Genomic DNA, 57,671 nt, shown 5'->3' with positions numbered 1-57,671 from the left:
CGGGATTCCTCCAGAATGCGCTGGGCCTGGCCGTTAGCTCGTGGTTGAACTTCGTTGGCATACGCTTCCGCTTCCCGAATGTACTGTTGTTCGTTCTCCCGAGCAGCAATAGCATCGTCAAACGCCGCCTTAACCTCTTCAGGTGGTCGCGCCGTCTGGAAGTTCACGTCCAACAGGGTGATACCCATATCATAAGGGCGGATTGTTTCTTCAAGAACACGCTGAGTATCGGTACGTACAATGGTACGCCCCTCCGTCAGGATCTTATCCATCGTGTACTTGCCGATAACGCCACGCAACGCGCTGTCGGTTGCCTGGCGCAGACTATCGTCCGCATTAGTGACGCTGAAAAGATATCTGTCTGGTTGAGTAACGCGATACTGAACATTCATCTCAACGCGAACCACATTCTCATCAGAAGTCAGCATCACGCCGGATGTCGCAAGCTCACGCACAGCCTCAACATTCACTGCGCGTACAGAATCGATAAACGTCGGTTTCCAGTTAAGGCCAGGCTCAACAATACGGCTGAACTTACCAAAGCGGGTCACAACACCACGTTCGGCTTCCTTAATGGTATAAAAGCCTGTAACCCCCCAGATAACCACCAGAGCAGCAATCACCAGCCCAGCAACCCGACCGCTATTGCCAACGGTTTGACCACTACCGCCAGAGGGCCTGTTACCTCCGATTTCACCAAGCTTCTTGCTCAGTTTACGGAAGATATCATCAAGATCAGGAGGCCCCTGATCTTTCCCACCTTTATTATTGTTTCCGCCAGAGTTGCCGCTATTGTTATTGCTGCTCCCCCACGGGTCGCGGTTCTGTCCGTTATTACCGGGCTGATTCCACGCCATGTTTAGCTCCATTCATTATGATAGGTATCTTTCGGGGTCAATGTCCCAGAGTCATAAAACTGCACACACCACTCAAACAATGTAATCTTGCAATTCCTGCTCCTGCTTGCACAGGCGCCGCCAGTCAATGATGGGCATCCTTACAACCAAACCAACACTGCCATCTTCTTCAATCCATTCTTTCTCTATTGCCTGGAGCTGATAAAAGCGACTTCGCAAACGACCCGCCTGTGGCGGCAAATGCAGGGAGTAATGCGCGATCTCCCCAGCAAGCCTTTCACAAAGTGCCTGAAATAAAAGAGGAATACCTTCACCAGTTTGGGCAGACAACCACACTCTGATCGGCAGGTTATCTTCATTACGATCGATACGCGGCTCAAACTGCTCCAACATGTCGATCTTATTCATTATCAACAGAACCGGAATCTTATCCGCTTCAATTTCAGCCAGCACATCATTAACAGCCTGAATGTTATCGCTCGCGCGCGAATCAGCCGCATCAACGATGTGCAGCAATAATGTGGCTTCTCGCGTTTCCTGCAACGTAGCTTTAAAAGCCGCAACCAAATCATGGGGCAATTGTCGGATAAACCCGACGGTATCCGCCAGAACTGTGTCGCCCACATCTTCTACTTCGATACGGCGTAGAGTAGGATCCAGCGTAGCAAACAGCTGATCGGCGGCATAGACGCCAGCGGCAGTCATATTATTGAACAACGTGGATTTTCCGGCGTTGGTATATCCAACTAAAGAAACCGTGGGAACATCGGCCCGAGTGCGCGCACGCCGTCCTTGTTCACGTTGTTTTTCCACTTTTTCCAGGCGGGACAATATCTGGCTGATTCGATTACGCAGCAAGCGACGGTCGGTTTCAAGCTGGGTTTCACCCGGACCACGCAACCCTATCCCCCCTTTCTGGCGTTCAAGGTGCGTCCAGCCACGAACCAGACGTGTTGCCAAATGCCTTAATTGAGCCAGCTCTACCTGTAATTTGCCTTCATGAGTGCGTGCGCGCTGGGCAAAAATATCCAAAATCAACCCAGTGCGATCAATAACTCGACATTCACAAAGACGCTCAAGATTTCGTTCTTGCGCTGGTGTCAATGCATGATCGAACAGAACGACAAAGGCACCTGTAGTTTTTACTGCCTGAGCAATTTCCTCTGCCTTGCCTTCGCCGACGAAATACTTAGGGTGTGGCGCCTTTCGGCTGCCGGTGATGACCTGCAACGCCTCAATCCCGGCGGAAGACACCAGAGACTCAAACTCCTGTAGGTCTTCCGTATCTTTCTCCTGAGAAAAATAAATATGAACTAGTATGGCCTGTTCACCGGCTTCATAACGGTCAAACAACCGGACACCCTCTTAGAAAAAAGACACAACCACGGTACAGGAAAACGTCGGATAAGCGGCTTTTCCTGCCGTGGTAAACCTGAATGGCGCCTTATTCGGCGTCATCGCTATCCTGTTGCGGCTGCTGCTGAGCGGCCTGATTATTACCATGATAGTTATTGGTGCCAGGATTATTGCTGTGATGCGATACCGGGCGAGATGGAACCACCGTGGAAATGGCATGCTTGTATACCATTTGACTAACCGTATTCTTCAGCAGAATTACAAACTGATCGAAAGATTCAATCTGCCCCTGCAACTTGATGCCGTTGACCAGATAAATCGAAACCGGAACACGTTCGCGACGCAGTGCGTTCAAGAACGGATCTTGCAAAGATTGCCCCTTAGCCATTCTATATTTTCCTTATTTGCTTGTTGTTTGTAACAAAGAGCTTTTCGGCCCTAAAATAACGTTATAAAAATTTTGTGCCGAGAATCAGTCGATTGTACACAATCGACCAACCTATGCACTAACAACCTCAACCACCCTGTGCAACGAATCACTAGGGCTATCGCTGTCAAGCCAGCAAACGCCTTCCCAACCACGCAACCAAGTCATCTGGCGCTTCGCCAACTGTCTGGTTGCACAGATACCGCGATAGACCATTTCATCGTAACCGATCTCGCCGGATAAATATGACCACATTTGGCGATAACCGACGCAACGGATAGAAGGCAAGGCTGGGTGGAGATCTGCACGAGCGAACAAGACCCTAGCCTCAGTTTCAAAACCTGCCGCCAACATCTGCCGAAACCGCAACGCTATCCGTTCATGCAGCAATTCTCGCGTCGCTGGCGCAATGGCAAACTGATGAACATGATAAGGCAGTGCATCGCCGGATGTTTTTGTCAACTCAGTTAAAGTGTTACCTGAAACGAAAAAAACTTCCAGTGCCCGAGACAGTCTCTGAGGATCATTTGGATGAATCCGAGTTGCCGCCACCGGGTCTATTTCCTGCAATTGGCGATGCAACGCTTCCCACCCTTCTGTCTTCGCTCTTTCTTCTATCTCCCGCCGAATATCCGGATTCGCAGAAGGCAGTGGAGACAAACCTTCAAGCAATGCCTTGAAATAAAGCATAGTCCCGCCCACCAATAACGGAATACGGCCGGCAGCCGTAATTTCCGACATCGCCTGTAACGCATCCCGGCGAAAATCTGCGGCGGAATAGGATTCCGCAGGGTCGATGATATCGATCAACCGATGCGGTGCCCGCGCCAGCTCCGCCACGGTAGGCTTAGCGGTGCCGATATCCATTCCCCGGTAGATCAAAGCGGAGTCCACGCTGATCAACTCGACGGGAAGATGCTGGCGCAATGCCATCGCCAACGCAGTTTTTCCCGAGGCGGTCGGCCCCATAATAAAAATGGCAGGCGGATTCCCCGCCGTTTTATATTCAGTCATGCTGTAACGCCCTGATAGCAGGACTCATATCAATCACATATAACAATTCTGACGGCGGCGTTTTCACCAACATGGGGCACAAACGCTCGACCTCAGCCAGCAATTGCACCGCCTGCGCGATGCTCCAGTCCGCTCTTTCTACCTGTAACCGACTGGCTATCCACGCGGCTATCGTATCAGGTTCAGCATGGCCGCAATCGGTCAAATAGCCTAACAGGTCGGAAATCAAGTTTTGTAAATTTTGTTGTCTCAAAGGTAAAGGCACAGCCTTCAACGTCGCCGATGTCGGCTCCAACGCAACGTCAATGCCAAAGCGGGTCAACAACGGCTGCTGACGTCGTAATGCGTCACGCTCGGCCTTCTCAAGGGATAAACGCTGCGGAATGAGCAGAGGCTGCGGTCGCAACCCAGCTTCGGACGGCGTCAATTGCGCTTGATGCACATATCGTTCTGCCGCCGTCAACGACAACAGCGCAATGCCCTGCCGATGTTCAACCAAAGCGTAACGGCCATTATGTATCGCCAGCACGCGCCCAAGCCCCAGAGCATGACCTTCCAGCGGCTCAGAAACCGGCAAAGGGAGCGTTTCTGGCGCGGTCGAAGACAATGGACCGGTTAGCTGTATTGATGACGCATGCTCCGCCTCGCGCGGCGGTGCCGCCGGCCGCAGCAATTGTTGATACAGCTTGCCTTGCCGCTTCTGATAACCACCATCCTGTTGCCAGGAAAACGCCTGCGGTTCTTTGGCGTTGCCAGACGGAGATCTACCGTTCGAAGACGCAGCCGCAGGCCGAGCGAAATGATTTTCCCCTGCCGCCTGCCGGTTTTCCTGCTGCCAATGCCCTTCGCTCAACGCACCGGAACCGCTGTTCAATGATGGTGAAGACGCCTGCTGCAATACAGACATGACCGCCTGATAGATGAAATCATGCACCAAACGCGCCTGATGAAAGCGCACTTCGTGCTTTGCGGGATGCACATTCACATCCACCTGATGCGGATCCACATCCAGATACAGCACATAGGCAGGCTGTTGTTCTCCGTGCAGTTGATCCTGATATGCCTGACGAATAGCGTGATTGAGCAATCTGTCACGCATCATACGCTGGTTGACATAGCAGTATTGCATCTCCGGCAACTGACGGGAGCCAGCCGGATCAGCCACCCAACCATGAATATTGAGATCGCCGTGCTGCCAAGAAACCGCCAGCGCATGTTGTAGGAACGCAGCGCCGCAAATACTGCCAAGCCGCCGTTCCTGTTGTGAAGGATCGGTCGCCGCACGGTACTGCCTCACCAGCTTGCCGTTATGATGGAGATTGAACGCCACATCAAAACGGGCCAGCGCGATACGGCGCACCACCTCATCAATATGCATAAACTCGGTCTTTTCGGTACGCAGAAACTTACGACGCGCCGGCGTGTTGTAAAACAGATCCAGCACCTCTAACGTCGTGCCGACCGGATGCGCGGCAGGCTTTACCGTCACCGCCATTTCTCGGCCTTCCGCATACGCCTGCCAGGCTTCCGTCTGATCCGCCGTGCGCGACGTCAGCGTCAAACGCGATACCGCGCTGATACTGGCCAACGCCTCACCCCGAAACCCTAAGCTGACAATAGCTTCCAAATCATCCAGCGTCGCAATTTTGCTGGTGGCATGGCGCGCCAGCGCCAACGTCAAATCTGCTTTACCAATGCCAGAACCATTGTCGCGGATACGAATTAACCTGGCTCCACCCCGTTCGATTTCAATATCAATCTTGGTCGCGCCGGCATCCAGGCTGTTCTCAACCAACTCTTTCACAACAGAGGAGGGGCGCTCGACAACCTCGCCAGCGGCGATCTGGTTGGCCAACTGGGGAGGCAAAACCTGAATCGGCATGGGTGCTCCTTAACCTGGTCGACATCAAGCACTGTCGGCATCACGTGGAGGGTATGACCAACGTCTGCCCGAGTTGTACAGTGCCGGAAGTCATATTATTCACCTGTTGGATCTCTTTCATGCTCACGCCATAACGCACCGCAATGGCGCTGAGCGTATCGCCACGCATCACTTTATGTTTAATCACCACGGCGCTTTTTTTGGATGCGGGAGGCGTTTTCGTTACGCCTGGCGTCGAGGCCTTACCAGGAATTTTCAGCCGTTGTCCAACCCACACCACATCGTTTTTCAGGCTGTTGAGGTCACGAAGGGTGGACATGCTGACGCCATACTGCGCAGCGATGCCGGACAAGGTTTCACCGCGCACCACCGTATGACGCTGAGTTACCACGTCATTCCTCACGGCGGGCGTTGCCGACTTTACCGGCGCAGACGCGGGGGTGTTAACCACCGACGACGCTTGCGGCCGGTTTTCCTGCTTTGGGATATTTTGCAACGGATGAGCCTGGAAATAACTGCGCAACCCCTGATAAATAGCATTGGCAATCTTTTCCTGATACTCACTGCTCCCCAGCAGCCGCTCCTCACTCGGATTGGAAATAAAGCCGGTCTCCACCAACAGTGAAGGAATATCCGGAGAACGCAACACGCCAAGGCTGGCATGTTCCGGTCGCCGTTTATGCAAGCTGCCGACGCGCTGCAACTCACGCAACACTTTCACCGCCACGTCATAACCCACACGCTGAGAATGGCCGAACTGCAAATCCAGCACCGCCTGGCTCAGGTAAGGATCGGCAGCGCTGTTCGCCAGCAGATCCCCTGCGCCACCCAGTAATTCGGATTGCTTCTCATGTTGTTCAAGCCAGTTCGCCATCTCGCTGTTGGCGCGCCGGTTGGACAATACCCACACCGATGCGCCCGTCGCGCCGCGGTTGGGAGCCGCATCCGCATGGATGGACACCAGCAGATTGGCCCCTTGCTTGCGGGCAACTTCAGAGCGCCCCATCACCGAGATAAAATAATCCCCATCACGGGTCAGCACCGGTTTAAAGTCCGGATCGCTACTCATCAGCGCCTTAAGTTTACGGGCAATCGCAATAGTCACCGTTTTTTCATACAGGCCGTTGGGCCCGGTAGCACCAGGATCCTGCCCGCCGTGACCCGCATCAATCGCCACAGTAACCCGCTCTCCGCGCCCACCGCGAACGGAGGCTTTCACCGGCTCGGCGGCAACACGCGACGAAGAAACATCTGCCGTCTTACCGGTAAGCGGATTGCGCCCGGTGATGACAGCGCTACGGGAGGAGGTGGATACCGGTGGTTTGGCTACCGGTTTACGTTCGCCAATCACGTTCAGCACCACGTTATAACCGCCGCCGCTTTTCTCCTTTTGCGCTCTGGTCTGCGCTTTTTGCGTCAGATCAAGCACCAACCGCAGGTTGCCAGGCTCCCTGGCCTTACTGGAGCGAATTCTGGAGATAATATTCTGGCCGCTAAACGCCAGCGGCAGCCCTTGAACCATGCCGGATTGGCTGATATCGATCACCACCCGGTTCGGGTTACTCAGGGAAGAAAATTCATATACCGGCGGCCCGCTGAAACTCAACGTCACCACAGCTTCCGTCGAGGCATTATTTACGCGAATATCGGTGAGAGTCGCCGCCCAAAGCGGCCATGCCAGCAGTAATAACCCGCCCAGCAACGCCTTCATAACCCCCGACCTCATGACATTGCCTGCCCGGCCAACTGCTTAACAATCCGTGCGCCATAAGCCGACACGGCATGGATCTCTGCCTGCCGAGCGCGCCCATCGTAGTTAAGGTGCAACTCGACATCCGCCGTCGGCAGCACGCCGGCTCCTTGCTGAGGCCATTCAATCAGGCAAATCGCATCCTGCGACAGATAGTCGCGGATCCCCATGAACTCCAGCTCTTCCGGGTCGGCAAGACGATAAAGATCAAAGTGGTAAACCGGACGCGGCGACAACGCATAAGGCTCCACCAGCGTATAGGTCGGGCTTTTTACATTACCCTGATGGCCCAGCGCTTGCAGGAATCCCCGACTCAACGTCGTTTTTCCCGCGCCCAGGTCGCCAAACAAATAGATAATCGATGCACGATCGCAGGCTCGTGCCAGCAATGCGCCCAGTGCAGTAGTGGCTGCCTCATCCGGCAGAGGTAACAAAAGCGTGCTCATTCTGTCTTTTCTAAAGGTATCCGTTCAGGATTCACATACTTCGGCAATATTGCCATTAAATCGGTCGCCAACATCCCGCGCGTACCTTGCTGATGCGCTAGCCAGTCCGCCGATGCGCCGTGCACCACACATCCGGCGCAAGCCGCGTCATACAACGGTAGCCCCTGGGCCAGCAACGCACCGATGATCCCGGAAAGCACGTCGCCCATACCGCCGGTCGCCATACCGGGATTCCCCACATCGGCGATGGACATCGCCCCTTGCTCGCTGGCGATAACCGTACCGGCGCCTTTCAGTACCACCACGCCACCATAACGTTTCACCAGTTTTGCGGCGGCCAGCAAACGATCGCTCTCAATATCGGCAATCCGGCAGTTTAACAGACGGGCCGCCTCTCCGGGATGGGGAGTCAAGACGCGATTCTGACGTTTATAAGGACTGATTGCCAGCAGGTTGAGCGCATCCGCATCCCATAACATGGATTTGTTACAATTTTCAGCGATCCTAAGCGCGGTTCGGCCCCATTCGCGCTGCCCTAATCCGGGCCCGATGACCACCACATCAGCCCATTCGAGCCCCTGCCGGACGGATTCCGGCGTCAGCTCCTGTACCATTAATTCAGGCCGCGAAACCAGAATCGCCGCCAGATAATTTTTGTGAGTAAGCACTCGCACCAGCCCTGCCCCACTGCGCAATGCAGCATCGCCAGCCATAAAAATAGCGCCGCCGGTTCCCTCATCCCCACCGACAATCAGCAAACGACCATGCTCGCCTTTATGCGCCCCGGGACGACGGGGTTTCAACCATGTCGTCAGGTACTCGGCCGTCAAACGTTGCAGCGGCGCTGATTGTCTTGCCACCCAGGCCGTCAGCCCGAGGTCATCATGATGAAGTCGCCCTGTGCAATCGCGCGCCATACCTGTCAACAACCCCGGTTTTAAGGTAATGAACGTCATCGTGTGCTCCGCCCGAATGACGGCGCCTTCGGCATGACCGGTTTCCGCATTCAGCCCGGAGGGAATATCCAACGCTACGACCGGCGCCGGATGTGCGTTGGCGGCATCGATCAACTCGTCGTAAGGCGCACGAGGCGCAGCGGCTAGACCGGTACCCAGCAAACCGTCGACAATCACATCGACCTCCTGCGGCCACGCGGCGTCCGGCATCAATACGTCGCCGCCCGCCGCCCGCCATTGTTGCTGCGCCCGCGCCGCTTCTTCCGGTAACGACTTACTGCTTGTACAAGCGATCACCGTTACTGTTATCCCCGCCAGACGCGCCAACAGCGCCACAACGTAAGCGTCGCCGCCGTTATTACCATGTCCTGCCAGTACCAGCCAGCGCCCCGCCTGTGGGTAACACGCCCGAATCAGATTAAACGTCGCATGACCGGCGCGTTCCATCAGGGTATACAGCGACACGCCCGCGTCTCTGGCCGCGTTTGCCTCTTCGCGTCGCAGCCAGTCAGCCCGAAATATGGAATGTGGTAATATGGAAGAGAACTGCATTTTGTTACGGTCCGTCATGACATACCCCTACGATCTCAATGAACTGGCACAACTTATCAAGCAATGGGGACAAGAACTCGGTTTTCAGCAGGTAGGCATCTGCGATACCGATTTGTCCCATGAAGAGCCTCGCTTACAGGCATGGCTGGATAAGCAGTATCACGGCGAAATGGCATGGATGGCTCGCCACGGTATGATGCGAGCCCGTCCGCACGAACTGCTGCCAGGCACATTACGTGTAATAAGTGTACGCATGAATTATCTGCCCGCGAAGGCGGCTTTTGCCAGTACGTTGAAAAACCCCTTGCTGGGTTATGTCAGCCGTTATGCGCTGGGGCGGGATTACCATAAATTGCTGCGTCAACGGCTGAAAAAATTGGGTGATAGAATTCAGACGCATTGCGGCGAACTGCAATTTCGACCGTTCGTCGACTCTGCCCCCATCATGGAGCGGCCGCTAGCAGCCAAAGCCGGGCTGGGATGGGTGGGTAAGCACTCACTGGTGATGAATCGCAACGCCGGCTCCTGGTTTTTCCTTGGTGAACTGCTGATCGACCTGCCGTTACCGACGGACGCTCCCGTCGAAGAAAGCTGCGGTAAATGCGTTGCCTGCATGACCACCTGCCCGACCAGCGCCATCGTCGCGCCCTACACCATTGACGCCCGACGCTGTGTCTCCTACCTGACTATTGAACTGGAAGGCGCTATCCCTATAGAACTCCGCCCATTAATGGGAAACCGCATTTACGGCTGCGACGACTGCCAGTTGATTTGCCCCTGGAACCGATTTTCGTCACTGACCGACGAACCCGATTTCAGTCCCAGGAAAGCGCTGCATACCCCTGAACTGTTGGAGCTGTTCCAATGGAATGAAGGGCGTTTTCTACAAGTAACGGAAGGCTCGGCCATTCGCCGTATTGGACATCTGCGTTGGCTACGTAATATTGCCGTCGCACTGGGCAACGCCCCTTACAAAGATCACATCGTACTGGCGCTACAGGCAAGGTTGGGAGAACACCCGCTACTGGATGAACACATAAATTGGGCGCTATCGCAACAGTTGGAAAAGCGAAGCCAACAGACGATCGATGTTCAGCCGGCGCAAAAAAAGCGACTAATCCGCGCCATCGAAAAAGGGCTCCCGCGGGATGCTTGAGCATGGCGGAGACAGATATCCACGGATTTTCACCGCTGTGCATAAATTTAAAAATGCGTTGTCAATCAATCATCACAAAAAGTTCAAGTGATCCAGATAGCGTTTTTTATTATAAAATTTTATTTATATTTCAAAAAGATGAACAAACACGTTTCATCACGGTCGATATTGACGGCCGAATGCCCGCATTGACAGCCTGTGGATAACTCTGTTTAAAACGATACGAATCTTGCGACAACATCGCATGATGTGAATCAAGAGAGAGAAACGAAAAAATGATTGGAGCGGGAAACGAGACTCGAACTCGCGACCCCGACCTTGGCAAGGTCGTGCTCTACCAACTGAGCTATTCCCGCATACAACAGCATTCAAGTATTGTCGCTTTCTAACCAAAATCAAGTTAAAAGCCGCAATCTTGAAAGTTTTAATAAAATACAGATAATCTATTGATTTTACTGTGTTTTAATAAGAATTCTCGCGAAGAGGGCAGCATTATGAACCAATCGACATGCCAAGGCAAGAAGGATTTTTCACTTCCTGCCTGAATGACGATAGTTTAACCCGCCTCAATAGCTTCTGGAAAAATCCACCTCTCCCATCAGCGGCTGATTAGCCTGAAAACGAGGCAGATTTTCCAGGAACAAACGCGCCAGCCTGGCAGGAACCAACGGCCCGGCAATATGCGTCGTAATAAACAGGTTAGGTGTATGCCAGAAAGGATGTGCCGACGGCAGCGGCTCCTGACGAAATACATCCAGTACCGCTCCAGCAATTTGCCCCGCCTTCAGCGCAGTGCAAAGATCCTCATCCACCACCGCGCTACCCCGGCCGACATTGATAAACAGAGCCGAAGGCTTCATCGCGGAAAAGACGTCCGCATGATAGACGTCGGTTGTCGCTGGCGTATCCGGCAGGATATTAATCACGTAATCCGCATCCCGGACCGCCTCTTTCAGGCGATCCAGAGCATCGATACGTTCAAACGCCGACAATGACCGCGGTGTCGAGGCAATGCCGGTCAACACGACGCCAAACGGTTGCAAGAATGCCGCAACCTCACGCCCGATATCTCCGGTTCCAACGATCAATACCCGACGTCCATATAAAGAACCCGGCAATCTTTTTTCCCACACACCGGCCTGCTGGTGCTGCCAGCGGGCCGGCAGGCGATGTTCATGCTGCAGCAAATAAGCCAGCACGTACTCCGCAATAGCCTGGCCGAATACGCCGACAGCGCGGCTCAAACGGTAATCCCGAGGGAAGGTTTCCGCCAGTAGCGGCTTATAGCCCGCCCAGGTGGACTGCAACCACCGCGGCTTGACACCTTGCGCCAGCAAAGCCGCCGCTTTATCCGGCTCGCCGATCCAGATATCACATCCGGCCGCCTCCTGAGGATCGCCGGATCCGATCACCAATGGCAAATCGGGCATCATCGCATGTAATGGGTCACGGATTTCATCCGCACGGGCGTCAAGCAGCAGAACAGGCGTCATAAGCATCACCGAAGACAGCAGGAGTCAATGGCGAAAATAATATATGAAACGCTAAGTAAACCAAACAGATAGGTTAAATTTTTGTATTTTTATCGAATAGGAGATAAAAGAGACCGACTAGAAAAAATTTGGAGCGGGAAACGAGACTCGAACTCGCGACCCCGACCTTGGCAAGGTCGTGCTCTACCAACTGAGCTATTCCCGCGTACTGAGGTGATTCAAGCACCTTCAAGCATTTAACTCTTTGATTAAAAAGGCTTTAACACTTGAAGGCGTTTGGAATGGCCGCAATTATGGACCGCTTTTCACAGCATGGCAAGCCATTTTTTTCCACTTTTGAACCGATTGCTCACAACAGCGTCAGTTATGCGCATTTTTCTCTCGGTTTATCACCGTTTAACGGGGGTCAAATCAGTGTCAGCGTGACGTCGATATTGCCGCGCGTCGCATTGGAATACGGGCAAACGATATGTGCTTTCTGAACCAGATCTTCCGCGACCGCACGCTCCAGCCCCGGCAGCGAAATCTTCAGTTCAACCTCAATGCCGAACCCGCTTGGGATCGCGCCGATACCGACACTACCGTTGATGGCCGTGCCCGCCGGAATCGATACTTTGTCGCGCGCAGCGACAAACTTCAGCGCGCCGAGAAAACAGGCCGAATAGCCCGCAGCGAACAGCTGTTCCGGGTTGGTGCCCTCTCCGCCCGCGCCCCCTAGCTCACGCGGCGTGGTCAATCTGACGTCCAACTGACCATCCGAAGACACCGCACGACCATCACGACCGCCATTAGCCTGGGCATGAGCAACATAAAGAACTTTTTCGATAGACATGGTGATACTCCTCATTATTTAGATTCAGACAACATGAAAATTAATTCACTATTAAATCGCGCGCTACTTAATTGGATAAAAAAACACGCCTCTTGATATCCCGGAGCCCGTAGAAAATACGCCTACGAGCCTCCTCTCGTCCGGCAATTCAGGTATGCATGAACAGCCTGGCACGCAATGTTTCCAGTTCCTGCTTAATGGCGCGTAATTGCTCTACGCTGCACTCCGATGCACAAAATACGCCTTCCGGCACTGCCCTGGCCTGCTGTTGCAACGCACGGCCTGCATCCGTCAGGTAAATCATGACCTGACGTTCATCTTCCGTTCCTCGCTGGCGCACCACCAACCCGGCGCTTTGCAGCCGTTTGAGCAATGGCGTCAACGTGGCGGAATCCAGAAACAGGCGTTCGCCCAATTCGGATACCGTCAAACCATCACGCTCCCACAACACCAGCATGACCAGATACTGCGGATAGGTCAGGTTGAGTGACGACAATAGCCGGCGATACAGCTTATTCATCGCCAGATTGGCGGAGTAAAGCGCAAAACAGAGTTGACCATCCAGCCGGTAGGCTTCGTCGCTCAGCGACGCGGGCAATGTTTGGGTGTCTTTCGTATTCATGGCAAGCAATTTATATTGCTCAATATTAAATAGCAAGCGATTTAAATTAAAAAATACCGAATACCCGAAAATAAAAACATAATCCCTTGATAATAGTGAAAAACCAGCGGAGGACACCGCCGGTTTTTCATCAATGCCAATGCGATACGACGGTTACAAATGTGGGTAAATGCCCGGGCCAATCGGCAACCCGACCAGATACCACGCCACCAGCAACAGCAGCCAAACCACAAAAAACACGATCGGGTACGGCAGCACCAGCGAGTAATAGGTGCCTAAGCGCGCATCCTTGTAGTAACGCTGCAAGAATCCAAGAAACAACGGCACAAACGGCGATACCGGCGCCAGCGGGATCACCGAGGAATCCGCCACGCGGAACACGATCTGCGCGAACGCCGGATGGAACCCCAGCAGCATAAACATGGGGACGAAGATCGGCGCCAGGATCGACCAAATGGCGGAGCCACTGGCGATGAACATGCACAAGAACGCCGAAAGGAAAACCAGCCCGACAAACGCGGGAACGCCGGTCATGCCCAAGGACTCCAGCAGGTTGGTCAGACCGATAGCCATGAACTTGCCCATATTGCTCCAGTTGAAGAACGCTACGAACTGGGACAACGGAAACACCATGACGATAAAGCCGGCCATGCCTTTCATCGGATCCACCATCAGCTGCGGCAGATCATTCTGGGATTTTATCTGGCCAGTCACCATGCCGTAGGGAATAGAGATCACGAAGAAAAACAGGATAATCAGCGGCACGATCCCTTGAATGAACGGCGATGGCATCACGGTATGCTTCACCGGATCGCGCAGCGGGCCCCACTCCGGCACCACCAGCGCCGCCACGATGGCGATGAACACCAGCGCCGCAATACCGCTGGCGCGCAGCCCACGGTTCTGCTCTGCCGTCAGTTTGGACAGGTGCTCATTGCTTTCGCCGCTCCACGGCGCCAAACGGGGCTCGATAAAACGGTCGGTCAACTGCGCACCCACGATGGTCAGTACGACGACGGATGTCGCCATAAAAAACCAGTTATCAATAACGCTGACGTGTATCGCCGGATTAATCGCCTTCGCCGCCTCGGTACTCAGCCCGGACAACAGCACATCGGTGGTGACGATCAACAAGTTGGCGGTGAAACCGGAGCCCACGCCCGCGATCGCCGCCAGCAGTCCCGCCACCGGATGGCGCCCGACCGCCAGAAAGATCAGCGCACCTAACGGCGGCATCACTACCAGTGCGGCGTCGGATGAAATATGGCTGAAAAAAGCGATGAACAACACCATATAGCTGGCGTAACGGGCGCTAACCCGGGATGCCATCTTATACATCAGCGCCTGCAACAGCCCCACGCGCTCCGCCAGGCCCGCCCCCAGCACCAACGCCAGAATGGCGCCCAACGGCGTAAAGGCACTAAAATTCTTGATAACGTTAGGCAATATCCATTGCATCCCTTCCACGCTGATCAGGTTTTTGACCTTCACCACCTCACCATTGGCGGGGTTAATCGCTTTAATGCCAAGCCAGGAAAACAGGGCGCTGGCCAGCATCAACGCAATAATCAGGTAGACAAACAACAGGAACGGATTAGGAATTTTATTACCGACACGCTCCACCCACTGGAATAGCTTCCCTGGCTGAGAATGGCTTGATTCCGCTGTCACACTCATTGATTTACCCTCTGTACTGAAATGTATTCATTGATTGTTTTTGTATATTTTTTATGTCGTTATCAGACGGACTCCCGCCTGATGCCGTCGCCTGCCGCGGGAACGGACGCAACAGGCAAACGATTGCCGTTCAGGTGAAAACTCACCCTTTCAACGGGGATGGCGCCACGCCATCTGGAATAGGACAGCGATAGGGCACCGCCTGCCGCTGCGCCCGCCACTCCTGACGACAGGCCGCCAACAGCGCGCTGTCGGTGAACAATGCCAATGCCGTCGCCGACATCACCTTGGCCGCCAGCGCCATCCCTTTATGCGCCAGCGATGTCCGGCCCTGCGACACCGCCTGCCAGGTATGCAATGGCGTCCCCAGCGCATAACATGGGCTGAAACACTGGGCGGTCGGCACCAGCCAGCTTACGTCGCCCACATCGGTAGAGCCGGGCAGAATGGCGCTGGTCGGCGCGTAAGGCGCTACGGCGTCAATCAGCGCTTTACCCGCCAGCGCCTGACTGAACGCTTTCCCGGCCGCGCCACCGGTACGCTCGATGCTCGCCATATTGCTGACGATGTCTTCGGCGCTCAGCGTGCGGTAAATCTCTTGGGCGAACGCCTGTTCCTGCTCGCTGTATGCCGGCACGCCAAACGCCTGCACATAACCGTACATCGCGCGCTCCAACGTCAGGTTGGGCACATAGTTGGAGCAAGCTTTCTCAAAACGTACCGTCAGTTGGGTATCCGTCATCAGCGCGGCACCCTGGGCGATCCTCACCACCCGTTCATAAATCGATTGCGCTTGATCCACTTGCGGCGCACGCACCAGATACAACACCTCGGCATCGGCCTGCACCACGTTGGGCGAATGGCCGCCGGTATCGGTGACGGCATAATGTAAACGGGCTTCAGGAATGATGTGCTCACGTAAAAAGTTGGCGCCGGTGTTCATCAGCGTGACCGCATCCAGCGCGCTGCGCCCTAAATGCGGTGCAGCCGCAGCGTGCGCCGCCACACCTTTAAAGCGAAATGCCGCCTGAATGTTGGCCAGCGTCGGCGTACAGAACATGCCGCTGAAGGTCTCCGGGTGCCAGGTCAGCGCGGCGTCCACATCATCGAAGACCCCTTCGCGCGCCATAAACGTCTTGCCGGAACCGCCCTCCTCGCCGGGGCAACCGTAAAAGCGGATGGTGCCCGCCTGCGGGTGCCGCTCCAGCCAGGCTTTCACCGCCAGTACGCCGCCCAGTCCGGCAGTGCCAAGCAGATTATGCCCGCAGCCGTGGCCGTGACCGCCCGGCTGCGTCGGCGCCTGCACCGCGCAGCCGGCCTGCTGGCTCAACCCCGCCAGCGCGTCGAACTCACCTAACAACGCGATGACCGGCTTGCCGGCACCAAAGCTGGCGACAAACGCGGTTGCCATACCGGCAATACCGCGTTGTACGTCGAACCCTTCCGCTGCCAGGCATCCCGCCAGCCGCTCCGCCGAATAGTGTTCAGTAAACCGGGTCTCAGGATGATCCCAGATATCATCTGCAATCGCCGCCAGCAGCGGCTGAACTCCATCCACGGCGTCATTGACGAAATCGACAATCGGCTGCGTCATGTTCAGGCTCCATACTGTTTTATATTGAGCGCCAGCAGCGCCAGCGTTTTCACCGCCACCGGGATCACGCTCTCGTTGAAATCGAACTTCTCGTTGTGGTGCCCGGCGCTCAAATCGGTACCAAAAATCGCGTAAGACGCCAGGCCGCCGTGCGCCTTGACGCGCTCCATCAGATAGGTCGCGTCTTCGGAACCGGCCGCGCCGTCTTTGCGATCGATAATACTGTTCAGCTCCGGCACCTGCTCCGCCTGGCGGTGGATGAACGCCACCCATTCCGGGCTGGGTTGGCTGGATTGGGCGGCGCCCATCAGCCTGATATCCACCGACACCCCGTGCATCGCCGCCGCGCCGTTAATCACCTGCAGCGCCTGCTGATAGATGAACTCATTGACGTCATTAGTCGAACCGCGGGTTTCCACTTTCATCATGGCGTTCGACGGCACCACGTTACGCCCGGTTCCCGCTTGCAACACACCCACGTTAATGCGGGAGCTGCCGCCGCTATGGCGAGGGATCGCATGTAACCCCAGCGTCGCCTGCGCCGCCGCCAGCAGCGCATTGCGCCCCTCTTCCGGTCGCCCGCCTGCGTGAGAGGCGACCCCACGATAGGTGACATCGATTTTGGTGGTCGCCATAAACGTATCGTTGCCGCACACCAGTTGGCCGGCCGGAATACCGGTGCCGATATGGATGGCGGTAAAGTAATCCACGTCGTCGACCACCCCGGCTTCGGCCATGGATTTGCCGCCGCGAGTGCCCTCTTCAGCCGGCTGGAACAGAATCTTGATGGTGCCGCACAGCTGCTCGCGCATCGCCATCAGCACTGCCGCCAACCCCAACCCGATAGTGGTATGGCCGTCGTGGCCGCAAGCGTGCATCATGCCGGCATTGCAGGACGCAAAGCCGTCGCGGAACGGGCGGTGCTCGCTATCCAACTGCTCGTTGAGATCGAGCGCGTCCATATCGACGCGATACCCCAACACCGGCCCCGGACGTCCGGTTTCCAACGTCGCCACGATGCCGGTAAAACCGCCGGAAAAATAGGGCAGCCACTGTGGCAGCGCGCCCTGCTCAAGCGCCCGCTGTTCCTGCGCTTTCAATACCGCTTCCGACGGCAGCCCCATACGGGCGTCCGCCGCTATCACCTCGCGCCCAAGCTTGAGGTCATACCCCAGGCGATGCAGCCGCTCCGCCACCAACGTAGAGGTGCGGAACTCAAGCCAGCCGGATTCAGCGAATTTATGTAAATCACGGCGAAATGCGGTGAGTTCGGGAATAAGCGGTTCAATCTGTTGCGACAGTGCGGAATAAATGGCGTCTGAATGCATAGGACTCTCTCTGGCGTGATTGCGCGGTTGACGACAGAGGCGATAACCGCGACGTAAAGCGACATCCCGCCCCACGGCGGAGGTCATGATTTAAAAAAATGTACACAAACCCACCAGGGTAGATAAGATGCCAGGAACTTTGGTTTGATAACTCATGGTTATCAGGAGGAGAGGTGGCTTCGAACATCAAACTGCACCAGTTACAGTCCTTTGTGGCGGTAGCGCGACACGGCAGCATCCGTGCAGCTTCGCGCACGCTGAATGTCTCCCAACCGGCGCTGACCAAGTCGATTAAGGAGCTGGAAGCCTGCCTGGGTGCACGGCTGTTTCTACGCCACAGCCATGGGGTTGTACTGACCGATTGCGGCGAGGCCTATTTCCGTCACGCCAGCCTGATTCTGGAAGAATTGCGCGTCGCCCAGGAAGACATCCAACAACGGCTGGGGCAGGCCAGCGGCCGGGTCAACATTGGCATCGGCGCCAGTATCGCCCACACCGTGATGCCGGAGATCGTCACCCGTTTCCACCGTCTATATCCCCAGGTGAAACTGCGTATCACCGAAGGCCAGCTGGTGGCGATGATCCATGAGTTGAGGCAAGGGGAATTGGATTTCACCATTAACACCTACACCGGCTCATCCTTTGATAACGAATTGTTATACGAAAAACTGATGGAAAAGGAATATTGCGTGGTGGCGCGCCGCGATCATCCGATGCGCCATGCCCGCACGCTGGAAGAACTTATCGACTGTGAGTGGACCATGCCCACCCCGCGTAGCAGTTACTACAAATACCTGTACGATATCTTCGCGACCATGCCGCACGCCCCCCAGGTCAGCGTTACCTGCGAAACCCTGACATCATGCATCAGCCTGGTGATAAAAACGGATTTTCTCTGCGCACTCTCCCGCGATGTGCTCAATGCGTCCGTACTGGGTTCACATCTGGTGGAGATAGAACTGGAGCAGCAATTGCCCAAGGCATCGTTCTATCTCATACAACGCAAAGGCACCATGCTATCGCCGATGGGTGCGCAACTGGCGCGTCTGTTCCGCCAGTATTGCCGCTAACAGGAATATTGCTCCGGCCCTGATAACCCGCCATGTGTGGGCACAGCGCCGTCACACCTCCGGGGCAAAGCAATGCGACCACTCGCAACAATCGTCACAACTGGGGGAACGGCATACCAACTCACCGTCGTTATGCAGGCAGCGCTGACGATAGAAAAATTTTTTCCAGCGCATATTCTGGCTATTCATCGCCACCAGCGCCGGAAAACAGTCGGTCATCAGATCCCGCAGCTCCGCCCGGGAATCCAGCCCCAAATCCTGCCACAGGTGGTTAAACCCCAACGAAGCGCTGGCGATGATCAGGTGCATCGGCGCGGCGCCGGCCGCCATATGCTGGCGCAGCCAGCCCGCCAGTTGTTCCCGCTCTTCCTGCCTGCCTGCCTGCAATTCGCTCATCAGTGTTTGCCGCTGATCCCGCGCCGCGTCGGCCAGCGGCGGTGGCCAGTCGAGCCGCCACAGCAAATCCCGCCAGTCCGACGTCGCCAGTCCCATCTGCCGCGGAAAGCAGGCCGCGCCGGCATCATGCAACGTTAGCAGGCGCCGCAGCCACCGCTCTGTTTCTCCCATCAGGCCACTCCTTTTTCCCGGTCGTCGGACACCATCTGTTGCCGGTGCTGTTGCCACCAGCGGGACAGCACATCGTGCACGCCTTGCCATGCGCCTTCGACACAGGGTTGAATGCCATGCTGTTCCAGCTTTTGCCAGGGCGCGTAGCCGATACGGGCGCAGAACACCGCTTTCACATCCGACAGCAATGCCAGCATCGCCGCCATACGATCGTCGCCGTCGGCGGGCGCGCAATCATCGCTGCCGTGGCAGTATTTCGGCGCAAAACGTTCATTCACCAGCACCACCCCCGCCGCCGACAGGCTGTAGATCTGAAAGCGTTCGACATGGCCGAAGTGACAGTCAATGACATCGCCGCGCGATGACGCCACCGCCACCAGACAGGCTTGCGGCTCGTCGGATTCGCCGCGCGAGGCGATGCTGGCGTGCAGCCGGGCGCGTTGATGCAACAACGGCAGATAAGGCTGGGGCTGTGCGGGCAACGCCGACAGCGGGAACTGCTGGCTGCGATCTTCGCCCAGCATGCCGATGGCATCCGCCCGGCACTGCTGGCAGTGGGACATCTGCGGCATCGCCACCGCGCAACGGCCGCGCACCTCCGCCAGAAAATCCGCATCCGGCTCAGGCTGCCCGTTCAGGCCAAACACCGTGCCATGTTCCGGCCGGGCGATCAGCGGCATGATGTTGTGCAAAAATGCGCCCCACTCCCGCGCTTTCTCGCTCACCTGCAGCAGTGAACGATCGTTAATGCCAGGGATCAACACGGAGTTGATCTTCACCAACACCCCCTTCTCCGTCAGGCGCCGGATCCCTTCCTGCTGACGCGCCAGCAGCATCTCTCCCGCCTCGCGACCGGTGTAGCGTTCACCGTCCAGCCACAGCCAGGCATAGATCCGCGCCGCTTCATCGGGATCAAGCGTATTGAGCGTCACCGTAACGTGATCCACGCCGACATCCAGCAACCGATCCACTGCGTCCGGCAGCATCAGACCGTTAGTAGACAAACATAATTTCAGATCCGGCAATTGGTTACGCAGCAGTTCCAGTGTGTTAAACGTGCGTCCCATGTTCGCCAGCGGATCGCCGGGGCCGGCGATGCCCACCACCGACAACTGCGGGATCGCCGCCGCCACCTGACGGGCTTTGGCCGCCGCCTGTTCCGGCGTCAACAGCTCCGACACCACGCCGGGGCGCGACTCGTTGCTACAGTCATATTTACGGTTGCAGTAGTTACATTGCAGGTTGCAGGCCGGCGCCACCGCCAGATGCATACGGGCATAATGATGATGACCGCTGGCGGAATAGCACGGGTGATGCGCCACTTTGCTGGCTTGTAGCGACGTGAACTGTTCGGTATGGGTGGCCCGGCAGCGCGCAGCGCCTCCGGCGGAAGAGCAGGATGTCATGATTATCGCCTACGGTTACGGAGTCATAATTCATCAGGTGCAAACCCCATACCGTTGGACGATAAAATTTAATTGATAAAAAACATAAGGATAGGAATAAATACCGTTGGGGTTTTTGTCAGCATTGCGGCATTGGCGCGACAATGTGTCATATATCACAATCCTGGCCGTCACACTGCTCGCATTTATTGCTGCAACGGTGCTCACGGCGCGTGGGTCGTAAGCTCGACAAAGGCGGCGCTCGCCGCCTTTGTCTGTCTACAGTCGGTGCATATTAATGTCCATAATCTGGATGCGATAGGCCACCTGGCGCGGTGTCATCCCCAGCAAGCGGGCCGCTTTGGCCTGCACCCAGCCGGTTTTCTCCAGCGCGGCGATCAGCCGCTGGCGCTCATCCAGATTTTGATCGAGCCAACCCTCTTCCTGAGACGGCGTCGGCGCAACACTTTTGCTGATCTTCGGCGTCGTTTCATGGTGGTTGAACAGAATAACGTCGCGATCGATCAACCCACTTTCCGACATCACCGCCGAACGCTCCAGGCAGTTCTCCAGCTCCCGCACATTGCCCGGCCAGTTGTAACTCATCAGCATACGGATGGCACCGTCGCTGATGCGTAGCTGCCGCCCCTGATGCAGGGCAATCTTCCGCACCAGAAACTGCGCCAGTTCGGCGATATCCTCCTGACGCTCCCGCAACGGCGGTAGCGATACCGGCATCACGTTCAGACGGTAATACAGGTCTTCCCGGAAATTACCGGCCCGCACTTCCTCTTCCAGATTACGGTTGGTGGCGGCCACAATGCGCACATCCACTCGTATGGTTTCGTCGCCGCCCACCCGTTCCATCTCGCCTTCCTGCAAAATCCTCAACAATTTAGCCTGAAACGATGCGCTGCTTTCGCCGATCTCATCCAGAAACAGCGTGCCGCCGTCCGCCAGTTCGAAACGCCCTTTACGCTGGCGCACCGCACCGGTGAACGCGCCCTTCTCATGCCCGAACAGTTCGCTTTCCAGCAGGTTATCCGGCAGGGCGGCACAATTGAATTTCACAAACGGCGCGTCGGTGCGCGGTGAGTTGTAATGAATAGCGTTGGCCACCAGTTCCTTACCGGTACCGCTTTCTCCACGCACCAGCACGGTGGTATCCCAGCGCGAGACCTGGCGGATAATCTCCATGGTCTGGCGCATCGCCGGGCTCTTACCCACCATATTTTCGAAGCCGAACGGCCGCGGCATTTTGCAGGCGACAGGGCGCGCCGCCGGTACCGACGTATCCGCCTCGCGCCTGCTCGGCTGCATCAGCCGTACCGTTTGCGCCACCAGATTGGCGACGGTTTCCAGAAAACGGGTGCACGACGGCAGGCGCTCTTCGTAGCGCGCCATCGGCTGTGCCGCCAATACGCCGATAGGATGGGGATCGAGCCCCATCAATGGCACCGCAATAAACGGCAGGTTGTAATCATACAGGCCAAGACGATCGAGAAAACGCTGATCATCCGCCACCCGCGGCAACACCAGCGGCTGGCACTGCGCCATCACCGTACCCACCAGCCCTTCTCCCGGGCGATAACGAATCTGGCTGCCGCTGGCGGTCGTCTGTTCGTCTTCCGTATGCAGCGCCTCCACGGTCAGCGCCCCGCGCTGTTTGTCGTACAGGCAAATCATGCCGTGCTGCATAAAGGCGTCGTCATGCAAGGCCCGCAATACCGCCTGCAACGCCTGACGCACCTCCGTCGAGCGGCCCAGGGCCGCGCTGATACGCTGCACGGCGGTAAATTGCTGAGACAAATCAAAACGCCATACGACTTTGCCCGCCTCGGGTAAATGGGTCATTTTGAGCCTCCTGTCAGTGATAAAAAGAGAGGGAAACGCAGGGTCAGACAGGTACCGCCGCCTGGGCGGGAGGTCAAATCGATCGCCCCCTGATGATGGGCGACCAGCGTCTGAATCAGACGCAGCTCCATCCCCTTGCCCGGCGTGTGAAGCGCCGAAGGAGGCGCAACGTAACGCACCTGCGCCAGGGGAACGTTATCTTCCAGATAGAGCATCAGCCAGTCGTTCTCTTCCCGGACGTAAAGCTGAATATCCAGATGAAAAGGCTGAATCTCCGCCGCCAGCGACAGCGTGCGATCCAGCCACAAACTCAGACAGGCCAGCACCTGCGTGCGCTGCCCGAAGCCCATCAGCTCCGGCTCGGCCAGTTCGCAACACAGACGGTCGTTCGTCGTCAGGCGGGTGTGGTACAACGCCGCCAGATCGTCCAACAGCGCCTGCATCGGCCAATACCCGGCGACTTCGAACTCCAGCGACGGCCGGCACGCCTGTAGACGCGCCACCGCCTCCTCGCCTTCCCGCCAGGCGGACTCCAGCGCCACGTTGCTGCGATCCTCGCCGTTCAGCCGCCGCGCCGCCGCCAGCATATTGAGCGGGCAGTTAAGCTGGATCAGCGCCGCATCCAGCGATTCGCGGATCGCCGCCAGCAGTTTACCGTTGGTCATCTGCTGCTTGAGGCGGTCTAGCCGCCCCTGCTGCTGTTGTTGCTGTAGCTCCGTGCAATCGGTAATGACGATCAACGTGCGCGGCAGCGCGGCGTCGGTGAAATAGCGGCTGGCCTCTTCGCTGACGCCGGGCAGCGCCCAGTACCCCAGCGTTAACCAGCGCACCACGCCGCGCATCATCACCGGCATCGGAAGGCCATCCCGCAACTGCGCCTTATTATTCGGGTAATCCAGCACCGCCAGCAGTTCCTTGCCGCCGCAGTCCGCGCACAGGGTTTTGTAGGCCAGGTTATCCATGATCACCTGGTCCTTGCCGTCCACCACCACCACCGCCGCCGGAATGTTGTTGAGCACCGCGGTGATCAGCGTCATGTGATTACGTAACCGCTGCTCCAGCGCATAGCTGGCACTGATGTCCTTGTGCATCGCCAGATAGTGCTCCAGCTCGCCGTGGGAATTGACGATCGGCGTAATGTCGATCTCCGCCAGATAAAGGCTGCCGTCGCGACGGCGATTGATCAGCTGCCCGCGCCAAGCGCGCCCCGACAGCAGCATCTGCCACATATCCTGATAGACCTCGACCGGCGTCTGCTGGCTGGCGAGGATACGGTGATTCTGCCCCAGCAGCTGCGGCAGGTTATACCCGGTCAGGCGGCAGAACGCCGGATTGGTATAAACGATGCGCGCCTGGGGATCGGTCAGCGAGATCGCCACGGAAGACTGCTCCACCACGGTGGAAAACAGCGACGGATGCTGACGCGATAAGTGGCTGGCAATCTCTCCCAGCGGAAACGACTCCGTCATCAGATTCATGGTCATTCAGGTGGCTCCCCACAAAACAGCGACTGTTCTGTCGGATTCGCGACAATTTGTGCCACGCCGCCGACAGCCATTCCGGCCATCCGCCGGTGGGAAATAACCATGCAAACACTACACCCTTTATTGTTTAACCCAATTAAACATTGATCCTGATCCCTGTTTTAGCGCCAAAATCGTCTCCACCCCTGTCAAACAGGCGATCGCGAGGCATTTCTCGCGTGGTGCACGCACAAAAAAAGCACAGCAATAGTGCAATTCCGCGCCATGACTGTGCAAAGAATCAACAAAAAAACTGGCATGGCATTCGCAATAATTCCGTCAGGCGCCTTCTCTCATGAGGCGGCGATGTCCTTTTTTATGGGTTGTCAGGAGTGTGTTATGGCGAACATTGGTATTTTCTTTGGCACCGATACGGGCAAGACCCGCAAGATCGCCAAAATGATCCATCAAAAACTGGGAGACATGGCGGACGCGCCGGTCAACATCAATCGCACGACGCTGGATGCTTTTTTGTCCTATCCGGTGTTATTGCTGGGTACCCCTACGCTGGGCGACGGTCAGTTGCCGGGGTTCGAAGCCGGTTGCGAGAGCGAATCCTGGCAGGAGTTCATGGATACGCTGGCCAGCGCCGATCTCGGCGACAAAACCGTGGCGCTGTTCGGGCTGGGAGACCAGAGAGGCTACCCGGATAATTTCGCCAGCGGTCTGAAGCCCCTATACGACGTAGTCACCGACTGCGGCGCCAAGGTCATCGGCGCCTGGCCCAACAGCGGTTATGAGTTCAATACCTCCGCCGCACTGGTGGATGACCAGTTCGTCGGTCTGGTGCTGGATCAGGACAATCAGTTCGATCTGACGGAAGAACGGGTGGAAAACTGGCTGGCGCAGATCAAACCAGCCATTGTGTAAACCGCTGCCTCGTCCCCGGACTGGCTGGGGACGGGGTTGCGCACATCTTTCCCGCCCGCCGTTTTTTGGTCATAGTCATGGCACCGATAGCATTCCCCTTTGTACGGAGACTCCCATGACGACCGCAATCCGCACTATCACTCTCGACGACTGCCTGTGGCTGCGCCACAAGGTACTCTGGCCGCAATATGAACCCGCTTACTCGCGGGTCGAAGGCGACGAGCAGGCGCAGCACTACGGCGTCTATCGGGATGACGCGCTGATCAGTTGCCTCTCGGTGTTTGATGTGAGTGATGGCGTCTGCCAGATCAGAAAATTCGCCACCGACCATGATGACCAGCGGCAGGGCTACGGCAGCCTGCTGATGGCACATGCACTGGAAAGCATGAGAGAACGGGGGATCCGCCGCGTAACGCTCAACGCCCGGCTGAGCGCCAGCCCGTTCTATGCCCGTTTCGGTTTTGTCGCCGCCGGCCCGGTCACGCTAAAAGCCGACATCGAATACATGGTGATGCAGGTGACGCTGGCCTGAGGCGGTTCCCACCGCGCGGTGCGACGTGTTGCACGGCCGATCCCCGCCGTTTTTTGCCCACCGCCGCAGGTTTCCGCAACCGGGACGGGACGCAGCACACGCTTATTCCGGTACTGACGTCTCGCCGCTGACCGGGCTTTCGTCCGCCAGTAGCGTCGCCAGCCACTGACGTTGCTGCTGCCGTTGACGCTGGCGCAACAGATAATCGCTGGCTTTCGGCAGGGCTTCGCTTTCCGGCAACGGCGCTTCCGGGCGGATCGTCTCGCACCACAACAGATGCCAGCCGATTTCCGTTTCGACAGGCTCGCTCACCTGCCCTTCCCGCAGCATAAACAAGCTTTGCTCCAGCTCGCTGAACAGCAGACCACGGCTCACCCAGCCCAACAGCCCGCCTTCCAGCGCGCTGGGGCAATGCGAATAGCGGCGTGCCAACCGCTCAAACTGCGCCGGTTCGCGGCACAATGTACGATGGAAACCCCGTATCTGCGCCCGCACCAGCGTCGCCGTCCGCTCATCCTCAGCCGTCAGCAGCAGATGATGGGTCAGCCGCTGTTCCGGCCGCAGGAAACGATCGGCATGCTGCCGGTACCACAGCACCACGTCCTGCCCGGTAGGCGCGGCCGCCTGGGCCGCCACCCAGGTCAGTTGCAGTTCCATCAGGGCGTGATGGCGAATCACCGCCTGCCGCTCCTCAGGCGCAAAATCGGCCTGCGCCAGCGGCTCCGCCAGTTGCTGCTCAATCAATTGCAACATATCGTCGGTCACTGCCAGCGGCTGGCATCGCGCCGCCTCGACCACCGCCTGCTCCAGCCGACACTGCCGCGCCAGCTGACGCTGAAAGTCGTCCTGATGCTGCGGCGGCAAAGCGTCCGGCAGACAGTGAAAGCGCGCCTGCGCCAGACGAAGACGGCTGAAACGCCGCCAGGCGGACGACTCCATCACACATCCTCCGCCAAGGCCAGCGCCGAGGCCGGCACCTGAAACCAGCGCTCGCCGAACATCACCGTGTAGCAATCCCCCTGCGGCCCTTGCCCGGTGGCCTGGATCTGACCACTTTGCCCGGCGTCGACCACCACTTCGCCCGCAATCGACAGCGCGTGAGCGCTGTAAATCCAGTCGCCATACTGAAAATCGCCCGCCGACCAGGGGGCGTCAGCGGCGATCAACTCCTGCTCGCGGCAGCCCACGGTGCGGTCGGTGTCCAGAAAATGCACCTGATAGATCACCTGATCCTGCAAAAAGACGCCCCACTCCCGCACATAACCGACGCTGCCGCGCCGCACCAGCAGATCGCCGCGCCGCATACCGGCCATGGTGCCGTCGTTGCGGATCGTCCGCACCACCCGTACCTCAGCGCCGAAGGTGAAACGCGGCCTCATGACGCCGCCTCCGCCGTCAGGCTGCGATAGCTTTCCGCCAGCAGGCGCCGCGCCAGTTGCCAATCGGCGTTGGTATCGCACTCCAGGCTATTACGCAGCGGCACCGCAGTACGCAAGCGACGGTGGAACTCGCTCAACACCGGCAAGCAGCGGGCGCTGAGTGTCGCCGGATCGTAAGGGACGGAAAAAAAGGTGAAAAACGCTTCGGCGGAATCCAGACTGCTCACGCCGGGCAGGCGATAGAACCACTCCATAACATTATCCCCCCTGACAGCGCAGCGTATCGCTGCCGTACAAATCCTGGTAAATCGCCACCAGCTCGTAGTCGCGCGGGTTGCGTTTCCAATGCTCCGCAAACCGCCGTACCGCCATCAGCAACATATCGGTCTGCGGCGCGTCCAGCAGATAACCCAACTGGGCGAAAATCCCCCCCACCGCCTGCCGCCCCGAATGTTTGCCCAGCACCAACCGGAAATCCCGCCCCATCAGCGCCGGATCGATGCCCTGATAGCTGCTGCGGTCTTGCAACAGCGCCGCCACATGCACGCCGGATTCGTGGGTAAACACCTGCTCCCCCACCAGCGGCTGCTGTATATCGATAGTACGCTGCGCCGCCTGCGCCACCTGGCGGCACAGGTCGGGCAGCCGCTCGAAGCGGATGCCGCACGCCTTGCCCAAACAACGTTGCAGCGCCAGCGCCACGGTTTCCAGCGCGGCATTACCCGCCCGCTCTCCCAGGCCGAGCACCGTGGTGTTGACGTGCGTTGCGCCGGCGTGCACTGCCGCCAGTGTGTTGGCGGTCGCCAGCCCCAAATCGTTATGGGCGTGCATCTCAATCTCGCCCGACCAATACTGGCGCAACGTGCTGATGCGTTCGAAAGTGGCGAAAGGGTCGAGCAGGCCGATGGTATCGGCAAAACGCAGCCGCTCCGCCCCCGCCGCACCAGCGGCTTCCGCCAGTTGCCGCAGGGTATCGTCCTGCGCGCGGGAGGCATCCTCGCACCCGATACACACCCGCATACCAAGCTCACGTGCCAGCATGATCAGCGCCGATAGCCTCGGCAACAGCGCCGCCAGCGGCTGATGCAGTTTCTGCTGCCGCAGCCGATCGGAGGCCGGGATGGAGATATCCACCCAGTCCATGCCCAGATCGGCGCTTTGGCGAATCTCCAGTTCGTTCATGCGGCACCAGGTCATCATCACCGTGGCCGGCAGACGACGCCGCACCACCGCAATGCGCGCCCGTTCTTCACCGCCCATCGCCGGCGTGCCTATCTCCAGCGCCGGGACGCCCGCTTCGGCCAGCGCTTCGGCAATCGCCAGTTTCTCGCTGGCGCGAAACGCCACCCCAGGGCTCTGCTCGCCGTCGCGCAGGGTGGTGTCATTGATGATTACGTCCACCATCGCCAGCCTCCGTCAGCCATAAGTCGGGGTGAAATCCGCGCCGGACGCCGCCAGCGGTTTCCCCTGCTGCCAGTAGGGCGACAAAGTACGCAAGCGTGCGATGATCGGCGGCAACTGCGCGATCACATAGTCGATTTCCTTCTCACGGGTATAACGGGACAACGAGAAACGGATACTGCCGTGCGCTGCGGTGTAGGGAATGTTCATCGCCCGCATCACATGGGACGGCTCCAGCGAGCCCGATGTGCAGGCGCTGCCGCTGGAGGCGGCGATGCCGGCATGATTCAGCAACAGCAGAATGGCCTCGCCTTCGATAAATTCGAACGCCATGTTGAGGGTGTTCGGCGTGCGCGGCTGGTTTCCCCCCATCACCATCACGCTGGGAATAGCCTGCTCCAGCCCGGCCTGTAACTTATCGCGCAGCGTTTCCACCGATGCCGTCATCATCGGCAGATGCACCTCCGCCAACTCACAGGCGCTGCCCATACCGACGATCCCGGCGATATTCTCGGTGCCGGCGCGGCGCCCGCGTTCCTGATGGCCGCCGCGCAGCAACGGCCGAAAGCGCGTACCGCGCCGCAGATACAGACACCCGACCCCTTTCGGGCCGTGGATCTTGTGCGCCGAGCAGGAGAGCATGTCGATCTCGGTGGCAGACAGCACCATCGGGATCTTGCCCACCGCCTGTACCGCATCGCAGTGGAACAGCGCGCCATATTCATGCGCCAGCGCCGCCATCTCCCGTACCGGGAACTGCACCCCGGTTTCGTTATTGGCCCACATCACGCTGACCAGCGCTACGCGGTCACTCAGCAGTTGACGGTACTGCGCCAGATCCAGCTCGCCTTCCGGCGAGACCCTCAGACGATGGATAAGGTATCCCTGGCGTTCCAGATGTTCGCACACCGCCAGCGTGGCCGGGTGCTCGACAGCGGTGGTGATGATTTCGCGCCGTTCCGGCATCAGCTCCGCCGCCGAATGGATGGCGGTAGAAGTCGCCTCCGTGGCGCAGGAGGTGAAAATGATCTCGCTGTCGTAGCGGGCGCCAAGCAGGCTCGCCACCTGTTGCCGCGCCCGCTCCAATGCACCGCGACACGGCGTACCGAAATCATGGATTGACGACGGGTTGCCGTAAAAATCGGTCAGGAAAGGGAGCATCGCCTCCAGCACCATCGGATCAAGGCGCGTGGTGGCGTTATTGTCCAGATAAACGTTTTTCATGTGCAGTGCCTCGTTGAAATCTTGATTTACAACAACAGCTTACGCCGCCACTACTTCCATATAACGCCCAGTGCGTTCCACCAGTTTCTGCTGTAGCCAGGCCAGCGTCATATCGGTCATCATGCAGCCGCTGCAACTGCCCGACAGGCTGACCGTCACCTGATGGCCGCTGACATTGAGCAACGACATATCACCGCCGTCAGCCTGAATATGCGGGCGCAGTTCCGCTACCGTTTCCGCCACCAGTTGCCATTGCGGATCCCGCACGGCGATCGTGGTCGCGACAACATCGGGCTGCGACGCCTGTTCGCTGAGGATCGCCGCCAGCGCCAGTTCGATCTTTTCATGGCAGGCGGTACAACCGCCGCCCGCCTTGGTGTAGTGAATCACGTCCTGCAACGTAGTGAGCCCGTTGGTCAGCACCGCACGACGAATCTGGCCTTCGTCCACCGCGAAACATTTGCAGATCAGCGCGCCTTCCTCGTGATCGTCCTCCAGCGATTCGCCGCGGTAGTGGGCAATCGCCGCCCGCAGCGCCTCTTGTCCCATCACCGAACAGTGCATTTTTTCCGGCGGCAGGCCGTCGAGATAGTCGGCAATCTGTTGGTTAGTCACCTGTCCGGCCTCACGCAATGTGCGGCCGATGATCAGTTCCGTCAGTGCCGAGGAAGAGGCAATGGCGCTGCCGCAGCCGAAGGTCTGAAAACCTGCATCCAGAATCGTTTCCGTCGTCGGATCGACGCGCAACATCAACCGCAGAGCGTCGCCGCAGCTCAGCGAACCCACATCGCCCACCGCGTTCGCCTCCTCCACCACTTTGGCATTGCGGGGATTAAAAAAATGGTCTTTCACTTTCTCGGAATAATTCCACATCGTCGTCTGCTCCCTACGGTCTGGGCAAAAGCGCCGGCACACGAGCCATCCTGACCGGCAGGCGTCCCGATACTGGCTGAAATGGCCTGAACCGACGTGCCGCACTGCGCCGCGCGCATTTCATGAACTGGGTAAACATGACAGAGCAAATGTGATGCCAGTCACACAAATAGCGTTAATTCAAGGGGATAGCCCACAACCATGGGGAAAAAATGGCGACGAATGTCGCGGTTTATGTCGGATTTGTCAGAGAGGTGACATTTGTCGGATGGGTGTTTGCGGCATGGTGAAGGCCCGACGCCGTGCCAAGACGGCCCCGGTTTGGTGTGGATACACCGGCGAATCCTGCCCGCTATTGGAACCAACCTCTTTTCCCTGATGAAAAAATCATTACCAATCGGAATCAATATAAATCCGGGCGACTTAATATAATATTTTTACTATATTCAACATCGATTCAGGAAATAGCCGTTCTTTAACCCTGATAATTAATGAGCTTTCCAGTTCTCTTGAATCAATCTTTTCCCTGACTTCACGCCGGTGGTCAAAGATAAATCCTTTCACGAATCCGGGAACCGCGGCACTATTCATATTCGCCAGAAAACTTTCAAAATACTCATCCTCTTCCCGGGCTTTTTCATAACGGAAACCCAGTTGGCTGAGTTTCAGCAATACGGAAATGCGCACGGCCATATCAAAAATCAAAAGTGATTTCAGCAAGATACTCTCTTTGGGTGGTGGGCAAGGAAGCCCATCGCGATTCAACACGCATTCAGGCGTCATGAGCCTGACATTATTCTCGACGATATTGCTATGGGTGCTGATATCAAACCCACGATGAGCAATGGCGTAATGCAGTTCCCGAAAATAATACAAACTGTCATCCCCTAAATTACGCATGATGTATTTTATTTCCCGGCTAATACTCTCGTCCATTTCATCCATGTAATCGATTAAGGAAAATAACGATTCAATATAGACGCCGTGATAGAACTTTAATCGTCTCAGCTCAACCGGCGGCGGTGCCGTCACAATCTTTTCCAGGAAACCGTTAATCTTCGTCATATTCCATTCAATGGAGTGCAGAATCTCATCTTTCATAAACACAATGCCTTGAAATGCAATTAGTAAAGAAAGGTGCTTCGGCGCGCTAGCCTGTTCACTTTATTGAGGTTACTGACCAGGAAAAACCCCGTCCTGGCCATCGCCGTTGTGCAATACGAAGACTGCTGGGTACAGATCCACGCTTCGTCCCCCCACGCATTGGCCGCAAAAGTAAAAGGCCCAATACGCGAATAAAAAATAGAGGGATGCATGGTTTAAAAGGATAGTGTATCGCGCCAACGGCGCAAGGCTTGTGCAGAATTTCACGGTGTTTTTGAGAGAGATACCCTCATAAGGCATAGCAATCAGGTCGGATAGGACTGCCTCTGTAAAGGGCCGGCAGCCCCGGCCGTCTCGCAATATTCATCGTCTTTACAACCTGTCATCCCCCTCGCTCCACTCCCGTTCGGCGATCAAGCGAGCGAAGCGATCCGGATCACGCTGGCGGCGCACGACCCGTTGCTCAGTGTCGGCCCAGAATTGCTGGATCTGCTGCAACAACAGGGCGATCGGCGTATCTACCGGTACGCGCACCGCCCGCACCCCCACTTGCAAGAGCTGACGGAATACCGTGTCGCCAATCGCCACGCAGTAAAGAGTGACGCAATCCTCCAGCGCGTCGATACGACAGGCGAGTTTGTCCTCTTGATGGCCGTACTGCACGTTGAAATCCACCACATGCAGCAGCGTGACTTCATGTTGTTTGACGCCATAGATCACCAGCCGCGGCGTGGCGCCGAAATGCTGGTCTACATGGTGATAGTCCGAGCTGGCAAACGCGACCTTCATCGACCATACCGCCGAACTGATGGTGCTGAGATGGCGATTAACATGCGGCATCGTTCACCTCCGGCGCGGGCTGCGGCGCAAAATGCTGGCGCAGCGGCGAACGGTACGCCGCCATGTGGTGATGGCGCTCTTGCATCAGGTTCGCCAGTTCAAACAAGGTATCCCGTATGCCGGCATACCCCTGACGAGGGCGCCGGAACTCCCCCAGCCGATCGAAGATGGGAAATCCGGCGCGAATCAATGGAATGCCGAACTGCTCGGCCAGATCCGCCGCATGGGAATTGGAGACCAGCAGATCGGCGGGCGTCACGCACAACCGATCCTGCATATCCTCCAGATCGCCGATCAAGACCTCATCCACCGGCAGGGTCAACAACCCCGGCTGGCTCACCGGCGCCACCACCGGGCCGGGCAGCAAGCCCTGGCTAAGCGCGAAATCACACCAGGCAACCAGCAGATCGCCCTCTGCCGCCAGCGCCAAGCGCGCACCCTGCACCCACATGTGGCAGTCGATCATCGCGTCCTGCAATTGGCCGCGCTGGCGCTCGATCCACGCGGGCACATCGCGCCCGGCCAGTTGCTGTAAATGGTGGATCAAGCGGTCGACCATCTCCAGCGTCATCAGATGCGGCAGATTGAGCGCCAGCCCGCGACTGCGCATCGCCATCAGGCTAGCGGCGCGGCTGAAAGAGGCGCCGATGCAAATGGTGCTGAGGCTTTGCCCCATCTGCTCGATGCTGCGCAACGCGCTACCGCCTTGAGTCACAGGATGAAAATCGCCGCTGGCCAGATGGCCGTCCAGCGACTGCGACAGATCCGGCAGGATCACCGGCTGTAGCCCGAAGGCTTCCACATAGCTGCGGATCAGCTCCACATCACCGGGGTTCAGCAAATGGCTGAGCAGCAGGTTAACCCGTCGGTTACGCATCCCGGCCGGCGGTTTCTCCGGCACCCACTGCTGGATCACGCTTTCCACCACCGCGCTGAAACCATTTTCCAGCGATCCATAAAAATCCGGCGTGTTCACCGTCAGGATCGCCACCGTTCGGAAGCGCGGATAATCCTCGCGAAACTGCCTCACCGCCCGCGACAGGTCGCTGCCCTGTGCTTCCGACAAGCCGGTGCTCATCAACACAATGGCTTTCGGCGCATTGCGCTGGCACAGCGTGGCGAGCGCGGTGAAAATATTGTCGTCTGATCCCATCACCGTGGTGGTCGGATCCATCGCGGTGGATTGCAGCGGGATCGGATCATGGAAATGCTGAATGAAAAATACCTTGGCGAACGCGCTGCACCCTTGCGCACCGTGCACCAACGGAATGCTCTGCTCAATCCCTTGGCTGGCCAGAATCGCCCCCAGCGGCTGGCCGCTCTTGATGGGGCTGGTCGCCAGCGGTTTTTTACTGCGAATAACCTGAGCCATAGCCTCTCTCCTTACCTTACTGCCACGGAGCGCGTTGATGGGTTTGCGCCCAAATCGGGCTTTCCAACGTTAAGCAAATCTGCTGCGCCAGGGTGACGATGCCGCGATAACCGGCAAAGGCGTGTTCCCGCTCCTGATTAATATCCAGAAACGGCAACCGCGCCTTGTAGGCGGTATACATGTTGCGACCGCCGGCGATCATCATGTCCGCGCCGTAACGATAGGCCACATCCAACAGCGTGCGGGCATTGCCCTCATCCAGCATGATGGCGTCGTCTCCCATCAGTTCGCGGATGCGCTGTTTATCTTCTCCGGTGGATTTACGGGTGCCGGTCGCCACCACCGTCATGCCCAAATCCTGTAGCGCGGAAACCACCGACCAAGATTTCACGCCGCCGGTATACAACAGCGCCTTGCGGCCGCGCAGCCGTTCGCGATACGGCGCCAGCGCCCGTTCGGCGGCGGCTTCCTCGCGGGCAATCACCTGTTCGGTACGTTGCAACAAGTCATCGTCGTCGAGCAGCGCCGCCAGTTGGCGCAGCGCCTCCGACATGGCGCGCACACCATAGAAGCTGCCTTCAAACCAGGGCGTGCCGTAACGCTGTTCCAGCGCACGAGCGACGTTGATCAGCGCCCGGGAGCACACCAGCATATTGGCTTGCGCCCGGTGCATGGTCTGGATTTCAGCAAAGCGGCCGTCGCCGGACAAGCTGCCCAACACCCGGATCCCCAGCTCATCCAGCAACGGCTGAACGTGCCAGAACTCGCCCGCGATGTTGAACTCCCCGATCAGACCGATATCGTGGCGATGCGTCGGCGCAAACGGCGTATCGTCCGGCCAGGGCGCCGGTTCGCGGCTGCCGATCACCTGCCTGACCATCACCTCACCCGCCAGCCGGTTGCCCAGGTTCTTGCTGCCGTAGAACCCTGCCGCGTCCACCGCGATCACCGGCACGCCGGCCGCAACCGACGCCGCCCGGCAGACGGCATCGATATCATCGCCCTCCATCGCCGGCACGCAGGTGTTGTAGATAAACACCGCCGCCGGATGGTAACGGCTGACGATATGCCGCACCGCATGGAACAGCCGTCGTTCACCGCGCCCCATGATCACATCTTGTTCGTTCAGATCGGTGGTGAAACCCAACCGATTGAGGGTCGGCCCCGAACTCTGGCTACCACGGTTATCCCAGGAGCTGCCGGTGCAACCAATCGGCCCGTGCACCAGATGCGCCACATCCGCTAACGGCAACAGTGTGATCTGCGCGCCGTCAAAGGCGCAGCCGCCGGCGGTGGCGCCGGGTTTGGGTGCGCTACATCCTGATTTCTGCTTATGGTTATGCTCGCAGGCAGGCTCGTCGAGCAGCGCCAGAATCTCATTCCCCTTCATGTCATCCCCATCCAGTCAGTTGACCTGTATAGAGAAATGCAAATCGCGGGCCACCAGTTATTGATTGATTTTTAAGGAAATAGATATGTCAGCTTTACGACAAACCCGACAATGACAGGAGAGACATCGCGCAGCATTCGTCACAGCGTGAGCACGATTCGGCCGGTTGGCTCTGCGTTATTGTTAACCTATATCAACAATCACCGTCGGCAAAAACATTAGGCTGTGCCTCCATCGGGCGTAAAATGCCACGTCTGACCGAAATTCATCGTTTAAGTGATTTTTTGCTTTGCCGAACAAGATCCACCGCACTCATCGGATGGAAGGAACCATAACGGCAGGCAGGGACAATGCAACCATCCAAAGGAGAATAAGGATGTTAGAGAAAATTAAAATAAAAAACGGGCTTTATAGCGTCATTGGCGTATTCGTAGTGCTATTACTGTCTATTTGTACCTTTAGCCTGTATTCATCTGCGCAAAGCAATGTTTCCATCATCAAAGTGAATGACATTGAAGGCCGGCAAGTCATTCCGTTGTATTCGGCCTATTCGGAAATGTTGAATGCCCGGCTGGCTGGCATCAACGTGGCGCTGGCCATCGAAGATAAAAAGGATAACGCCACCATCCAGGCGGGCTTGGAACGGCTGAATGGTTACATCGCTTCCGCCAACACCACCATGGCGGAACTGCGCCACATCAAAGCAGTCACTCCCGAGGGGCAAGCGCTCCGTGACGAGATTGACGCCACGTTCAATGACTATATGAACAACGCCATCGCGCCGATGCAGGCCACGCTGCGCGACCGTAACATCGATCAGTTTTACAACCGGCTAATGCCGGATGCACTGGAAAAAGGGGCAACCTTTCGCCTGAAGCTCAATCAGTTCGTGAACGTTGCCAAAAATGTCGGCACTGAAGAGATCAACCATGCCGAGGCCTTCTACCGTCACACGGTGAAGATCCTCATCACCGCACTGACGATCGTCGTACTGTTAAGCCTGTTCACGCTGAAATTTATCCGTACCGTGGTGATAGGCCCAATGCAAAAAGTCAGAACCTATTTCGGCATGATGGAACAGGGTGTACTGACGCTGGATATTCCGCCGCAACACAATACCGAGATGGGCAGGCTGATGGTGTCGCTGAAAGACATGCAGCAGGCGTTTCGCAACATCGTGCTGAATGTCAGGGATTCCTCCAGCTCGGTGGCTGCCGGCGCTGAACAGATTTCCGCCGCCAACAAGGATTTCGCCGCCCGCACCGAAGCACAGGCGGCATCGGTAGAGCAAACCGCCGCCAGCATGGAGCAGATCACCGTTTCGGTACAGGAAAACACCGCCAATACCGGCCGGGCCATGACGTTAACGGCCTCGGTGGCGGAGCTGGCAGAAAAGAATGCCAGCAACTTCGGCCAGTTGACCGACCGTATTCGCCACATCGCCGACAGTTCCAACAAGATCAACGACATCATCAGTATCATGGACAGCATCGCCTTCCAGACCAACATTCTGGCGCTGAACGCGGCGGTGGAAGCCGCCCGCGCCGGCGAGGCGGGCAAAGGTTTCGCCGTGGTGGCGTCCGAAGTGCGTAACCTGGCGCAGCGCAGCGCGGGGTCTGCCCGTGAAATCAAGGAATTGATTGAAAAAACCGCGTCGGAGATCGCACAGGGGGAGAAAGTCGCCGGCCTGTCTATTCAGGACATGGCGCAATTGACGGATCAAATCAAAAAAGTGAATGAATTCATGGTGGATATCTCGATGGCCACCAGCGAACAAGCCAAAGGGATCGAACAGGTGCATACCGCCATCACCCTGCTGGAACAAGCTTCCCAACAAAACGCCGCGTTGGTGGAAGAATCTGCGTCGGCCAGCGCTTCGTTGCACGAACAAGCGAAAAATCTGGACGACACCATGACGTTCTTCAACCTCAACGACGGCGCTCAATTGGCCATCACCGCCCCGCGTTGATCACTGTCATCCCGCCGACCGGCGGGATGATAGCCCCCTTAAAACACCCGGTCTTCCAGCGGATTGCCTTTTTCCAGCCGTTTCGCCAGCCACGGCGGCAGGCGATCCGCCAGCAGTGCCTGCAGGGCGTCGCGCTGCGACTGGATGGTGGTGCCTGGCGCCACCTTCATCGGATGGATATTGTGGCGGATGATACGCGCCGCCGCCGGCCCGCCGATCGCTTCGCAAAACAGCAGATGGCAGCCGTTCAACAGCGCCGCCCGCACCTCATTGCCCTCCTGATCGCCGGGCTCGGCCGGATAACGACGCAAATCGCACAGCCAGGAACCCACCTCGTCAAACCCATAAATAAAAAACAGGCGGCACTGGCCGAAGTGGCCATTGATGGTGATGCCGTCCTGCGATGAGAATGCCGCCAGCAATTGCGGCTGCCGCCCCGGCGGCGTCGCCACCGTCAGGTGTTCCGGCAGGTTGCCGCGCAGATACGCCAGCACCTGCTGCCAGCGGCTGCGGGTCATATTCTCCGGCGCGACCGGGAAACGCGCCGCCAGCACCGGTTGTGTAAACGACTCCAGCCGCGCCAGATCCAGCGTCTCACCATTATCCTGGCTCAGCCAGTTCAGCAGTTGCGGCGGCGACAATTCCGGCAAACATTGAATCAGCGCGAACAGTCGCCAGAACAGGACATCATCGTCAGACATGTTCATTTCTCCTTTATCCGAGCTCAGAGCGCGTCGCCCGCAGGCTGACCGGGAACACGGGCTTCGCCTCCTGGGGATTGATGTAGTAACACTTCCCCCCTTCCAGCGCGACCCGGCCGCCCCAGCGCTCCGGCTGGTCGAACTCCACATCGGTTACTTTCGCTTCCAGATCCAGCTTGGCGATATAGCAGTACAGTTGCGCATTGCGCTCACGAAAAATCACCACCGGCATCGTTTTCTCCTTAGCGGCCAGGACGGCCCGTCCCCGTTGATCATCGCGCTTGCAACGCCATGACCGACGACGCCGGATCCCGGCCTGAAAATGTCTTCGTTTCCCCCGACTGGCGTCGCGTCTGCCCGTCGCAGCAACAATACGCAGGGGGAGAAACACTCCCCCTGCGCACGTCGCAGGCAAGCGGCATACAGGGCGCAGGCCGGGGTCTTCGGCATTAACGAATCAGATCGAAGTTGTAATCGGTCTTGCCCAACTTCATGGTGTCGTGATCCAGTTTTTCCAGTACCGCATTCACCAACGTGGTAAGGATCGCCATCGCACCTTCATACCCCCAGGTGGTCTGGCGGTGCAGGTGGTGACGGTCAAACAGCGGGAACCCGAGCCGGATCAGCGGCACTTCAAACTGCTCGCCCTTCGCCAGCGTATCGCGCTGGATGAACTTGCCGTAGGAATTGCCGATCATGAAATCCGGTTTGTTGGTGAACATCAGCGAACGGAAATGCCACAGATCGCAGTTGATATACACCTCGCTGTCCTGCCCGTAAGGCGAGGCATCGAGCATTTTCTTCATCGCCTTCTGCCAGCGCTTGTTGCCGTTGTGACACAGGATCACCGTAGGCTCGCAGCCCAGTTCCAGCAGGAATTGGGTCAACCCCATGACGAAATCCGGATCGCCGTACAAACCAAAACGCTTGCCGTGCAGCCAGGTGTGGGAGTCGAGCATCATGTCCACCAACCGGCCGCGCTCCAACGTCAGGACATCCGGGATCGGTTTGCCGGTCAGCTCGCTGACGGTCATCAGCAGTTGGTCGGTAGCCGCCAGCCCCATCGGCACCGGTACGTCGGTAGCGGGCTGTTGCCACGCATCCTGCACCACTTTTTTGGTTTTGATCAGGTGCCACGGCTGCAACAGCAGCGTGTCGATGGCGTTCGGCGCCTCGCGCATCGCCTGCTGAGATGTGCCGCCGGCGTACATGCGGTAGTGGCCATCGGCCGGGGTATCCAGCACCTCGGACGGATCGGACAACAGACTGACCGGCACCTCCATCTGCGCCATCATCCGTTTAATCACTCGATAGTTACCGAGATAGGTTTCAAACCCAGTAACCAGATTCAGCCGTTGCAGGCTGCCGGGCTGGTAGTTTTGGCCCGTGCCAGTGGTAAAGGTGCGGGCGAAGCCTTCAAACATGTTGTCCCAACCGGTGATGTGGCTGCCGATAAAACTGGGCGTATGGGCATAAGGGATCGGCATCTCTGCATCCACAAAGCCGTCTTTCTTGGCGTTGGCGATAAATGCCTGCAAGTCGTCGCCGATCACTTCCGCCATACAAGTGGTGGACACGGCGATCACCTCGGGCTTATACAGCGCGCTGGCGTTCTGTAACCCGCTGTTCATATTGTTATTACCACCGAACACAGCGGCGTCTTCCGTCATGGAATCCGATACACAGGCAACCGGCTCCTTAAAGTGGCGGTTGAAATAGGTACGGAAATAGGCCACACACCCTTGCGAGCCGTGCACATACGGCAAGGTATTGGCAAATCCCAGTGCGCAGAGTACCGCGCCCAATGGCTGACAGGCCTTGGCCGGGTCGATGGTCAGCGCTTCGCGCTTGAAATTCAGTTCTTTGTATTCTTCGGTGGTGGTCCACTCGAAGACCTCGCGCACGCGCTGCTCGTCGTGGGCTTCTTCCATCCCGCGTTTGTTGCGAAACAGCGTCTGGTATTCATCCTGCTCGAACAAGGGGAAGCAGGGTTCGGTTTTCTCAGCGGTTTGACTCATGGTGTTCTCCTCCCGCGCCACTAATCGGTGAACTAACGGGATATCAGGCGGATGTTATTAACAATCATCATCAGGCGGACTTCAGCCACGGGGCGGTTAATTCGCTCCAACTGGGATTGTTAAGCGTCATATCCATATCGCGGGCGAAAATGGCAAAGCCGTCATAGCCGTGATAAGGGCCGGAGTAATCCCAGGAGTGCATCTGGCGAAACGGCACCCCCATTTTCTGGAAGATGTACTTTTCCTTGATGCCGGAACCGATCAGATCCGGTTTCAGCGCCTTAACGAACGCTTCCAGTTCATAACTGCTGACGTCGTCGAACAGCAGCGTGCCGTCCTTCAGTTCCGGCAGCGTGCGGTCGTAATCGTCGTTGTGGCCGAATTCATAACCGGTACCGATGATCTCCATGCCGAGATCCTCATACGCGCCGATGATATGGCGCGGCCGCAGCCCGCCGAGGTACAGCAACACCTTGCGACCTTCCAGTCGGGGGCGGTATTTGGCGATCACGGCATCGGTTTGCGCCTGATAGCGGGCGATCACCGCCTCGGCGTTGTGCTGGATGGTGTCATCGAATTGCGCGGCGATTTTGCGTAGCGACTCGGCGATTTTGGTCGGGCCGAAGAAGTTGTACTCCATCCAGGGAATACCGTGCTTTTCTTCCATATGGCGCGAGATGTAGTTCATCGAACGGTAGCAGTGCACCAGATTCAGCTTCACATTCGGGGTGTTTTCCATCTCCACCAGCGTGCCGTCGCCAGACCACTGCGCCACCACCCGCAGCCCCATCTCTTCGAGCAGGATGCGTGAAGCCCAGGCGTCGCCGCCGATGTTGTAGTCGCCGATGATCGCGACGTCATAAGGGGTGGATTCGAACGGTTTACCGTCGCGGTTATCCAGCACCCAGTCACGGATCACGTCGTTGGCGATGTGGTGCCCCAGCGATTGGGACACGCCGCGGAACCCTTCGCAGCGCACCGGCACCACCGGTTTGCCGATCGCTTTACGGCTACTGTTGGCCACCGCTTCGATATCGTCGCCGATCAACCCCACCGGACACTCCGACTGGATCGAGATCCCTTTGGTGAGCGGAAACAGCTGCTCCAGTTCCTCAATCAGCTTAGTGAGCTTTTTGTCGCCGCCGAACACAATGTCCTTCTCCTGGAAATCCGAGGTGAAGTTCAGGGTGCCGAAGCTGTTGATACCGCTCAAGCCGGTGTAGTAGTTGCGTCGTCCGGCACGGGAATACTGCCCGCAGCCGATCGGCCCATGGGAGATGTGCGCCATATCCTTGATCGGGCCGAATACCACGCCTTTGGAGCCGGCGTAAGCGCAGCCGCGAATGGTCATCACCCCCGGCTGGGATTTGCGGTTGGAAACGATGCATTTCCCCACGCTCTCCATCGACTCTTCAGTGACCATCATGTGTTTTTTGCGCTCTTTGCGCGTCTTCTCGGGGAAGACTTCCAGCACTTCCTGGATAAGCGCCTGATTGCGTTCACGAGTTGCGTTTGTCATTCCTGCTGTCCTTCATGCTTCGCCAGACGTCCGCTCGCGGCGGCGACTGGCGCGGGGTGGGCCGTCAGGCGGCATTCTCTTCGGCGGCGGTCTTGCCGATGATGCTGGTGTCTTCCTCCTCCATGATGCCGAACTCCATCAGCAGCGCTTCCAGTTCGTCCATCGTCACCGGCGTGGGCACCACCATTTTGGTGTTGTTGACGATCTTGCCCGCCAGCGTGCGGTACTCATTGGCCTGTTTGCATTTGGGGTCGTATTCGATCACCGTCATGCGGCGAATTTCGGCGCGCTGCACGATGTTGTCGCGCGGCACGAAGTGAATCATCTGGGTGCCGAGTTTTTCCGCCAGCGCGATGATCAACTCATCTTCCCGATCGGTCTGACGGGAATTGCAAATCAACCCACCCAGGCGCACCTTGCCGGACTTGGCGTACTTCACGATGCCTTTGGAAATGTTGTTGGCGGCGTACATCGCCATCATTTCGCCGGAACAGACGATGTAGATTTCCTGCGCCTTGTTTTCGCGGATCGGCATCGCGAAGCCGCCGCACACCACGTCGCCCAATACGTCGTAGAACACGAAGTCGAGGTCTTCTTCATAGGCGCCCTCTTCTTCCAGGAAGTTGATGGCGGTGATCACACCGCGACCGGCACAACCCACGCCCGGCTCCGGGCCGCCGGATTCTGCGCAACGCACGTTGCCGTACCCAATTTGCAGCACGTCTTCCAGTTCCAGGTCTTCAACGGAGCCGACTTCCGCCGCCATTTCCATAATGGTGTTCTGAGCTTTGGCGTGCAGGATCAGACGGGTGGAGTCCGCTTTCGGGTCACAGCCGACGATCATCACCTTCTTGCCCATCTCCGCCAGCGCGGCGACCAGATTCTGAGTAGTGGTGGATTTGCCAATCCCCCCTTTGCCATAAATGGCGCATTGACGCATAGCCATGGTGGTATCTCCTGTTCAGATTGAATGCCTGTTGCATACGACAGGAGAAGTGCAGGGAACGTACCAGCCGTGCCATATAAACTAACCGTTTGATTTAAAAACATTTGATAGAAAAAACGCGGCTACAGGAGGAACAAAGGCAAGACAATCGGCAGACTAATTGTTGTAAACGGGACAATCGGGACAACCGCAGCAACGGCGGCGATGCCGTGTTGCCGCTGCCGGCATGCCATACCGTCCGGTGCCATCTGTTGCTTCGGCCCCGTCATACGCAACAACGCCTGTGCGTTCAGACGGCGGACAGCCACCGCGACCCCACACTTTGTTGGCAGGCCGACAGGATGTCGCAGTCCGTGTCTTATTCCGCGCAATTCCGCCGCTGCCGTGGGCAAGCGTCTGCGGTGTCATTAGTAATAACTCATTCAATAAAAAACACTTTCTCCCCCCTATCCTGAAGTGGCACAGGCTGTGCTACTGGCTTGGTTAAACGGCGAGTACGCGGTGAGATCCGTTCTGACTCACCGGCAATAACATCCGCCCCACCAAGAGGAACCCGTACATGGCAAGAAAGATGAAGACGATGGATGGGAATGCCGCCGCAGCGTATATCTCCTACGCATTTACCGATGTTGCGGCTATCTATCCCATCACCCCCTCCACGCCCATGGCAGAAAACGTCGATGAGTGGGCAGCCCAGGGGAAAAAGAACCTGTTCGGCCAGCCGGTCAGGCTTATCGAGATGCAGTCCGAAGCGGGTGCCGCCGGTGCGGTGCACGGCTCCCTGCAGGCCGGGGCGTTGACCACTACCTACACCGCGTCGCAGGGGCTGTTGCTGATGATCCCCAATCTCTACAAGATTGCGGGCGAACTACTGCCGGGCGTGTTTCACGTCAGCGCCCGCGCGCTGGCCACCAACTCGCTGAATATTTTCGGCGACCATCAGGATGTGATGGCGGTACGACAAGCCGGTTGCGCCATGCTGGCGGAAAGCAGCGTACAACAGGTGATGGATCTGGCGGCGGTGGCGCATCTGGCCGCCATAAAAAGCCGGGTGCCGTTCATCAACTTCTTCGACGGCTTCCGTACTTCCCATGAGATCCAGAAGATCGAGCTGCTGGAATATGATGAGCTGGAACCGTTGCTGGATCGACACGCGCTGGATCGCTTTCGCCGTAACGCCCTGAACCCGGATCACCCGGTGATCCGCGGCACGGCCCAGAACCCGGATATCTACTTTCAGGAGCGTGAATCCGTCAACCCGTTCTACGATGCGTTGCCGCATATCGTGGAAGACTATATGGCGCGCATCAGCCGGTTGACCGGCCGCGAGTACCATCTGTTCAACTACCACGGCGCGCCGGATGCCGACCGGATGATCGTCGCAATGGGCTCAGTGTGCGAAACCATTACGGAAACCGTCGACTATCTCAACCAACGTGGCGAAAAAGTCGGGCTACTGACGGTGCATCTCTATCGTCCTTTCTCGCTGGCGCACTTCTTCTCCGCCATTCCCGATTCCGTCCAGCGTATCGCGGTGTTGGATCGCACCAAAGAACCGGGCGCGCAGGCCGAACCGCTGTATCAGGACGTTAAAACCGCCTACTACAACCACGATACCCGGCCGTTGATCGTCGGCGGGCGCTATGCACTGGGCGGCAAAGACATCCTGCCGGCGCATGTGGCGTCGGTGTTCGACAACCTGTTGCAACCGGTGCCGAAGGACGGTTTCACGGTAGGGATCGTCGATGACGTCACCCATACGTCGTTACCGCAGCCGACCGTCCATATCGACACCGCACCCGCGGGCACCACCGCCTGCAAGTTCTGGGGGCTGGGCTCGGACGGCACCGTCGGCGCCAACAAAAGCGCCGTCAAGATCATCGGCGATCAAACCCCGATGTACGCGCAAGCCTACTTCTCCTATGACTCGAAAAAGTCCGGCGGCATCACCGTCTCGCACCTGCGTTTCGGCCAGCGCCCCATCACCTCGCCTTACTTGATCCACAGCGCTGATTTCATCTCCTGCTCCCAGCAGTCCTATGTCGATAAATACGACCTGCTGGCTGGGCTGAAAACCGGCGGCACCTTCCTGCTGAACTGCACCTGGCGTGCCGCAGAGCTGGAGGCGAAACTGCCCGTCGCCATGAAACGCTATCTGGCGCGCCAGCAGATCCGCTTTTTCACCCTCAACGCGGTGCAGATCGCGCAGCAGCTTGGGCTGGGCGGGCGTTTCAACATGATCATGCAGGCGGCGTTCTTCAAACTGACCGGCATCATTGCCGAGGCCACCGCCGCCGACTACCTGAAAAGCGCGGTGGTCAAATCCTACGGCAGCAAAGGGCAGAACGTGGTGGACATGAACTGCGCCGCCATCGACCAGGGGATGCAAGCGCTGGTCGAGGTTGCCATTCCGGCGCACTGGGCGACGCTGGCGGATGACACCGCCGACGCCGCCCGTCCGGTGCCGGCCTTTATCCGCCAGATTTTGCAACCGATGAACCGCCAGGAAGGCGATTTGCTGCCGGTCAGCGCCTTTGCCGGTATGGAAGACGGCACCTTTCCCCCCGGCACCGCTGCCTTTGAAAAACGCGGCATCGCTATTCAGGTGCCGGCCTGGCAACCGGAAGGTTGCACCCAATGCAACCAGTGCGCGTTCATCTGCCCGCACGCCGCCATCCGCCCGGCACTGCTGAGTGAAGAAGAACGGCAGCAGGCGCCAGTGGCGCTGCAAAGCAAAGCGGCCAACGGCGCCAAAGACTACCACTATCATCTGGCGGTCTCGCCGCTGGACTGCTCCGGCTGCGGCAATTGCGTCGATATCTGCCCGTCACGCGGCAAGTCACTCACCATGCAGCCGCTGGAAAGCCAGCAAGCGCAAATTCCACTGTGGGAACATGCACTGGCGCTCGCCCCCAAGGCCAACCCGTTCAGCAAAACCACCGTCAAAGGCAGCCAGTTCGAAACGCCGCTGCTGGAATTCTCCGGCGCCTGCGCCGGCTGCGGCGAAACCCCTTACGCCCGCTTGCTGACCCAACTGTTCGGCGACCGAATGCTGATCGCCAACGCCACCGGTTGCTCCTCCATCTGGGGTGCCAGCGCGCCGTCGATCCCCTATACCACTAACCATAAAGGGCAGGGCCCGGCCTGGGCCAACTCGCTGTTTGAAGACAATGCCGAGTTTGGGCTGGGGATGTTACTGGGCAGCCGCGCCGTCCGCGAACAACTGGCAGGCGATGTGGCCGCCGCGTTAGCCCAGCCGCTTAGCCCGGCGCTCAGCGATGCGTTCAGCCTGTGGCTGGAACTGAAGGATCGCGGGGAAAACACCCGTGAGCGGGCGGATCGGCTGACGGCGCTGCTGGAGTGTGAAAAAGGCGAGGATCCGCAGCTCAACCGGATCTATCAGAACCGCGACTACTTCGCCAAACCTTCGCAATGGATCTTCGGCGGCGACGGCTGGGCTTACGACATTGGCTACGGCGGGCTGGATCACGTACTGGCCTCCGGCGAAGACATCAACGTATTGGTGTTCGATACCGAGGTGTACTCCAACACCGGCGGGCAATCGTCCAAATCGACGCCGGTGGCGGCGATCGCGAAATTCGCCGCCGAAGGTAAACGCACTCGTAAGAAGGATCTCGGCATGATGGCAATGAGCTACGGCCACGTTTACGTCGCGCAGATAGCGATGGGCGCGGATAAGGCGCAGACGCTGAAAGCGATCGCCGAAGCGGAGGCATGGCCAGGCCCGTCGTTGATCATCGCCTACGCCGCCTGCATCAACCACGGGTTGAAAGCCGGTATGGGGTGCAGCCAGCGGGAAGCCAAAAAAGCGGTGGACGCCGGTTACTGGCATCTGTACCGCTATGATCCGAACCGGCAGACGCAGGGCAAAAACCCGTTCATCCTCGACTCGGAGGAGCCGGAAGAGGATTTTCAGGCGTTCCTGATGGGAGAAGTGCGTTACGCCTCGCTCAAACGTCAACGCCCGGATATCGCGACAGAACTGTTCGCGCAAACCGAGCAGGATGCCAAAGCGCGCTTTGAACGTTACCAACGCCTGGCGGACGGCTGATCGCTGCCGGCGCCCCCATGTTGCTGTTGTGTCTGGGAAACAGTGACGGTATCCCCCCATCCGTCAGGATACCGTCCAGACAGGGATGTCATGTTGGTATAGACCCGCTGTTGGGTCAGGCTGGCGGGCAGTCGACAAACCTGGCTGGCATCGCGCAACCCTGCGGGATGCCGCCCGGCGCCGATCCTTAACGTTCTGGCATTCGCTATGTCACACCCGGCGACGCCTGATACCTGAACCGGGCGCCGTCGTGCCCAGCTTGGCGGCATCATGTCACCGCCGAGGCCGGTGCGGATGACGACTGCCCGCCGCCGCCTTTTTCCGCGCCATCGTTGGGCCTGGTCGGCCTGAACGTCGTCGACTGCACATGAAATGATGGTCTCCCCGGCAACGACGTATTCTCTCTCGCGATTTTTCAGTGTTATCGGCGATTTCGGTTTTATCGGCGATTTCGGTTTTATCGGATAGTATCCAACGACCACGGCGATAAACTCACCGCCGCTTTCTTGCCTGCTTGTCAGGTCACAAAAAAGAGTGAATCCGTTATGAAATCCATCAAACACACCATGAACACCGTTGGGTTAACCATCCTGCTGGCCGCAGGCAGTGTTCAGGCCGCCGGCTGGCAAGATACCCTGTCCAGCGCCGCCAGTCAGTTGAGCCAGAACAACGCCGCATCACCCAGTCAGGGCAACCTGGTCAGCCTGCTGAACGGCGGCACGCAATCACTGAGCGCCGGCACCATGAACAATGCCGCGGGTATCTTGCAATACTGCGTCAAACAGAAACTGATTGCCGCCACCAATACCGACAATATCAAAAACCAGCTGTTGAATAAGCTTGGCTTGTCCACACAGCAGGAGCAGCAAAAGCAGACCGATTATCTGCAAGGGCTATCGGGGATGCTGAATACCGGCGACGGCAAACAGTTGAATCTGAACAATATCGGCAGCACGCCGCTGGCGGAGAAAGTCAAAACCAAAGCCTGTGATCTGGTGCTGAAACAGGGCGTCAAATTCATCTCCTGATCCCCGCCCGGTGCGCCACCCACCGGCGCACCCGCAATACGATCGCTTATCAATAGCGGCCCGTAAGGGCCATTGCGCTTTACGCCGGGGCATCACGCCCCTGATGCGACGCCAAGCTGTGCCCCGTAACGCTTTCTCGCACCCAGCCTTTCACTACAACGACATGAACACCACTACAGCGACGTGAACACCACTTGGCCGTGACGATTAACGCTTGAAAAACACGCAACGCGGTTAAGGGCCATACCTCAGTCCGCCGGTTGCGACAACACGCCTCCCGCCAACTCGCCCGGCGCTATCTCCGTCAGCACCATGCCGGCGCGCAACCCCTGCGCCACCGACGGGTTGGGAAACAGTATCCACTCCCGCTCATGGGCGACCCGGTACTCTTCCCCCGGTTGCTCGCACAGCAACGTGCCGCGTGCAAACGGCGTGAAATTCGGCGCATCACCGGCGACATGCAATTGAAACGCCTCGCTGCGTTTGATCAGCGAACGCACCACGCTGAATAACCGCATCGGCGCCACCCGGCGTACCGGCATCGACGTACCGCTCACCAACGCCCGCAGCGCCTGGTCGATCGCATCGAACTGACCAAGGTCGTTCTCCCCCAACGGCCGCGCTTTGCCCAACTCCAACGTGCAGCTGGCCGCCATGAGTTGCTCGCTACTGAAATGGCTGAAGGTGCCGCCCGGCTCGCGGTGTACCACCAGCGCATCCAGCTCCGCCGCCGTCAGGCTTTCCAACAGCAGCAGATTATAAGGACGTTCCTGGAACGGCAGCAGCCCGAAGCGCGGCAACAACGAATCACGAATCGCCGTGTGCAGATCGTAGTGATAACGCTCGATGCCGCCGGTCAGCGCATCCGCCGCAAAAAAAGCCGTCAGCACCTGTTCCAGCCAGTGTGCGCGCACGGTCTCACCACTGAGCGGGAAACGGCTGTGGCGCCCGCCGAACATCCGGTTGATGTCGCTGTGCAGGTAGCGTTTACCCGCACGGATCGCCGCCGGATTACCCAATACCAACAGCAGCCGTACCGTCAAGGGAAGCCGGCCGGTCAGCAGATCACCCGCCAGCCGGTCGAGCAGTTCGATCGGCGCGGTTTCATTGCCGTGGATCCCGGCCGACAGCGCCACCGCACGCTGATACCCCGCCGCCGGCGTCAGTTCCAGCACTCCTTCCCCTAACCAGCGCCAGCGCAAACCACCTTGCTCACCGCTGGACGGCGTCGATATTTCACCCCGTAGGGTTTGTGCCAGAAAATCATTCATTGTGTATCTCTCTGCGATCAACGGGATGACTGCTGGAAAGGATAGACCGACCCCAGCCCTAAAATACGGGTCAACTCATCCAGCGCGGTGCGGCTTTCGCGCAGCAGCTGCGGATCCGCCAGATCGTCCTGCGTCAACCGATCGCGATAGTGGCGATCCACCCACTGGTTCAGCGTGACGAACAGTGCGTCGTTCATCAACACGCCGGGATTCATCGCCCGCCGTTCGGTATCGTTGAGCGCCACCCGCAACCGCAGGCAGGCCGGGCCGCCGCCGTTACGCATGCTTTCGCGCAGATCAAACACCCGAATATCGTCAACCGGGCCGCCGCTGGCTGCAATCTCGCTCAGCATCTCCCACACGCCGGCATGTTGGCGGCACTCTTCCGGCACCACGATGGTCATGCCGCCGTCCGGCCGGGTCAGTAGTTGGCTGTTGAACAGATAAGTGCCAACCGCATCCGCGACCGATACCCGCGCCGCCGCGACTTCAATCACATGCAGGGTCTGTTCTAACGTCGCCAGCTTACGGCGGATTTCATCCAGCGCCTGCGTCTGATGCAAGAACGCCAATTGATGGCAGAACAGTACCTGCTGGTTGCTGACCGCGATCACATCGTTATGAAACACACCCTGATCGATCACCGCCGGGTGCTGCTGCACAAATACCGTATGCGCCGGATCGAGCTGGTGCAGCCGGGCGATCGCCTCGCTGGCCTCTCGGGTCTGGCGCGCCGGGTAGCGTTGCGGCCCCGGTTCACCGTCAAACTGCTGTACGCCGTAGACAAACACCTGCACGCCGCGACACGCATAATCACCGCCCAACCGGTTGTGGTTGGCCGCTCCTTCATCGCCGAACAACGCCGACTGCGGCAGCGCCTGATGGTGGGCGAAATGGCGTTCGTCGTGGAAAATGGCGCGCAACACCGCCGAGGTGGTTTCCGCCTCGATCGAACGATGAAATTTATTGTTCAGGTTGGCGGCGGTGAAATGCACACGCCCATCGGTGCTGTCCGCCGACGGCGATACCGTGGCGGCGTTGGCCGTCCACATGGACGACGCCGAACTGAGCGTTGAGAGCAGGCGCGGCGAACGGCGCATCGCCTGCGCCAATACCGACTCGTCGCTGCCACTGAACCCCAAGCGGCGCAGCATCGGCAGGTGTGGACGCTCCTGCGGCGGCAGCACCGCCTGCGTCAGCCCCAGATCCGTCAACGCCTTCATTTTCAATAAGCCTTGACGGGCGGCCAGTTGCGGGTTGGCGACGGCATCGCGGTGCCGGGTCGAGGCTTCATTACCGAACGACAGGCCGGCGTAGTGGTGCGTCGGCCCGACCAGCCCGTCCATATTCATTTCAAATCCAGACATCATGGTTCTCCAGACGGGATAAAGGTTACAGCAACAGCCCCGGCGACAAGGCCGCGGGCAATGTCAGGGTCTCGCTTTCGAGCGACGCCATCGGCCAGGCGCAATAATCCGCGGCATAAAACGCGCTGGCACGGTGATTGCCAGAAGCGCCTATACCGCCGAACGGCGCCGCGCTGGAGGCCCCGGTCAACGGCCGGTTCCAGTTAACGATACCGGCGCGCGCTTCCAGCAACAGGCGTTCAAACCGCTCGCGGTCAGGTGATACTAACCCCACCGCCAGCCCGTAGCGGGTGCTATTGGCCAGGCGCAACGCCTCGTCAAACGACCGGTAGCGCGTCACGCAGGTCAGCGGGCCGAAATACTCTTCATCCGGCACCCCCACCACGCCGGTGACATCCAGAATGCCCGGCGTCAACAGCCCGTTATCCGACTGTGGCCGCGTCATGGGCAGGAAAGGTTTGGCGCCTAGCGCCAACAGTTGCCGTTGTGCCGCCATCATCCGATCCGCCGCCGCGGCGGAAATCACACCGCCCATAAACGGTTGCGGTTCATCGTTCCAGCGTCCGACGCGCAAACGCGCCGTGACCTCCACCAGCCGGCGCAGGAATGTATCCCCTTGCTCGCCGTCGCGCACCAGCAGCCGGCGTGCGCAGGTACAGCGCTGACCGGCGGAGATAAACGCCGACTGAATCGTCAGGTTGACCACGGCGTCGATATCCGTCGCCTCATCAATGATCAGTGCGTTATTGCCCCCCATCTCCAGCGCCAGCATCTTGTCCGGCTGCCCGGCCCACTGACGATGCAGGTGATAACCGGTGCCCGCGCTGCCGGTAAACAGCAGCCCGTCGATCTCCGGGCTTGCGGCCAACGCCGCACCGGTTTCTCGCCCGCCTTGTACCAAGTTGAGTACGCCCTGCGGCAGCCCGGCCTGCTGCCACAGTTTCACCGTCTCCTCGGCGGTCAGCGGCGTAAGCTCGCTCGGCTTGAACACCACGCCGTTGCCGGCCAACAACGCCGGGACGATATGCCCGTTCGGCAGATGACCGGGAAAATTATAGGGGCCGAACACCGCCAGAACACCGTGCGGCCGATGGCGCAAGGTCGCTGCGCCGTCCGCCATCGGCGTACTGCTCTCGCCGGTGCGCTGCTGGTAGGCCTGCAGCGAGATGGCGATCTTGCCGATCATCGCCTGCACCTCGGTCAGGGTTTCCCAGCGCGGTTTGCTGGTTTCTCGGCTGATGGTTTCCGCCAGCGCCGTTTTATGCTGCGCCAGCAACGCGGCAAAGCGCTCCAGCACCACGATACGTTCCGCCAACGGGCGACGCGCCCAGGCAGGAAACGCGCGCCGCGCCGCGTCACAGGCCTGCGCCACATCGTGCGCATCCGCGCCGGCGGCTTGCCACAGCACATGGTTATCCAGCGGGTCGGTTTTGGTGACGTCGCCGCCGCGGCCAGGCCGCCAGACGCCGTCGATAAACAAGGATGCATACGACATCAGCGATTCTCCGCAGTCGTCAAAGGAAGGATGCGTACCGGACTACCCGCCTGTACGCCCAACGCCGCCGCCTGGGCGGCATCCAGATTCAAAGTGTCGTGCCCGACGCCACCTTGCACCAGCAGCGCCCGATAATTGAGATAGTCGTCATTGGCCGCCAGATACACCGGCGCATCCGGCGATGTGGGCTGCTCGCCCAACGCAACACTGACGCTGCGACTCTCTTTCACCGCCCGCAGCTCGTCCAGCGCCGCTTCCAGCGTCGGGCCGCCGTCGAAAATATCGATATAGCCCTGATAGCGCAGCCCTTCCGACTCCAGCACCCGACGCGCCGGCACCGTATGCGGGTGCACCTTGGCGATCGCCGTGCGGGCGTCTTCCGGCAAAAAATCCACGTACAGCGGATGGCGCGGCATCAGTTCGGCGATGAACGCTTTCTGGCCGGTGCCGCTCAGGTAATCCGCAGTGGCGAAATCCATGGCGAAGAAGTGTTTGCCGACGCCTTCCCAGAACGGCGAGCGCCCCTCGTCGTCAGCATAGCCGCGCATCTCGGCGAAGACTTTGTCGGCAAAATGCGAGCGAAACGCGCTCATAAACAGAAAACGCACCTTGGACAATAGTTTGCCGTTCAGGCTGTGGCGGTAGTCCGGGTCTAGAAACAACGTACACAGTTCGCTGTAGCCAGTGTGATCGTTGCTGAGAAACAGCGTCGGCACCGCCCGGTAGACATTGAGCGTTTTTGAGGCATGAACTTGCGTACCGACACGAAAGTTGTACCAGGGCTCCTCCAACCCTACCGCCGCCTCCAGTGCGCTGACGCCGACCACACGGCCTGCATCGGTATCTTCCAACACGAACAGATACCCTTGCTCCCCTCTTAATGCGCTGCCTTGGCGGGTTTTCACCATCCGTTCGATACGGGCGGAAAGAATCGCTTCATTACACGGCAGCGACGTTAACCCGACGCCGGTTTTCCCGGCCAGCGTCAGTAAATCGGCCAGATCGTGCTCCTGAACATGGCGAATGATCATCATTTTTGCATCCTCCCGCCGTCATCAGCACTCGGCACAAAATCGCGCTAGCGCGCATGCCAACCGTGACAACCCTTCGTCAATATCCGCTTCGGGGATGATCAGCGACGGCGTAAACCTCACGACATCCGGCCCCGCCATCAGCACGATCGCCCCTTCTTCGCCCGCCAAACGCAATAGCTTTTTGGCCTGCCCGGCAAACGCCTCTTTGAGTACCGCGCCCAGCAGCAGCCCTTTGCCGCGTACGCAGGAAAACACCGGATAGCGCTGATTCAATGCATCCAGCCCTGCCACCAGACGACGATGGCGCGCCGCGACACCCGCCAGCACCTCCGGCGTATTGATCAGGCCGAACACCGTACCGGCCACCGCCGCCGCCAACGGATTGCCGCCGTAGGTAGTGCCGTGTGACCCGACCGATAGCGACTGCGCCAGTTTTTCGGTGGTGAGCATGGCGGCGATCGGGAAGCCGCCGCCCAGCGCTTTGGCGGTGGTCAGAACATCCGGCACGACACCGTAGTCCATATAGGCATATAGCGAACCGGTACGGCCGACGCCGGTTTGCACTTCATCGAAAATCAGCAGCGCGCCGTGACGATCGCACAGTGCGCGCACCCCCTGTAGGAACGCCGGATCAGCGGGCAGTACGCCGCCCTCCCCCTGAATCGGCTCGACAATCACCGCACAGGTGCGTTCATTGACGGCAACGTCCGCCGCCGACAGATCGTTAAACGGTACATGGAATATCCCGCCGGGCAGCGGTGCGAAATCCTGGGAATACTTCGGTTGCCCGCCCGCGCTGACGGTGAATAGCGTGCGGCCGTGAAAAGCGTTGCCGAATGCCACAATACGATTTTTATCGGCGATACCGCTGTCGTGGCCCACTTTGCGCGCCAGCTTCAACGCCGCCTCATTGGCCTCCGCACCGGAATTGCAGAAAAACACCCGTTCGGCGAAGGTGGCGTCGATCAACTGCTTCGCCAACCGCAACACCGGTTCATTGGTGTAGCCATTGCCCATATGCCAGAGCTTACCCGCCTGCTCAACCAGCGCCGCCTGCGCCGCCGGATGTGCATGCCCCAACGCATTGACCGCGATGCCGCCGGCAAAATCGATATACTCTTTTCCTGCCTGATCCCACACGCGGGAACCTGCGCCGCGCACCGGGATAAACGCGGCGGGGGCATAGACCGGCACCATGCGGTCATCAAAATCACGACGGGAAACAGACTCAGGATGCTCCATACTGACCTCGGTAGTTCTTCATTATTTTGCCTCTTCAGGCCACCTGGCCGCCGAATGGCGCAGAATCAATAAAAAACAGCTCATGCCAGCCAGCCCGCTTTCGGTAAAGGGGGAATTCCATCGGCACAGCCTTGGAATAACCAACGTAACAAATTGTTTTATATTTAATTTTCACTCACCACTCTTCGGCACCCAACCCACCGGAAAACAGATGTGCTGTTATCCGACCTTATAACAACTATAGAGCAGCTATCGTGCCAGAGAGTGAATAAAATCGGAGTGAGTTATATTTTTACATTAAAAACAATGATTTATATTGCATAAATATGCAATATTTATGCATTCAAAGCTGAGAGACAGGAAAAAACATGAGAAAAATCCACGCTGACGTCAGAAAATCTATTCAAACGAAAAAAATACATTTTCCCTGACTAACAGTGAAAAAACCGAGGCGACACCCTGCACCACCGCGCCGCCAGCGCACCAAAACAAGGCAATGGCCGCACCAATACAGTGAGAAACGATATTGGAGAACCAGAGAAAATATGACTCAGAGGGCGTGTCATGAGGCCGCTACAGGCCGCATGACACGAAAAATAGAAAAGTCATCAGAAGGATTGCAATGCGCCGATATTACCCTGTTGCCAGCTGGCTTCCGACTGACGCAGCGCCTGGCTGATGTCAACAAGCCGATCGGAAGGCAGTTTCTTCGGCAATAGATCCAGCCCGACCGTCGACAAAATTTGCCCATAGGTATTACGCAGTTCCGCATAGGCCAGATCCTGACGCAGGCTGGCGTTCAGCGCATTCAGCTCGCCCTGGATCAGCTGTAATTCACCGATGCTGTTCGCTTTATAACGGTTTTTCAGCTGTTCGGCGATCTGGCCGTCCAAGTCACGCAATTCCGTACTGGTCTTGTACTGACGCAACGCCTCATTGAAATTGGCGCGAGCAATGTAAAGCTGCGCCATCACCGCCAGCGACATCGCCTGACGCTGCATTTCCGATACGGTTTCATTGGCCTGCGCCGCTTTGTGCGCCGCCGGCCCGGACAGCAAGTTGAACAAATTCCAGGTGACTTTCACCCCGACATCCGCCCAGCTCTGATTGACCATGAACGAGTTGCTGTCATAGTGACCACCCGCGCTCACTTCAATCCCCGGCAGCATACGCAGCAGAGATTTGCGGGTTTCAGCTGCGTGAATACGCACCTGATAATCCTGCTCGCGCAGCTCCGGTCGGCTAACCAGCGCGGCCTGTTCCAACGTGTTGAAATCCACCGTCAACTGCGGCGCGACCATGTCCTTACCGGCCGGCAGTGCCAGCGTATAAGGCGTGTCCAGCGGCAGGTTCATCAAGGTTGCCAGTTCCGTTTTCGCCAGCGATAACGCCCGACGTTGCTCTTCCAACTGACGCACCGCATCGATCAACGCGCGACGATAGCTCAGCGCTTCAATCGGATCGCCCACCTGCTGCGTACTCATGTGCTCACTGGCCTCGCGCGCCTGATTGACCCGGCCGATCAAGCCATCAATACGCCCCAGCAAGCGCTCAGCCGCCACCGCCCGCCAGTACGCCGAGCGCACATCTTGCAGGATGGTATGTACCACTTTGCGTTTACGCTCTTCGGCAATCCAGCCCTGATCAGCTTTCTGCTTGGCGCCGACATAGCTGACGCCGAAATCGAGCACGTTCCATACCATCGTCAGGTCGGCAACCTGTCGATCACGATCCAGCGAGGTCGACGGCTCCAACGATTGCCGCCCCGTTTCTACGCTACGGCTGCTGGATGCGCTGGTATTGCTGCGCCCGACATAGCCCGCCGCCATCGCCATCTGGGGCAGCATGTCGTAACGCGCCAGTTCCAGCTGCTGCTGCGACAGCGCCTGCTCCATCACCTTAAGCCGCGCTTCCAGATTGTATTTCAACGCCCGCGCCATAGCGTCGTACAAGGTAATCGGCGCAGTGACAGGCTCCTGCTTGCCAAACATGACAACCTTGTCTTGCTGAATGCGTTGTTCACTTTGTTGTTTTGAAATGGGCTGGCTCGTTACGGCGCAGCCGCTCATCGCCATCACCATCAGGCTAAGACTGAAAAATTTACGACCCTTTGACACGTTCTACTCCTGCCCATTGTTGTTATTGTCATGACGCCGTCGATGCCCAGGACGCCGCTCATCATCCCTGTTGCTCTTGCTGTTGCCCCATCGCGAGCAACGCCTGTTCAATGGCCGCCAGACGCTGCCATTCGTTATCACCCAGCTGCTGTAATTGCTGCTCCAAACTGGGGGTGAAATTCATCGCCGAACCGCCAGGCGATGAGGCGGTGAATCCGCCACCGCTGCCGGTATTCGTGTTGATATCCCGCCAGCTCCCCCCGGAGAACACCGACATCGTCGACAGCGAAGGCAGGTTAGTACCCGAAAACAGCCCCGCCAACGAAGAACTGCCGCCCAACGCGCCGCCGGTATTGAAGCTGGGGAAAGACCCCAGCGCACTGTCGAAATGGCCCACACCGCCCGTCGCACCCACCACAAAAGCGTTCGAGATCTGACTGACGGGCGTTGTCGTGGTAGACGCTGTTTGCTGGGAGGACTGGAAAATCGACGCCGTTACCGTCGTGCTTTCCGCCGTTACGCCGGTGCTGATCGCGCCGAGCGATGACGAACTCAACAGCGACCCAAGCGTTACCGGCGCATTCGACACGACGCTAACAGCCACCGTCGGGGTCGAGGCCAGTGCCGACGCGGCCGTCGTACCGTTCACTTTGAACTCGGGATCACCGTTATCCAGCGTGCTGCGGGTAATGGAAAGGACAAAGCTGGCGCTCACCGACGCGCTACTGCTATCGCTCGCCGTGACGCGAATGGTCAGGCTGCCCACATCGCCGCTGCCCGGCGTGCCGGACAAAGTACGAGTCACCGGGTTAAAGGTCAGCCAGCCCGGCAGCGCCGAGCCATCGGCCTGTGTCGCGCTCAGCGTCAGCGCATCGCCAGAATCCGGATCAGTGAACAAACTGGCTGGCACCACCAGACTGAAACTGCTGTCCTGCGTCGCCGTCTGCGCCGCCAGCGTACCATTCACCACCGGGGACTGGTTGTTGTCATTAACCGCCAAATCGAACGTCGTACTGATCGACGCATTACTGCTGTCGGTCGCCGTCACGCGAATGCTCAGGTTGCCCACATTGCCACTGCCGGGCGTGCCGGAGAAAGTACCGTTCGCCGCATTAAACGTCAGCCAACTCGGCAGCGGTGAACCGTCCGCCAGCGTTGCGCTCAGCGTTAGCGCATCGCTGGTATCAACATCCACAAACGTGCTGTTTGGCACCGTGAAACTGAATGCGGTGTTTTTTATCGCGGTTTGACCACTGATGGTGCTGCCGATGATCGGCGCGTCATTGACGTCGCTCACCGTCAGCGACGCCTGCGCGCTGTTGCTGGAGAACGCGCTGCCGCCGCCGGTGGTCGAGGTATCCGCCAGCCCCCGGGTCGCCCCTGTGGTGGCCGTGCCGCTGGTCTGATCCCAGGCATTGAAAGTGAAGGCGGCGGTTTCGCCGTTAGCGCCATCCGGCACATAACGCAGCTGCGCCGTCGCACTGAGCAGCAGCGCCGATGAACTGGACACCGTGCCGACGCTGAACCAGTTGGCCCCGCTGTCCGTCGAGTATTGCCACGCCCCGT

Annotated in this window: 50 protein-coding genes and 2 tRNA genes (1 of these 52 running past the window's edge); 8 read left to right on the top strand and 44 right to left on the bottom strand. The window is 58.2% G+C overall.

All coding sequences use genetic code 11. From position 1 onward, the window contains the following. The 8 genes from hflK to nnr form a co-directional block, all read right to left on the bottom strand. Nucleotides 1-857: the 5' portion of an FtsH protease activity modulator HflK gene (gene hflK, locus HEP82_RS09430; protein ID WP_192457843.1), read on the bottom strand. 400 nt of this gene lie to the left of the window's left edge; 857 of the gene's 1,257 nt are visible here — the first part of the coding sequence; its start codon is at nt 855-857; the stop codon falls past the left edge of the window. A 72-nt stretch (nt 858-929) separates the two neighbouring features. After that, nucleotides 930-2,210: a ribosome rescue GTPase HflX gene (gene hflX / locus HEP82_RS09425; RefSeq protein ID WP_192457842.1), complete on the bottom strand. Its 1,281-nt coding sequence runs from the start codon at nt 2,208-2,210 to the stop codon at nt 930-932. A 91-nt stretch (nt 2,211-2,301) separates the two neighbouring features. Next, nucleotides 2,302-2,601: an RNA chaperone Hfq gene (hfq, locus tag HEP82_RS09420; protein ID WP_012764165.1), complete on the bottom strand. Its 300-nt coding sequence runs from the start codon at nt 2,599-2,601 to the stop codon at nt 2,302-2,304. A gap of 111 nt (nt 2,602-2,712) precedes the next feature. Beyond that, nucleotides 2,713-3,654, bottom strand: a complete 942-nt coding sequence (gene miaA, locus HEP82_RS09415; RefSeq protein ID WP_012764164.1) for a tRNA (adenosine(37)-N6)-dimethylallyltransferase MiaA — start codon at nt 3,652-3,654, stop codon at nt 2,713-2,715. Then, complete coding sequence (gene mutL / locus HEP82_RS09410; RefSeq protein WP_192457841.1) at nt 3,647-5,536, bottom strand: DNA mismatch repair endonuclease MutL; 1,890 nt, start codon at nt 5,534-5,536, stop codon at nt 3,647-3,649. Before mutL ends, miaA begins: the two co-directional genes overlap by 8 nt. Nucleotides 5,537-5,576: 40 nt before the next feature. Then, complete coding sequence (amiB, locus tag HEP82_RS09405) at nt 5,577-7,262, bottom strand: N-acetylmuramoyl-L-alanine amidase AmiB (protein WP_192457840.1); 1,686 nt, start codon at nt 7,260-7,262, stop codon at nt 5,577-5,579. Next, complete coding sequence (gene tsaE / locus HEP82_RS09400) at nt 7,259-7,732, bottom strand: tRNA (adenosine(37)-N6)-threonylcarbamoyltransferase complex ATPase subunit type 1 TsaE (protein WP_192457839.1); 474 nt, start codon at nt 7,730-7,732, stop codon at nt 7,259-7,261. The genes amiB and tsaE overlap by 4 nt, the downstream gene beginning before the upstream one ends. Further along, complete coding sequence (nnr, locus tag HEP82_RS09395) at nt 7,729-9,258, bottom strand: bifunctional ADP-dependent NAD(P)H-hydrate dehydratase/NAD(P)H-hydrate epimerase (RefSeq protein WP_192457838.1); 1,530 nt, start codon at nt 9,256-9,258, stop codon at nt 7,729-7,731. The genes tsaE and nnr overlap by 4 nt, the downstream gene beginning before the upstream one ends. Here nnr and queG point away from each other — a divergent pair. Together queG and HEP82_RS09385 are read left to right on the top strand one after the other, a co-directional pair. Next, nucleotides 9,257-10,396, top strand: coding sequence for a tRNA epoxyqueuosine(34) reductase QueG (gene queG / locus HEP82_RS09390; RefSeq protein ID WP_192457837.1), 1,140 nt, complete (start codon nt 9,257-9,259; stop codon nt 10,394-10,396). The two genes, nnr and queG, sit on opposite strands and share 2 nt — an antisense overlap. 2 nt (nt 10,397-10,398) lie before the next feature. Further along, the gene (locus HEP82_RS09385; protein WP_192457836.1) at nt 10,399-10,602 is read left to right on the top strand and encodes a hypothetical protein; all 204 of its coding nucleotides are present in this window, start codon (nt 10,399-10,401) and stop codon (nt 10,600-10,602) included. A gap of 74 nt (nt 10,603-10,676) precedes the next feature. On the opposite strand, the gene HEP82_RS09380 is transcribed toward HEP82_RS09385, so the two are convergent. The 8 genes from HEP82_RS09380 to HEP82_RS09345 all read right to left on the bottom strand — a co-directional run bounded on the left by HEP82_RS09380 (nt 10,677) and on the right by HEP82_RS09345 (nt 17,942). Continuing rightward, nucleotides 10,677-10,752: transfer RNA gene (locus tag HEP82_RS09380), tRNA-Gly, on the bottom strand. Between the two features lie 210 nt (nt 10,753-10,962). Beyond that, nucleotides 10,963-11,889 (bottom strand): D-2-hydroxyacid dehydrogenase, encoded by a 927-nt coding sequence (locus HEP82_RS09375; protein ID WP_192457835.1) that lies wholly within the window; start codon nt 11,887-11,889, stop codon nt 10,963-10,965. A 129-nt stretch (nt 11,890-12,018) separates the two neighbouring features. Then, nucleotides 12,019-12,094: transfer RNA gene (locus HEP82_RS09370), tRNA-Gly, on the bottom strand. 201 nt (nt 12,095-12,295) lie between these two features. Continuing rightward, nucleotides 12,296-12,721 carry an organic hydroperoxide resistance protein gene (locus HEP82_RS09365; protein ID WP_192457834.1) on the bottom strand — a complete coding sequence of 142 codons (426 nt, stop codon included), beginning with the start codon at nt 12,719-12,721 and terminating at the stop codon, nt 12,296-12,298. Between the two features lie 148 nt (nt 12,722-12,869). Next, nucleotides 12,870-13,343: a MarR family winged helix-turn-helix transcriptional regulator gene (locus HEP82_RS09360; protein WP_192457833.1), complete on the bottom strand. Its 474-nt coding sequence runs from the start codon at nt 13,341-13,343 to the stop codon at nt 12,870-12,872. A 153-nt stretch (nt 13,344-13,496) separates the two neighbouring features. Beyond that, nucleotides 13,497-15,020, bottom strand: a complete 1,524-nt coding sequence (abgT, locus tag HEP82_RS09355; protein WP_192457832.1) for a p-aminobenzoyl-glutamate transporter — start codon at nt 15,018-15,020, stop codon at nt 13,497-13,499. Between the two features lie 142 nt (nt 15,021-15,162). Further along, on the bottom strand, nt 15,163-16,614 hold the full coding sequence (locus HEP82_RS09350) for a M20 family metallopeptidase (RefSeq protein ID WP_192457831.1): 1,452 nt from the start codon (nt 16,612-16,614) through the stop codon (nt 15,163-15,165). A 2-nt stretch (nt 16,615-16,616) separates the two neighbouring features. Continuing rightward, nucleotides 16,617-17,942: a M20 family metallo-hydrolase gene (locus HEP82_RS09345; RefSeq protein WP_192457830.1), complete on the bottom strand. Its 1,326-nt coding sequence runs from the start codon at nt 17,940-17,942 to the stop codon at nt 16,617-16,619. A 173-nt stretch (nt 17,943-18,115) separates the two neighbouring features. On the opposite strand from HEP82_RS09345, the gene HEP82_RS09340 reads away from it, so the two are divergent. Beyond that, nucleotides 18,116-19,012: a LysR family transcriptional regulator gene (locus tag HEP82_RS09340; RefSeq protein WP_192457829.1), complete on the top strand. Its 897-nt coding sequence runs from the start codon at nt 18,116-18,118 to the stop codon at nt 19,010-19,012. A 51-nt stretch (nt 19,013-19,063) separates the two neighbouring features. Here the strand turns inward: HEP82_RS09340 and HEP82_RS09335 are convergent, their stop codons facing one another. From HEP82_RS09335 to nifL, 4 genes are all read right to left on the bottom strand, one after another. Then, nucleotides 19,064-19,579: a nitrogen fixation protein NifQ gene (locus HEP82_RS09335; RefSeq protein WP_192457828.1), complete on the bottom strand. Its 516-nt coding sequence runs from the start codon at nt 19,577-19,579 to the stop codon at nt 19,064-19,066. After that, on the bottom strand, nt 19,579-20,985 hold the full coding sequence (gene nifB / locus HEP82_RS09330) for a nitrogenase cofactor biosynthesis protein NifB (RefSeq protein WP_192457827.1): 1,407 nt from the start codon (nt 20,983-20,985) through the stop codon (nt 19,579-19,581). The genes HEP82_RS09335 and nifB overlap by 1 nt, the downstream gene beginning before the upstream one ends. A 258-nt stretch (nt 20,986-21,243) precedes the next feature. Further along, nucleotides 21,244-22,818, bottom strand: coding sequence for a nif-specific transcriptional activator NifA (nifA, locus tag HEP82_RS09325; protein ID WP_192457826.1), 1,575 nt, complete (start codon nt 22,816-22,818; stop codon nt 21,244-21,246). Further along, nucleotides 22,815-24,302, bottom strand: coding sequence for a nitrogen fixation negative regulator NifL (nifL, locus tag HEP82_RS09320; protein WP_192457825.1), 1,488 nt, complete (start codon nt 24,300-24,302; stop codon nt 22,815-22,817). The genes nifA and nifL overlap by 4 nt, the downstream gene beginning before the upstream one ends. A gap of 378 nt (nt 24,303-24,680) precedes the next feature. Between nifL and HEP82_RS09315 the strand changes: the two genes are divergently transcribed. Together HEP82_RS09315 and HEP82_RS09310 are read left to right on the top strand one after the other, a co-directional pair. Further along, the gene (locus HEP82_RS09315; protein ID WP_192457824.1) at nt 24,681-25,211 is read left to right on the top strand and encodes a flavodoxin; all 531 of its coding nucleotides are present in this window, start codon (nt 24,681-24,683) and stop codon (nt 25,209-25,211) included. A 115-nt stretch (nt 25,212-25,326) separates the two neighbouring features. After that, entirely contained in the window at nt 25,327-25,743 is a 417-nt protein-coding gene (locus HEP82_RS09310) for a GNAT family N-acetyltransferase (protein WP_192457823.1), read from the top strand. A 102-nt stretch (nt 25,744-25,845) separates the two neighbouring features. Here HEP82_RS09310 and nifM read toward each other — a convergent pair whose 3' ends face one another. The 10 genes from nifM to nifE all read right to left on the bottom strand — a co-directional run bounded on the left by nifM (nt 25,846) and on the right by nifE (nt 35,326). Then, nucleotides 25,846-26,682: a nitrogen fixation protein NifM gene (gene nifM / locus HEP82_RS09305; protein ID WP_225622405.1), complete on the bottom strand. Its 837-nt coding sequence runs from the start codon at nt 26,680-26,682 to the stop codon at nt 25,846-25,848. Continuing rightward, nucleotides 26,682-27,122: a nitrogen fixation protein NifZ gene (locus HEP82_RS09300; protein WP_192457821.1), complete on the bottom strand. Its 441-nt coding sequence runs from the start codon at nt 27,120-27,122 to the stop codon at nt 26,682-26,684. Before HEP82_RS09300 ends, nifM begins: the two co-directional genes overlap by 1 nt. Then, nucleotides 27,119-27,376 (bottom strand): nitrogenase-stabilizing/protective protein NifW, encoded by a 258-nt coding sequence (locus HEP82_RS09295; protein ID WP_012764136.1) that lies wholly within the window; start codon nt 27,374-27,376, stop codon nt 27,119-27,121. Before HEP82_RS09295 ends, HEP82_RS09300 begins: the two co-directional genes overlap by 4 nt. 4 nt (nt 27,377-27,380) lie before the next feature. Then, the gene (nifV, locus tag HEP82_RS09290; RefSeq protein ID WP_192457820.1) at nt 27,381-28,526 is read right to left on the bottom strand and encodes a homocitrate synthase; all 1,146 of its coding nucleotides are present in this window, start codon (nt 28,524-28,526) and stop codon (nt 27,381-27,383) included. Nucleotides 28,527-28,538: 12 nt separating this feature from the next. Further along, nucleotides 28,539-29,747: a cysteine desulfurase NifS gene (gene nifS / locus HEP82_RS09285; protein ID WP_192457819.1), complete on the bottom strand. Its 1,209-nt coding sequence runs from the start codon at nt 29,745-29,747 to the stop codon at nt 28,539-28,541. A gap of 39 nt (nt 29,748-29,786) precedes the next feature. Next, complete coding sequence (nifU, locus tag HEP82_RS09280) at nt 29,787-30,620, bottom strand: Fe-S cluster assembly protein NifU (protein ID WP_192457818.1); 834 nt, start codon at nt 30,618-30,620, stop codon at nt 29,787-29,789. A gap of 423 nt (nt 30,621-31,043) precedes the next feature. After that, nucleotides 31,044-31,721: a hypothetical protein gene (locus tag HEP82_RS09275; RefSeq protein WP_192457817.1), complete on the bottom strand. Its 678-nt coding sequence runs from the start codon at nt 31,719-31,721 to the stop codon at nt 31,044-31,046. 375 nt (nt 31,722-32,096) lie between these two features. Next, on the bottom strand, nt 32,097-32,564 hold the full coding sequence (locus HEP82_RS09270; RefSeq protein ID WP_012764129.1) for a NifB/NifX family molybdenum-iron cluster-binding protein: 468 nt from the start codon (nt 32,562-32,564) through the stop codon (nt 32,097-32,099). After that, entirely contained in the window at nt 32,551-33,936 is a 1,386-nt protein-coding gene (nifN, locus tag HEP82_RS09265; RefSeq protein ID WP_192457816.1) for a nitrogenase iron-molybdenum cofactor biosynthesis protein NifN, read from the bottom strand. The genes HEP82_RS09270 and nifN overlap by 14 nt, the downstream gene beginning before the upstream one ends. 16 nt (nt 33,937-33,952) lie before the next feature. After that, nucleotides 33,953-35,326, bottom strand: coding sequence for a nitrogenase iron-molybdenum cofactor biosynthesis protein NifE (gene nifE, locus HEP82_RS09260; protein WP_192457815.1), 1,374 nt, complete (start codon nt 35,324-35,326; stop codon nt 33,953-33,955). A 376-nt stretch (nt 35,327-35,702) separates the two neighbouring features. On the opposite strand from nifE, the gene HEP82_RS09255 reads away from it, so the two are divergent. After that, complete coding sequence (locus HEP82_RS09255; protein ID WP_192457814.1) at nt 35,703-37,295, top strand: methyl-accepting chemotaxis protein; 1,593 nt, start codon at nt 35,703-35,705, stop codon at nt 37,293-37,295. A 38-nt stretch (nt 37,296-37,333) separates the two neighbouring features. Here the strand turns inward: HEP82_RS09255 and HEP82_RS09250 are convergent, their stop codons facing one another. The 6 genes from HEP82_RS09250 to HEP82_RS09225 form a co-directional block, all read right to left on the bottom strand. Next, complete coding sequence (locus HEP82_RS09250) at nt 37,334-37,996, bottom strand: NifB/NifX family molybdenum-iron cluster-binding protein (protein WP_192457813.1); 663 nt, start codon at nt 37,994-37,996, stop codon at nt 37,334-37,336. Nucleotides 37,997-38,009: 13 nt separating this feature from the next. Further along, nucleotides 38,010-38,228, bottom strand: a complete 219-nt coding sequence (nifT, locus tag HEP82_RS09245) for a putative nitrogen fixation protein NifT (RefSeq protein ID WP_012764124.1) — start codon at nt 38,226-38,228, stop codon at nt 38,010-38,012. A 217-nt stretch (nt 38,229-38,445) separates the two neighbouring features. Further along, nucleotides 38,446-40,014, bottom strand: a complete 1,569-nt coding sequence (nifK, locus tag HEP82_RS09240) for a nitrogenase molybdenum-iron protein subunit beta (RefSeq protein ID WP_192457812.1) — start codon at nt 40,012-40,014, stop codon at nt 38,446-38,448. A gap of 70 nt (nt 40,015-40,084) precedes the next feature. Then, the gene (gene nifD / locus HEP82_RS09235) at nt 40,085-41,533 is read right to left on the bottom strand and encodes a nitrogenase molybdenum-iron protein alpha chain (RefSeq protein WP_192457811.1); all 1,449 of its coding nucleotides are present in this window, start codon (nt 41,531-41,533) and stop codon (nt 40,085-40,087) included. Nucleotides 41,534-41,597: 64 nt separating this feature from the next. Further along, nucleotides 41,598-42,479 carry a nitrogenase iron protein gene (gene nifH, locus HEP82_RS09230; RefSeq protein WP_012764121.1) on the bottom strand — a complete coding sequence of 294 codons (882 nt, stop codon included), beginning with the start codon at nt 42,477-42,479 and terminating at the stop codon, nt 41,598-41,600. A 122-nt stretch (nt 42,480-42,601) separates the two neighbouring features. Next, nucleotides 42,602-42,787 carry a hypothetical protein gene (locus tag HEP82_RS09225; RefSeq protein WP_192457810.1) on the bottom strand — a complete coding sequence of 62 codons (186 nt, stop codon included), beginning with the start codon at nt 42,785-42,787 and terminating at the stop codon, nt 42,602-42,604. A gap of 251 nt (nt 42,788-43,038) precedes the next feature. Between HEP82_RS09225 and nifJ the strand changes: the two genes are divergently transcribed. Beyond that, on the top strand, nt 43,039-46,551 hold the full coding sequence (gene nifJ, locus HEP82_RS09220) for a pyruvate:ferredoxin (flavodoxin) oxidoreductase (protein WP_192457809.1): 3,513 nt from the start codon (nt 43,039-43,041) through the stop codon (nt 46,549-46,551). Here the strand turns inward: nifJ and HEP82_RS09215 are convergent. Then, entirely contained in the window at nt 46,527-46,823 is a 297-nt protein-coding gene (locus HEP82_RS09215) for a hypothetical protein (protein ID WP_192457808.1), read from the bottom strand. The two genes, nifJ and HEP82_RS09215, sit on opposite strands and share 25 nt — an antisense overlap. A 273-nt stretch (nt 46,824-47,096) precedes the next feature. Here HEP82_RS09215 and HEP82_RS09210 point away from each other — a divergent pair, with 273 nt between their 5' ends. After that, nucleotides 47,097-47,579, top strand: coding sequence for a DUF2501 domain-containing protein (locus HEP82_RS09210; protein WP_192457807.1), 483 nt, complete (start codon nt 47,097-47,099; stop codon nt 47,577-47,579). Between the two features lie 248 nt (nt 47,580-47,827). On the opposite strand, the gene astE is transcribed toward HEP82_RS09210, so the two are convergent. The 7 genes from astE to HEP82_RS09175 all read right to left on the bottom strand — a co-directional run. Then, entirely contained in the window at nt 47,828-48,850 is a 1,023-nt protein-coding gene (astE, locus tag HEP82_RS09205) for a succinylglutamate desuccinylase (protein WP_192457806.1), read from the bottom strand. 17 nt (nt 48,851-48,867) lie between these two features. Further along, the gene (gene astB / locus HEP82_RS09200) at nt 48,868-50,217 is read right to left on the bottom strand and encodes an N-succinylarginine dihydrolase (RefSeq protein ID WP_192457990.1); all 1,350 of its coding nucleotides are present in this window, start codon (nt 50,215-50,217) and stop codon (nt 48,868-48,870) included. A 25-nt stretch (nt 50,218-50,242) separates the two neighbouring features. Beyond that, a complete protein-coding gene (gene astD, locus HEP82_RS09195) occupies nt 50,243-51,712 on the bottom strand; it encodes a succinylglutamate-semialdehyde dehydrogenase (protein WP_192457805.1) in 1,470 nt (489 codons plus the stop codon). Further along, nucleotides 51,712-52,746 carry an arginine N-succinyltransferase gene (gene astA, locus HEP82_RS09190; protein ID WP_192457804.1) on the bottom strand — a complete coding sequence of 345 codons (1,035 nt, stop codon included), beginning with the start codon at nt 52,744-52,746 and terminating at the stop codon, nt 51,712-51,714. The genes astD and astA overlap by 1 nt, the downstream gene beginning before the upstream one ends. A gap of 21 nt (nt 52,747-52,767) precedes the next feature. Next, nucleotides 52,768-53,988 carry a bifunctional succinylornithine transaminase/acetylornithine transaminase gene (locus tag HEP82_RS09185; protein WP_192457803.1) on the bottom strand — a complete coding sequence of 407 codons (1,221 nt, stop codon included), beginning with the start codon at nt 53,986-53,988 and terminating at the stop codon, nt 52,768-52,770. A 608-nt stretch (nt 53,989-54,596) separates the two neighbouring features. Beyond that, complete coding sequence (locus tag HEP82_RS09180) at nt 54,597-56,105, bottom strand: TolC family protein (protein ID WP_192457802.1); 1,509 nt, start codon at nt 56,103-56,105, stop codon at nt 54,597-54,599. A 61-nt stretch (nt 56,106-56,166) separates the two neighbouring features. Then, nucleotides 56,167-57,671, bottom strand: a 1,505-nt coding sequence (locus HEP82_RS09175) for a putative Ig domain-containing protein (protein WP_192457801.1), incomplete at its 5' end; no start/stop codon positions are given.

Source organism: Musicola keenii, from assembly GCF_014855505.1.
GTDB classification, from domain to species: domain Bacteria; phylum Pseudomonadota; class Gammaproteobacteria; order Enterobacterales; family Enterobacteriaceae; genus Musicola; species Musicola paradisiaca.
The sequence above is the reverse complement of the archived record's forward strand: the minus strand, read 5'-3'. Positions and strand labels throughout refer to the sequence as shown.

Excerpts from the sequence above, each read along its gene's own strand:
- nifB (WP_192457827.1), bottom strand. The coding sequence starts at position 20,985 with ATGACATCCTGCTCTTCCGCCGGAGGCGCTGCGCGCTGCCGGGCCACC.
- HEP82_RS09270 (WP_012764129.1), bottom strand. The coding sequence starts at position 32,564 with ATGCCGCATGTTAATCGCCATCTCAGCACCATCAGTTCGGCGGTATGG.
- nifV (WP_192457820.1), bottom strand. The coding sequence starts at position 28,526 with ATGGTGGACGTAATCATCAATGACACCACCCTGCGCGACGGCGAGCAG.
- astE (WP_192457806.1), bottom strand. The coding sequence starts at position 48,850 with ATGAATGATTTTCTGGCACAAACCCTACGGGGTGAAATATCGACGCCG.
- nifL (WP_192457825.1), bottom strand. The coding sequence starts at position 24,302 with ATGACCATGAATCTGATGACGGAGTCGTTTCCGCTGGGAGAGATTGCC.
- HEP82_RS09360 (WP_192457833.1), bottom strand. The coding sequence starts at position 13,343 with ATGAATACGAAAGACACCCAAACATTGCCCGCGTCGCTGAGCGACGAA.
- nifK (WP_192457812.1), bottom strand. The coding sequence starts at position 40,014 with ATGAGTCAAACCGCTGAGAAAACCGAACCCTGCTTCCCCTTGTTCGAG.
- nifJ (WP_192457809.1), top strand. The coding sequence starts at position 43,039 with ATGGCAAGAAAGATGAAGACGATGGATGGGAATGCCGCCGCAGCGTAT.
- nifM (WP_225622405.1), bottom strand. The coding sequence starts at position 26,682 with ATGGAGTCGTCCGCCTGGCGGCGTTTCAGCCGTCTTCGTCTGGCGCAG.
- nifD (WP_192457811.1), bottom strand. The coding sequence starts at position 41,533 with ATGACAAACGCAACTCGTGAACGCAATCAGGCGCTTATCCAGGAAGTG.
- amiB (WP_192457840.1), bottom strand. The coding sequence starts at position 7,262 with ATGAGGTCGGGGGTTATGAAGGCGTTGCTGGGCGGGTTATTACTGCTG.
- HEP82_RS09365 (WP_192457834.1), bottom strand. The coding sequence starts at position 12,721 with ATGTCTATCGAAAAAGTTCTTTATGTTGCTCATGCCCAGGCTAATGGC.
- abgT (WP_192457832.1), bottom strand. The coding sequence starts at position 15,020 with ATGAGTGTGACAGCGGAATCAAGCCATTCTCAGCCAGGGAAGCTATTC.
- HEP82_RS09300 (WP_192457821.1), bottom strand. The coding sequence starts at position 27,122 with ATGAGGCCGCGTTTCACCTTCGGCGCTGAGGTACGGGTGGTGCGGACG.
- nifA (WP_192457826.1), bottom strand. The coding sequence starts at position 22,818 with ATGACCCATTTACCCGAGGCGGGCAAAGTCGTATGGCGTTTTGATTTG.
- HEP82_RS09250 (WP_192457813.1), bottom strand. The coding sequence starts at position 37,996 with ATGTCTGACGATGATGTCCTGTTCTGGCGACTGTTCGCGCTGATTCAA.
- miaA (WP_012764164.1), bottom strand. The coding sequence starts at position 3,654 with ATGACTGAATATAAAACGGCGGGGAATCCGCCTGCCATTTTTATTATG.
- HEP82_RS09315 (WP_192457824.1), top strand. The coding sequence starts at position 24,681 with ATGGCGAACATTGGTATTTTCTTTGGCACCGATACGGGCAAGACCCGC.
- nifT (WP_012764124.1), bottom strand. The coding sequence starts at position 38,228 with ATGCCGGTGGTGATTTTTCGTGAGCGCAATGCGCAACTGTACTGCTAT.
- astD (WP_192457805.1), bottom strand. The coding sequence starts at position 51,712 with ATGTCGTATGCATCCTTGTTTATCGACGGCGTCTGGCGGCCTGGCCGC.
- HEP82_RS09350 (WP_192457831.1), bottom strand. The coding sequence starts at position 16,614 with ATGACGCAGCCGATTGTCGATTTCGTCAATGACGCCGTGGATGGAGTT.
- astA (WP_192457804.1), bottom strand. The coding sequence starts at position 52,746 with ATGATGATCATTCGCCATGTTCAGGAGCACGATCTGGCCGATTTACTG.
- nifS (WP_192457819.1), bottom strand. The coding sequence starts at position 29,747 with ATGAAAAACGTTTATCTGGACAATAACGCCACCACGCGCCTTGATCCG.
- astB (WP_192457990.1), bottom strand. The coding sequence starts at position 50,217 with ATGTCTGGATTTGAAATGAATATGGACGGGCTGGTCGGGCCGACGCAC.
- nifE (WP_192457815.1), bottom strand. The coding sequence starts at position 35,326 with ATGAAGGGGAATGAGATTCTGGCGCTGCTCGACGAGCCTGCCTGCGAG.
- mutL (WP_192457841.1), bottom strand. The coding sequence starts at position 5,536 with ATGCCGATTCAGGTTTTGCCTCCCCAGTTGGCCAACCAGATCGCCGCT.
- HEP82_RS09385 (WP_192457836.1), top strand. The coding sequence starts at position 10,399 with ATGGCGGAGACAGATATCCACGGATTTTCACCGCTGTGCATAAATTTA.
- tsaE (WP_192457839.1), bottom strand. The coding sequence starts at position 7,732 with ATGAGCACGCTTTTGTTACCTCTGCCGGATGAGGCAGCCACTACTGCA.
- HEP82_RS09310 (WP_192457823.1), top strand. The coding sequence starts at position 25,327 with ATGACGACCGCAATCCGCACTATCACTCTCGACGACTGCCTGTGGCTG.
- HEP82_RS09345 (WP_192457830.1), bottom strand. The coding sequence starts at position 17,942 with ATGCATTCAGACGCCATTTATTCCGCACTGTCGCAACAGATTGAACCG.
- HEP82_RS09215 (WP_192457808.1), bottom strand. The coding sequence starts at position 46,823 with ATGATGCCGCCAAGCTGGGCACGACGGCGCCCGGTTCAGGTATCAGGC.
- HEP82_RS09185 (WP_192457803.1), bottom strand. The coding sequence starts at position 53,988 with ATGGAGCATCCTGAGTCTGTTTCCCGTCGTGATTTTGATGACCGCATG.
- HEP82_RS09295 (WP_012764136.1), bottom strand. The coding sequence starts at position 27,376 with ATGGAGTGGTTCTATCGCCTGCCCGGCGTGAGCAGTCTGGATTCCGCC.
- hfq (WP_012764165.1), bottom strand. The coding sequence starts at position 2,601 with ATGGCTAAGGGGCAATCTTTGCAAGATCCGTTCTTGAACGCACTGCGT.
- nnr (WP_192457838.1), bottom strand. The coding sequence starts at position 9,258 with ATGACGGACCGTAACAAAATGCAGTTCTCTTCCATATTACCACATTCC.
- HEP82_RS09335 (WP_192457828.1), bottom strand. The coding sequence starts at position 19,579 with ATGGGAGAAACAGAGCGGTGGCTGCGGCGCCTGCTAACGTTGCATGAT.
- HEP82_RS09375 (WP_192457835.1), bottom strand. The coding sequence starts at position 11,889 with ATGACGCCTGTTCTGCTGCTTGACGCCCGTGCGGATGAAATCCGTGAC.
- HEP82_RS09275 (WP_192457817.1), bottom strand. The coding sequence starts at position 31,721 with ATGAAAGATGAGATTCTGCACTCCATTGAATGGAATATGACGAAGATT.
- HEP82_RS09255 (WP_192457814.1), top strand. The coding sequence starts at position 35,703 with ATGTTAGAGAAAATTAAAATAAAAAACGGGCTTTATAGCGTCATTGGC.
- queG (WP_192457837.1), top strand. The coding sequence starts at position 9,257 with ATGACATACCCCTACGATCTCAATGAACTGGCACAACTTATCAAGCAA.
- nifN (WP_192457816.1), bottom strand. The coding sequence starts at position 33,936 with ATGGCTCAGGTTATTCGCAGTAAAAAACCGCTGGCGACCAGCCCCATC.
- HEP82_RS09210 (WP_192457807.1), top strand. The coding sequence starts at position 47,097 with ATGAAATCCATCAAACACACCATGAACACCGTTGGGTTAACCATCCTG.
- nifH (WP_012764121.1), bottom strand. The coding sequence starts at position 42,479 with ATGGCTATGCGTCAATGCGCCATTTATGGCAAAGGGGGGATTGGCAAA.
- nifU (WP_192457818.1), bottom strand. The coding sequence starts at position 30,620 with ATGTGGAATTATTCCGAGAAAGTGAAAGACCATTTTTTTAATCCCCGC.